53 protein-coding genes (2 of these 53 only partly in view) are annotated in these 55,578 nt (G+C 68.1%); 22 read left to right on the forward strand and 31 right to left on the reverse strand.

The annotated features are described in order from the left end of the window. A protein-coding gene (locus AC1RKE_RS04755; protein ID WP_348684192.1) for a sensor histidine kinase crosses the window boundary here: on the forward strand, positions 1–193 show its 3' portion. The gene continues 2,180 nt to the left of window position 1, outside the view; 193 of the gene's 2,373 nt are visible here — the last part of the coding sequence; its start codon lies beyond the left edge, outside the window; the stop codon is at positions 191–193. Positions 194–207: 14 nt separating this feature from the next. Here the strand turns inward: AC1RKE_RS04755 and AC1RKE_RS04760 are convergent, their stop codons facing one another. Then, positions 208–1,434 carry a BaiN/RdsA family NAD(P)/FAD-dependent oxidoreductase gene (locus tag AC1RKE_RS04760; RefSeq protein WP_348684191.1) on the reverse strand — a complete coding sequence of 409 codons (1,227 nt, stop codon included), beginning with the start codon at positions 1,432–1,434 and terminating at the stop codon, positions 208–210. 63 nt (positions 1,435–1,497) lie between these two features. Between AC1RKE_RS04760 and greA the strand changes: the two genes are divergently transcribed. Then, the gene (gene greA / locus AC1RKE_RS04765) at positions 1,498–1,977 is read left to right on the forward strand and encodes a transcription elongation factor GreA (RefSeq protein WP_287103612.1); all 480 of its coding nucleotides are present in this window, start codon (positions 1,498–1,500) and stop codon (positions 1,975–1,977) included. Between the two features lie 6 nt (positions 1,978–1,983). Here the strand turns inward: greA and AC1RKE_RS04770 are convergent, their stop codons facing one another. The 12 genes from AC1RKE_RS04770 to AC1RKE_RS04825 all read right to left on the reverse strand — a co-directional run bounded on the left by AC1RKE_RS04770 (position 1,984) and on the right by AC1RKE_RS04825 (position 11,925). Beyond that, positions 1,984–2,397, reverse strand: coding sequence for a helix-turn-helix domain-containing protein (locus AC1RKE_RS04770; RefSeq protein WP_007390016.1), 414 nt, complete (start codon positions 2,395–2,397; stop codon positions 1,984–1,986). A 22-nt stretch (positions 2,398–2,419) separates the two neighbouring features. Next, positions 2,420–4,072, reverse strand: coding sequence for an apolipoprotein N-acyltransferase (gene lnt / locus AC1RKE_RS04775; protein ID WP_348684190.1), 1,653 nt, complete (start codon positions 4,070–4,072; stop codon positions 2,420–2,422). A 4-nt stretch (positions 4,073–4,076) separates the two neighbouring features. Continuing rightward, positions 4,077–4,538 carry an rRNA maturation RNase YbeY gene (gene ybeY / locus AC1RKE_RS04780; protein WP_348684189.1) on the reverse strand — a complete coding sequence of 154 codons (462 nt, stop codon included), beginning with the start codon at positions 4,536–4,538 and terminating at the stop codon, positions 4,077–4,079. Then, positions 4,535–5,521, reverse strand: a complete 987-nt coding sequence (locus tag AC1RKE_RS04785; RefSeq protein WP_395941837.1) for a PhoH family protein — start codon at positions 5,519–5,521, stop codon at positions 4,535–4,537. Before AC1RKE_RS04785 ends, ybeY begins: the two co-directional genes overlap by 4 nt. Next, on the reverse strand, positions 5,521–6,936 hold the full coding sequence (gene miaB, locus AC1RKE_RS04790) for a tRNA (N6-isopentenyl adenosine(37)-C2)-methylthiotransferase MiaB (protein ID WP_348685460.1): 1,416 nt from the start codon (positions 6,934–6,936) through the stop codon (positions 5,521–5,523). Before miaB ends, AC1RKE_RS04785 begins: the two co-directional genes overlap by 1 nt. 44 nt (positions 6,937–6,980) lie before the next feature. Continuing rightward, positions 6,981–7,466: a Fur family transcriptional regulator gene (locus AC1RKE_RS04795; RefSeq protein ID WP_054764392.1), complete on the reverse strand. Its 486-nt coding sequence runs from the start codon at positions 7,464–7,466 to the stop codon at positions 6,981–6,983. A gap of 27 nt (positions 7,467–7,493) precedes the next feature. After that, positions 7,494–7,937: a ribosomal protein S18-alanine N-acetyltransferase gene (gene rimI, locus AC1RKE_RS04800; protein ID WP_228184868.1), complete on the reverse strand. Its 444-nt coding sequence runs from the start codon at positions 7,935–7,937 to the stop codon at positions 7,494–7,496. After that, the gene (tsaB, locus tag AC1RKE_RS04805; protein WP_348683823.1) at positions 7,934–8,614 is read right to left on the reverse strand and encodes a tRNA (adenosine(37)-N6)-threonylcarbamoyltransferase complex dimerization subunit type 1 TsaB; all 681 of its coding nucleotides are present in this window, start codon (positions 8,612–8,614) and stop codon (positions 7,934–7,936) included. The genes rimI and tsaB overlap by 4 nt, the downstream gene beginning before the upstream one ends. An 82-nt stretch (positions 8,615–8,696) precedes the next feature. Further along, positions 8,697–9,104, reverse strand: coding sequence for a helix-turn-helix domain-containing protein (locus AC1RKE_RS04810; RefSeq protein ID WP_348683822.1), 408 nt, complete (start codon positions 9,102–9,104; stop codon positions 8,697–8,699). A gap of 45 nt (positions 9,105–9,149) precedes the next feature. After that, complete coding sequence (locus AC1RKE_RS04815) at positions 9,150–9,731, reverse strand: helix-turn-helix domain-containing protein (RefSeq protein WP_348683821.1); 582 nt, start codon at positions 9,729–9,731, stop codon at positions 9,150–9,152. A 58-nt stretch (positions 9,732–9,789) separates the two neighbouring features. Next, positions 9,790–10,350, reverse strand: coding sequence for a NifU family protein (locus AC1RKE_RS04820; RefSeq protein ID WP_183216404.1), 561 nt, complete (start codon positions 10,348–10,350; stop codon positions 9,790–9,792). Positions 10,351–10,395: 45 nt separating this feature from the next. Then, entirely contained in the window at positions 10,396–11,925 is a 1,530-nt protein-coding gene (locus AC1RKE_RS04825) for a helicase HerA-like domain-containing protein (RefSeq protein WP_054764398.1), read from the reverse strand. A 110-nt stretch (positions 11,926–12,035) separates the two neighbouring features. On the opposite strand from AC1RKE_RS04825, the gene AC1RKE_RS04830 reads away from it, so the two are divergent. From AC1RKE_RS04830 to AC1RKE_RS04840, 3 genes are all read left to right on the forward strand, one after another. Continuing rightward, positions 12,036–13,160: an AI-2E family transporter gene (locus AC1RKE_RS04830; RefSeq protein WP_054764399.1), complete on the forward strand. Its 1,125-nt coding sequence runs from the start codon at positions 12,036–12,038 to the stop codon at positions 13,158–13,160. A 354-nt stretch (positions 13,161–13,514) separates the two neighbouring features. Beyond that, positions 13,515–18,371: an NAD-glutamate dehydrogenase gene (locus AC1RKE_RS04835; RefSeq protein ID WP_348683819.1), complete on the forward strand. Its 4,857-nt coding sequence runs from the start codon at positions 13,515–13,517 to the stop codon at positions 18,369–18,371. 78 nt (positions 18,372–18,449) lie between these two features. Next, complete coding sequence (locus tag AC1RKE_RS04840) at positions 18,450–18,917, forward strand: universal stress protein (protein ID WP_152949247.1); 468 nt, start codon at positions 18,450–18,452, stop codon at positions 18,915–18,917. Between the two features lie 557 nt (positions 18,918–19,474). Here AC1RKE_RS04840 and AC1RKE_RS04845 read toward each other — a convergent pair. Next, positions 19,475–20,599 (reverse strand): MltA domain-containing protein, encoded by a 1,125-nt coding sequence (locus AC1RKE_RS04845; RefSeq protein WP_182714510.1) that lies wholly within the window; start codon positions 20,597–20,599, stop codon positions 19,475–19,477. Continuing rightward, positions 20,599–21,240, reverse strand: coding sequence for a TIM44-related membrane protein TimA (gene timA, locus AC1RKE_RS04850; RefSeq protein WP_348684008.1), 642 nt, complete (start codon positions 21,238–21,240; stop codon positions 20,599–20,601). Before timA ends, AC1RKE_RS04845 begins: the two co-directional genes overlap by 1 nt. 188 nt (positions 21,241–21,428) lie before the next feature. On the opposite strand from timA, the gene secB reads away from it, so the two are divergent. Then, positions 21,429–21,941: a protein-export chaperone SecB gene (gene secB / locus AC1RKE_RS04855; protein WP_054764404.1), complete on the forward strand. Its 513-nt coding sequence runs from the start codon at positions 21,429–21,431 to the stop codon at positions 21,939–21,941. A gap of 79 nt (positions 21,942–22,020) precedes the next feature. Here secB and dnaQ read toward each other — a convergent pair whose 3' ends face one another. The 5 genes from dnaQ to AC1RKE_RS04880 are packed head-to-tail and all read right to left on the reverse strand — an operon-like array spanning position 22,021 to position 25,707. After that, on the reverse strand, positions 22,021–22,749 hold the full coding sequence (gene dnaQ / locus AC1RKE_RS04860) for a DNA polymerase III subunit epsilon (RefSeq protein ID WP_348684006.1): 729 nt from the start codon (positions 22,747–22,749) through the stop codon (positions 22,021–22,023). A gap of 6 nt (positions 22,750–22,755) precedes the next feature. Further along, positions 22,756–23,406, reverse strand: coding sequence for a dephospho-CoA kinase (gene coaE / locus AC1RKE_RS04865; RefSeq protein ID WP_348684004.1), 651 nt, complete (start codon positions 23,404–23,406; stop codon positions 22,756–22,758). Continuing rightward, positions 23,403–24,233, reverse strand: a complete 831-nt coding sequence (locus AC1RKE_RS04870; protein ID WP_348684002.1) for a shikimate dehydrogenase family protein — start codon at positions 24,231–24,233, stop codon at positions 23,403–23,405. The genes coaE and AC1RKE_RS04870 overlap by 4 nt, the downstream gene beginning before the upstream one ends. Then, a complete protein-coding gene (locus AC1RKE_RS04875) occupies positions 24,230–24,823 on the reverse strand; it encodes a Maf family protein (protein ID WP_348684001.1) in 594 nt (197 codons plus the stop codon). Before AC1RKE_RS04875 ends, AC1RKE_RS04870 begins: the two co-directional genes overlap by 4 nt. Beyond that, positions 24,823–25,707 carry a pyruvate, water dikinase regulatory protein gene (locus tag AC1RKE_RS04880; RefSeq protein WP_054764409.1) on the reverse strand — a complete coding sequence of 295 codons (885 nt, stop codon included), beginning with the start codon at positions 25,705–25,707 and terminating at the stop codon, positions 24,823–24,825. Before AC1RKE_RS04880 ends, AC1RKE_RS04875 begins: the two co-directional genes overlap by 1 nt. Before the next feature lie 460 nt (positions 25,708–26,167). Here AC1RKE_RS04880 and hemE point away from each other — a divergent pair, with 460 nt between their 5' ends. From hemE to AC1RKE_RS04935, 11 genes are all read left to right on the forward strand, one after another. Continuing rightward, a complete protein-coding gene (gene hemE, locus AC1RKE_RS04885; RefSeq protein WP_348684000.1) occupies positions 26,168–27,238 on the forward strand; it encodes a uroporphyrinogen decarboxylase in 1,071 nt (356 codons plus the stop codon). Continuing rightward, positions 27,235–28,296, forward strand: coding sequence for a ferrochelatase (gene hemH / locus AC1RKE_RS04890; protein ID WP_348683999.1), 1,062 nt, complete (start codon positions 27,235–27,237; stop codon positions 28,294–28,296). Before hemE ends, hemH begins: the two co-directional genes overlap by 4 nt. Further along, positions 28,293–28,760, forward strand: coding sequence for a CopD family protein (locus tag AC1RKE_RS04895; protein WP_287396569.1), 468 nt, complete (start codon positions 28,293–28,295; stop codon positions 28,758–28,760). The genes hemH and AC1RKE_RS04895 overlap by 4 nt, the downstream gene beginning before the upstream one ends. 200 nt (positions 28,761–28,960) lie before the next feature. Further along, positions 28,961–30,379, forward strand: coding sequence for a transcription termination factor Rho (gene rho / locus AC1RKE_RS04900; protein WP_395941859.1), 1,419 nt, complete (start codon positions 28,961–28,963; stop codon positions 30,377–30,379). 43 nt (positions 30,380–30,422) lie between these two features. Further along, positions 30,423–30,647, forward strand: coding sequence for a DUF6489 family protein (locus AC1RKE_RS04905; protein WP_152949258.1), 225 nt, complete (start codon positions 30,423–30,425; stop codon positions 30,645–30,647). Between the two features lie 38 nt (positions 30,648–30,685). After that, positions 30,686–31,999: a tRNA uridine-5-carboxymethylaminomethyl(34) synthesis GTPase MnmE gene (mnmE, locus tag AC1RKE_RS04910; protein ID WP_395941858.1), complete on the forward strand. Its 1,314-nt coding sequence runs from the start codon at positions 30,686–30,688 to the stop codon at positions 31,997–31,999. Positions 32,000–32,113: 114 nt separating this feature from the next. Continuing rightward, positions 32,114–33,994 carry a tRNA uridine-5-carboxymethylaminomethyl(34) synthesis enzyme MnmG gene (gene mnmG, locus AC1RKE_RS04915; RefSeq protein ID WP_348684313.1) on the forward strand — a complete coding sequence of 627 codons (1,881 nt, stop codon included), beginning with the start codon at positions 32,114–32,116 and terminating at the stop codon, positions 33,992–33,994. A gap of 14 nt (positions 33,995–34,008) precedes the next feature. Beyond that, positions 34,009–34,626 carry a 16S rRNA (guanine(527)-N(7))-methyltransferase RsmG gene (gene rsmG, locus AC1RKE_RS04920; RefSeq protein ID WP_224764343.1) on the forward strand — a complete coding sequence of 206 codons (618 nt, stop codon included), beginning with the start codon at positions 34,009–34,011 and terminating at the stop codon, positions 34,624–34,626. A 4-nt stretch (positions 34,627–34,630) separates the two neighbouring features. Continuing rightward, positions 34,631–35,428, forward strand: a complete 798-nt coding sequence (locus AC1RKE_RS04925; RefSeq protein WP_054766787.1) for a ParA family protein — start codon at positions 34,631–34,633, stop codon at positions 35,426–35,428. A 44-nt stretch (positions 35,429–35,472) separates the two neighbouring features. Next, complete coding sequence (locus tag AC1RKE_RS04930; protein ID WP_348684314.1) at positions 35,473–36,354, forward strand: ParB/RepB/Spo0J family partition protein; 882 nt, start codon at positions 35,473–35,475, stop codon at positions 36,352–36,354. A 26-nt stretch (positions 36,355–36,380) separates the two neighbouring features. After that, a complete protein-coding gene (locus tag AC1RKE_RS04935) occupies positions 36,381–36,584 on the forward strand; it encodes a hypothetical protein (protein ID WP_152949262.1) in 204 nt (67 codons plus the stop codon). Positions 36,585–36,600: 16 nt separating this feature from the next. Here the strand turns inward: AC1RKE_RS04935 and holA are convergent, their stop codons facing one another. From holA to AC1RKE_RS04955, 4 genes are all read right to left on the reverse strand, one after another. Next, entirely contained in the window at positions 36,601–37,653 is a 1,053-nt protein-coding gene (gene holA / locus AC1RKE_RS04940; protein ID WP_054764417.1) for a DNA polymerase III subunit delta, read from the reverse strand. Further along, entirely contained in the window at positions 37,650–38,129 is a 480-nt protein-coding gene (gene lptE / locus AC1RKE_RS04945; RefSeq protein ID WP_054764418.1) for an LPS assembly lipoprotein LptE, read from the reverse strand. Before lptE ends, holA begins: the two co-directional genes overlap by 4 nt. Beyond that, positions 38,129–40,693: a leucine--tRNA ligase gene (gene leuS, locus AC1RKE_RS04950; RefSeq protein WP_287105456.1), complete on the reverse strand. Its 2,565-nt coding sequence runs from the start codon at positions 40,691–40,693 to the stop codon at positions 38,129–38,131. The genes lptE and leuS overlap by 1 nt, the downstream gene beginning before the upstream one ends. A gap of 218 nt (positions 40,694–40,911) precedes the next feature. Then, entirely contained in the window at positions 40,912–41,364 is a 453-nt protein-coding gene (locus tag AC1RKE_RS04955; protein ID WP_183216381.1) for a DUF3576 domain-containing protein, read from the reverse strand. A gap of 358 nt (positions 41,365–41,722) precedes the next feature. Between AC1RKE_RS04955 and AC1RKE_RS04960 the strand changes: the two genes are divergently transcribed. Continuing rightward, positions 41,723–42,115 (forward strand): NtrZ family periplasmic regulatory protein, encoded by a 393-nt coding sequence (locus tag AC1RKE_RS04960; RefSeq protein ID WP_348684774.1) that lies wholly within the window; start codon positions 41,723–41,725, stop codon positions 42,113–42,115. Here AC1RKE_RS04960 and AC1RKE_RS04965 read toward each other — a convergent pair. Next, positions 42,105–42,761 (reverse strand): thiamine phosphate synthase, encoded by a 657-nt coding sequence (locus AC1RKE_RS04965; protein WP_348684776.1) that lies wholly within the window; start codon positions 42,759–42,761, stop codon positions 42,105–42,107. The genes AC1RKE_RS04960 and AC1RKE_RS04965 overlap by 11 nt on opposite strands. On the opposite strand from AC1RKE_RS04965, the gene AC1RKE_RS04970 reads away from it, so the two are divergent. Then, positions 42,760–43,500 carry a YggS family pyridoxal phosphate-dependent enzyme gene (locus tag AC1RKE_RS04970; protein WP_287104300.1) on the forward strand — a complete coding sequence of 247 codons (741 nt, stop codon included), beginning with the start codon at positions 42,760–42,762 and terminating at the stop codon, positions 43,498–43,500. The two genes, AC1RKE_RS04965 and AC1RKE_RS04970, sit on opposite strands and share 2 nt — an antisense overlap. Positions 43,501–43,562: 62 nt before the next feature. Next, positions 43,563–44,249 carry a response regulator transcription factor gene (locus AC1RKE_RS04975; RefSeq protein WP_054764424.1) on the forward strand — a complete coding sequence of 229 codons (687 nt, stop codon included), beginning with the start codon at positions 43,563–43,565 and terminating at the stop codon, positions 44,247–44,249. Positions 44,250–44,270: 21 nt separating this feature from the next. Here the strand turns inward: AC1RKE_RS04975 and yczE are convergent, their stop codons facing one another. Beyond that, on the reverse strand, positions 44,271–44,906 hold the full coding sequence (gene yczE / locus AC1RKE_RS04980; protein WP_348683510.1) for a membrane protein YczE: 636 nt from the start codon (positions 44,904–44,906) through the stop codon (positions 44,271–44,273). Positions 44,907–44,966: 60 nt separating this feature from the next. Between yczE and yczR the strand changes: the two genes are divergently transcribed. Next, entirely contained in the window at positions 44,967–46,451 is a 1,485-nt protein-coding gene (gene yczR / locus AC1RKE_RS04985) for a MocR-like transcription factor YczR (protein ID WP_348683511.1), read from the forward strand. 86 nt (positions 46,452–46,537) lie between these two features. On the opposite strand, the gene AC1RKE_RS04990 is transcribed toward yczR, so the two are convergent. The 4 genes from AC1RKE_RS04990 to AC1RKE_RS05005 all read right to left on the reverse strand — a co-directional run bounded on the left by AC1RKE_RS04990 (position 46,538) and on the right by AC1RKE_RS05005 (position 53,763). Next, complete coding sequence (locus tag AC1RKE_RS04990) at positions 46,538–49,255, reverse strand: TonB-dependent receptor (protein WP_333896730.1); 2,718 nt, start codon at positions 49,253–49,255, stop codon at positions 46,538–46,540. Between the two features lie 132 nt (positions 49,256–49,387). Then, complete coding sequence (locus AC1RKE_RS04995; protein WP_152949271.1) at positions 49,388–50,185, reverse strand: exodeoxyribonuclease III; 798 nt, start codon at positions 50,183–50,185, stop codon at positions 49,388–49,390. Between the two features lie 256 nt (positions 50,186–50,441). Then, on the reverse strand, positions 50,442–51,140 hold the full coding sequence (locus tag AC1RKE_RS05000) for a LolA family protein (RefSeq protein WP_348683514.1): 699 nt from the start codon (positions 51,138–51,140) through the stop codon (positions 50,442–50,444). 187 nt (positions 51,141–51,327) lie between these two features. Continuing rightward, positions 51,328–53,763 (reverse strand): DNA translocase FtsK, encoded by a 2,436-nt coding sequence (locus AC1RKE_RS05005; protein WP_348683515.1) that lies wholly within the window; start codon positions 53,761–53,763, stop codon positions 51,328–51,330. A 133-nt stretch (positions 53,764–53,896) separates the two neighbouring features. Here AC1RKE_RS05005 and AC1RKE_RS05010 point away from each other — a divergent pair, with 133 nt between their 5' ends. Then, positions 53,897–55,150 carry a UbiH/UbiF/VisC/COQ6 family ubiquinone biosynthesis hydroxylase gene (locus AC1RKE_RS05010; RefSeq protein WP_348683516.1) on the forward strand — a complete coding sequence of 418 codons (1,254 nt, stop codon included), beginning with the start codon at positions 53,897–53,899 and terminating at the stop codon, positions 55,148–55,150. Here the strand turns inward: AC1RKE_RS05010 and AC1RKE_RS05015 are convergent. After that, a protein-coding gene (locus AC1RKE_RS05015; RefSeq protein WP_183216361.1) for a transglutaminase family protein crosses the window boundary here: on the reverse strand, positions 55,147–55,578 show its 3' portion. 384 nt of this gene lie beyond the right edge of the window; the window shows 432 of its 816 coding nt (coding positions 385–816); its start codon lies off the right edge, out of view; its stop codon occupies positions 55,147–55,149. The two genes, AC1RKE_RS05010 and AC1RKE_RS05015, sit on opposite strands and share 4 nt — an antisense overlap.

Consider the following 55,578-nt stretch of genomic DNA (forward strand, 5'->3'; position numbering starts at 1 on the left):
GCGCGGCGGGCCGGGCGTCGGCCTGGCCCTGGTCAAGGCCCTGGTCGAACTGCACGGCGGCTGGGCCGAGGTGGAAAGCGAACCCGGAAAGGGCGCCGCCTTCATCCTTCATCTGCCGCTGGGCGCGGCCACCACCGCCGCCCCGCCGGAACTCCAGTTGGATCGGCCCCAAGCCGCCGAGGCGGCCGGCTGAGCCGGAGCCGTCTCTCAGCCCTTCGACCCCAACCAGTCGAGCAGGCCGCGCGCCGCCGCGACGCCTGAGGCGAAACTGGCCTGAAGCAGATAGCCGCCGGTCGGCGCCTCCCAGTCCAGCATCTCGCCCGCGACGAAGACGCCCGGCCTGGCGATCAACATCGAGCGGGCGTCCACCGCCTCCAGCGCCACCCCGCCCGCCGTGGAGATGGCCCGGTCCAGCCCTTGGAACCCTGTCAACCGAACGGGCGCGGCCTTGATGCGCTGGGCCAGGCTGAGCGGATCGGCCGGCAGGGAACCGGTCTCGCGCAGGAGGGCGACGGCCGATGGGTCCAGTTTCACCGTCTTACGCAGGTGGGTGGCCAGACTGGCCTTGAACCGGGGCCGCGCCAGACGCTCCGTCAGCTGTTCGACCGTCAGGCCGGGCTTCAGATCAAGGTGGATGTCGACCTGACCGTCGGCCTCGATCGCCTCACGCAGGGCCGCGGACAGGGCGTAGATCGCCCCGCCTTCCAGTCCATAGCGCGTGACCATGACCTCGCCCGGCACCGTTCGATCCCTCAGGCGGACCGAGACGGGCTTCAGGGGCCGCCCGGCGAACCGCGCGCGAAAGGCGGCGGACCAATCCACGTCAAAGCCGACGTTGGCGGGGCGGAAGGGGGCGACGGCCACCCCTTGGGCCTCCAGCCACGGCTTCCAGTCGCCGTCCGACCCCAGACGCGGCCAGCTGGCGCCGCCCAGGGCCAGGACGACGGCGTCAGGCCGCACTCGCCGCTCGCCGTCAGGCGTTTCGAACACCAGATCCGGCCCCGACCAGCCGATCCAGCGCGACCGCGTGCGGATTTCGACGCCCAGCCCTTCCAGCCGCGCCAGCCAGGCGCGGAGCAGGGGCGAGGCCTTCATGGCGCGCGGGAAGACGCGCCCGCTGGAACCGACGAAGGTCGGCTGGCCCAGGCCCCCGACCCAGGCGATCAGATCATCCGGCCCGAAGTCGGCGATCCAGGCCCTCGCTGTTTCAGCCGCCGGACCGTACCGGCTCAGAAAGCGCTCCATCGGCTCCGAATGGGTCAGGTTCAGACCGCCGCGCCCGGCCATCAGCAGTTTTCGCGCCGGAGACGGCGTCTGTTCATGCACCACCACCTTCAATCCGGCCTGGGCCAGGTGCTCGGCGGCCGTCAGGCCGGCCGGTCCGGCGCCGATCACATGGATGGCGGGCTCGGCTTGGCGGTCGGAGTGGGTCATCGCCCCGCTTTGCCCGCTCACCGCGACGCTGGCTATAGGGGGCGGGATGGTTATGTTCGGCCGATGAGCGTCGCCTTCACCCGAGAAGAAGATCTGGAAGCCACCGCCGCCGACCTGGCGGACCGGCCGATCTCGCCCCACCCCAATCTGGTCACGGCCGAAGGCCTGGCCCAAATCGAGGCCGAACTGGCCTCCGCGCGCGCCGCCTACGCCGCAGCCCAGATCAAGGGGTCGATCGAAAGCGATCGGACCGCCATGGCCCGCGCCACCCGTGATCTGCGCTACTGGTCGGCCCGCAGGGCGTCGGCCCAGCTGGTGGAGCCGGGCGAGGCCGACGGGCGCGTTCGTTTCGGCGGTTCGGTCCGCATTGAGCGCGACGACGGGCGATCCCAGACCTGGCGCATCGTCGGCGAGGACGAGGCCGATCCCGCGAAGGGTTCGGTCAGCCATGTGTCGCCGCTGGCCCGCGCCGTTCTGGGCCGGCGCATCGGCGACGAGGTGGTGGTGGCGGGCCGGACGGTGGAGATCACGGCCGTCGGCTGACCGCCTTCAGCTCGGCTTTTCGGCGGCGTCTCCCAGCATCTCGCGGATCATGTCCAGGATCAGCTTCTGATTTCGCAGGGGCAGATGCGGCGCCAGACGGGCGATTTCGACACTGTGTTTGGTCATCCGGGGCTCGTGGTCGAAGGCGGGCGCCTCCTCCTCGCCCACGCCGGCCTGGGCCACGCGAAAGCCCGAAAAGAAGTAGGGAATCTCCACCTTCATGAAGTCGGCCATTTCGAACAGTTTCGAGGCCGAGACGCGGTTCGTGCCCTTCTCGTACTTCTGAACCTGCTGGAAACTGACGCCCAAGGCGCGCGCCAGGGCGCTTTGGGTCAAACCCAGGCCCAGACGCTTCTCCTGAACGCGGCGGCCGACGTGGATATCGACGGGATGGGGCTCCTCGAGTTTTTCGCGCGCCATCCCGATTCCCCTTGTCCCGCTGTCAGCCCCTAGGGCGAAGCCTAGTGGGAGATGTCAACGGCCACAAGCCGGGACGGCGGCCGGCGAAAAGGGAAATCGCCAGGGCGGCCAGAAGACCCGCGAAAAAGAACGCGTCGCCCCATCGGCCATAGGGGGTCACCGCCGTCGGGCGCGGCAGGGGCGCATCGACCACCCCGGCGACACCGGGATCAAGCCTTTGATTCTGAACGATCCGGCCCCAGGGATCGATCATGGCCGAGATTCCCGTCGGCGTGGCTCGCGCTATGGGCAGGCCGGTCTCGATCGCGCGATAGCTGGCCAGGTTCAGATGCTGGCGCGGCCCCGAGGTGGCGCCGAACCAGGCGTCGTTCGAGGCGTTGACGATCCAGTCGGGACGCCCGGCCGCGCCCGGCGTGAAACCGGGATAAAGGCTTTCATAACAGATCAGCGGCTGGACCGGCGGAACGCCCGGAACGCGGATGGGCGCAGGAATGGGCCCGGCGGAGAAATCGCTCGGCATGTGAACGAGGCTGCGAAGCCCGACGGCCGTCATGATCGAACCCAGCGGCAGATATTCGCCGAACGGCACCAGCCGATGCTTGTCATAGACGGCGGCGATCCGCAGGCCCGGCCCGCCTTCGTCCACCAGGGCGAACAGGCTGTTGTAATAGCGGGCGCCTTCAGGCGCCGAAGGGTCCGCCTCGCCCCGCGCCAGCCCCATCAGCAGGATTTGGCCGGGGCGCAGGGCGTCCGCCATGGCTGTCGCGTCCGCCGAGACGAAGACGTCATTGGCCGAGGCCGGCAGGGCGCCCTCGGGCCAGACCACCACGTCGGGCGTGCGGGCGGCCGGCTGTCCCGTCAGGGCGACATAGCGATCGACGATGGAGCGATAGGCCTCGGGCGACCACTTGGTTTCCTGTTTGACGTCGGCCTGGACCAGACGGACCACCGTGTCCGTGAACCGCAACTCGGCCTGGGCCAGCCGCACGGCGCCGAAGAGGCCGACGGCGGCCAGAACCAGAAGGCCCGACCCCGCCGAGATCAGGCGGCCGCGCGCTGCGCCGGGTCCGACCAGGGGCGCCAGGGCGGCGGTCGAGGCCACCGTGATCAAGCTCAGTCCATAGACTCCGACCACCGAGGCGAACTGGGACATGCCCCCGCCCGCCCGCCAGGTCGCGCCGGCCGGGTTCCAGGGAAAGCCGGTCAGCACATGGCCGCGCAGCCATTCGGCGGCGCAGAACAGGGCGGCGAACAACAGAACCCGAACGACGCCTATGGGTGCGAACCGGCGATAGAGGGCGCAGGCGACGCCCCAGAAGAGCCCCAGGCCCGCCGGCAGCAGGCTGGCGGCGAAGGGCGCCATCCAGGCCTGTTCCGGATTGACGAAGAAGGCCTCCGCCACCCACCAGCAGCCGATGAAGAAATAGGCGAAGCCCGCCAGCCACCCCATCCAGAAGGCGCCGCGCGGGGTGTCCGACCGTTCCGACAGGATCATCAGCAGCGGATAGCCCAGGAGGCCGACCAGCACCCCGAACGGCGGATGGGCCAGGGCCGTCCCCGCCCCGGCCGACAAGGCCAGACCGATGCGGATCAGACGCCAGGTCCAGGCGCGACGCTTCTCGGGAAGGGCGCGAACGCGGGCGGCGAAACGGTCGAGCGCGGCGTCGGGAAACATAGGGTCAGTCCTGCCCCTCTACAGAGACATCAGCGGCATAGGGGTCGGCGACGCCCAGTTCGGCCAGGATCTCGCGCTCCTCGGCCTCCATCGCCTCGGCCTCGGCCTCATCCTCGTGATCGCGGCCCAACAGGTGCAGCACCCCATGGACGACCAGATGGCTCAGATGGTCCGACAGGCTCTTGCCCTGAACGTCCGCCTCGGACGCGCAGACGCCATAGGCCAGGACGATGTCGCCCAGATGCGGCGCGGCGTTCTCGGGCGCAGGAAAGGACAGGACATTGGTCGGCCTGTCCTTGTCTCGGAACCGGGCGTTCAGATCCCGCACCGCCTCGTCGTCGGTCAGCAGGACGACGATGTCGCCCGCCACGGCGCCCAGGGCCGCCGCTGCGGCCCGTTCCGCTGCGGCTGCGACATCCGGCAGGGCGGCGGTCCAGGCCTCGGCCTCGATTTCGATGTCGATCATTCGGCGTCTTCAAGGTCCGGGGTCGGACGGGACCGGGCGGCGTCGGCGTCATAGGCGCGCACGATCCGCTCGACCATGGCGTGGCGCACCACGTCCTCGGCCGCGAACCTCAGTATGCCGACGCCCTGGACCCCGTCCAGGATCCGCAAGGCATGGGCCAGGCCGGAATCGCGCGGGTTCAGCAGATCGATCTGGGAGGGGTCGCCCGTCACCACCATCCGCGCCCCATCGCCGAGACGCGTCAGGACCATCTTCATCTGCAGACGCGAGGTGTTCTGGGCCTCGTCGACGATGACGAAGGCGTGGCTGAGGGTACGGCCGCGCATGAAGGCGATGGGGGCGGCCTCGATCTCGCCCTTGTCGCGGCGGCGCTGCACGTCCTCGGCGCCGAGGATGTCGTTCAGCGCCTCCCAGATCGGGGCCAGATAGGGATCGACCTTTTCGTTCAGGTCGCCCGGAAGAAAGCCCAGCTTCTCGCCCGCCTCGACCGCCGGGCGGGTGATGACCAGCCGGTCCACCTGGCCGCGCCGCAGCAGGGAGGCGCCGTAGGCGGCCGCCAGGAAGGTCTTGCCCGTGCCGGCCGGGCCGACCCCGAAGCTGAGCTCGCACCGGCCCAGCATGTCGACATAGGCGGCCTGGGCCTTGGTCTTGGGCACGATGGCGCCGCGCTTGCCGCCGGGCAGGGAGACGCCCGCCGCCGCCAGACCCGGCGCGCCCTTGCCGCCGCGCGCCTGACCCAGGGCGGCGCGTACGTCGGCCTCTGTGACCTCGGCGCCCAGGGCGGCGCGCTTGGCCAGATCCTCAATGACGCGGCGGGCGTCGGCCCGGTCGCGCGTACCCCCATTGACGGAGACCCCGCCGCCCGGCGCCTCGACCAGAACCTTGAAGGCGTCCTCGATCAGGGCGACGTGACGGCTGTTGGGTCCGATCACCGCCCTCAGTTCGGCGTCATTCAGGGGAACGAACTCGGACTCTCTCGCCACTAGGCCGCCTTTTCCTTTTCCGCCGCCCCTGGGGCGACAAGCCGGCCCGTCAGACTGTTCTGCTGGCCGGAAATGATTTCGACCGGAACGATCTGGCCGATCAGATGATCCGCATCATCGACATGGACCGACTGGAGATAGGGCGAGCGACCGATGGCCTGGCGGCGATCGGGATGGCGACCCTTGCGGTCGAACAGGACATTCAGGGTCCGGCCCGCCTGGGCCTGGTTGAAGGCCGTCTGCTGTTCGGTCAGCAGTTCGATCAGCCGGTGCAGCCGTTCCTTGGCGACCTCGGGCTCGATCTGTCGGCCCATGCCGGCGGCCGGCGTGCCGGGCCGGGGCGAATACATGAAGGCGAAGGCCGAGGCGTATCGGACCTGGCGCACCAGATCGAGCGTCTCCTCGAACTCGCGATCCGTCTCTCCGGGGAAGCCGACGATGAAGTCGCCCGACAGCGCCATGTCGGGCCGGGCTTCGCGGATGCGGGCGATCAGATCGAGGTAGGTCTGACGGCCGTGCTTGCGGTTCATCAGCCGCAGGATGCGGTCCGAGCCCGCCTGAACCGGCAGGTGGAGATAGGGCATCAGGGCGTCCAGATCGCCGTGGGCGGCGATCAGGTCGTCCGACATGTCGTTGGGATGGCTGGTCGTATAGCGGATCCGGTCCAGGCCGGGGATCTCGGCCAGGGCGTAGGCCAGTTCGGCCAGGCTGGACTTGCGCCCATCCGGCCGCTCGCCGTCATAGGCGTTGACGTTCTGGCCCAGCAGGGTGACCTCGCGCACGCCGCGACCGGCCAGCTGTCGCGCCTCTTCCAGCACCGAGGCCAGGGGCCGCGACCATTCTGCGCCCCGCGTATAGGGCACCACGCAGAAGGTGCAGAACTTGTCGCAGCCTTCCTGCACCGTCAGGAAGGCGGTCGGCCCCTCGGTGAAACGGGCGGCAGGCAGGGCGTCGAACTTGTCGTCAGGCGCGAAGTCGGCGCCGATCCGTTCGCCCCGGGCCCGCGCCGTGCGGGTCAGAAGCTCGGGCAGCTGATGATAGGCCTGGGGGCCGACGACGATGTCGACCGCCGGCTGGCGTTTGATGATCTCCTCGCCCTCGGCCTGGGCGACGCAGCCGGCGACGGCGATGGTCATGTCGCCGCCCGTCTGGCGCTTGAGGTCGCGCAGTTCGCGGATCTTGCCGAGCTCGGAATAGATCTTCTCGGCCGCCTTCTCGCGGATGTGGCAGGTGTTCAGGATGACGAAGTCGGCCGCCTCGACCTCCTCCGTCACGGCATAGCCCAGCGGTCGCAGCACATCGGCCATGCGCTCGCTGTCATAGACGTTCATCTGACAGCCGTAGGTCTTGATGAACAGCCGCTTGGAGGGCGTGTTCTGCGCGGCCTCGGCTTTGGGAACCAGGGTCTCGGTCATGTCGGGCTTATGATCGCCCGCACCGGCGAGGACAAGACCGGGTTTCAGCCCGCATCCACGTCTTCGGGCGCCACGCGCGCGGCATGGCGTTTGAAGATGAGCCCTTCACGCTTGGACGGTTCGGCGCCGTCGATCGGGACGCCGTAAAGCTCCAGTTTGTGGCCGATCAGTTCGAACCCCAGCCGTTCGGCGATCTCGGACTTCAGCTTTTCGATCTCGGCGTCGAAGAATTCGATCACCTCGCCGGTCTTAGTGTCGATCAAGTGATCGTGATGGTCGTCGCCGGCCTCTTCATAGCGGCTGCGGCCGTCGCCGAAGTCGTGCTTCTCGACCACGCCCGCCTCTTCGAACAGGCGCACGGTGCGATAGACGGTGGCGATCGAAATATGCGGGTCGATCGAGGAGGCGCGGCGGTACAGCTCCTCCACATCGGGGTGGTCTTCCGCCGAGGAGAGCACCCGGGCGATCACCCGGCGCTGTTCGGTCATACGCATGCCGCGGTCGGCGCAGAGTTTTTCAATCCGGTCCATAGGCCTAGAATAGGGGCTCAGGCCGCTTCAGGGAAGCGGCGCCGTGTCCGGATTCATCGCAAGATCGCGTCCCAGCACCAGGGCGTCGGTTCGACCGCCGTCGGGCCGCGCATAATAGGCCTTGCGTCGCCCGATCGGGCGGAAGCCGGCGCGGTCGTAAAGGGCGCGGGCGGCCGCATTGTCCTCGGCCACCTCCAGAAACAGGCGCACGGCCCCGGCCTTGGCGGCGGCGACGGCCGCCTGACCGACCAGTCTCCCGCCTAGGCCGGCCCGCCGCGCCTCAGGCCGCACCGCCAGGGTCAGGATCTCGGCCTCATCCAGCACGACCCGGATCAGGATGAAGCCGTCCGGTTCGACCACCGCTAAGACGCCGGGCTGGGCCAGCAGGGCGGCGAACTCGTCCCGGCTCCAGGGCGCCGGAAAGGCTCGCGCATGCACGGCGGCCAAGGCGGCGGGATCGGGACGGATCATGGCGCGGTCTGGCGGGGCTGTCCCGGCAGACGGGTGGGCGGCGCCGCATCGGGCGCGCGCAGATACAGGGGCCGGGGCGGATGGGCGGCGGGATCGACTGACCGGGTCAGCCGAGCCAGGGCCGTCGGCGCGGGGGCGACGACGGGATCGGCCGAGGCCAGGCTCAGCTCAGGATAGGCTTCGCTCAGAAGACCGGCCCCGCTGCCGACCGCCTGAACCTTCGTCTCAAGAGCGGCGATGCGGTCTGCGGCCGCCTCCAGGGGCAGGGCCTCTTCCGGGCCGAGGGCCCGGCCGTCCGAGAAGAATTTGGCGTAGACCTGACCCCGCCGGGCGTCGATCAGGGCCGCGACCGGGACGCCCGCCGTCGCCAGGGGATCAGCCAGGGCGTCCAGCGTGGACACCCCCACGACCGGCCGCCCCAGGGCGGCGCCCAGACCCTGGGCGAAGGCCAGGCCCACTCTCAAACCAGTGAAGGAGCCCGGCCCGACCGTGACGCCGATCCGATCAAGACGATCGAAACCGCCCCCCGCCTCGGTCATGACGTCGCGCACCAGACCGCCCAGCCGTTCCTGGTGGCCCTTGGCCATCGGTTCGAACCGCACCGACAGGGGCCGGTCGTCCTCAAAAACCGCCGCCGTACAGGCGCCCAGCGCCGTATCAATGACCAAGAGTCTCATGCCGGCCTTCTAGAGGCTGACAGGCGGATGGGAAATCGCTTTGCGGCCTCAACCCGCCCTCGGCCGCCTCCCAGGCCGCGCGTCAGGCCGCGCGCGACAGGACCTCGACCAGCTGCGTCAGGGCCTGTCTTACGGAACGGTCCTCAATGGCGGCGAAGCCGGCGGCCATGGCCAGGCCTTCCGGCGTGGCGGCCAGGGTTCGCACGATCGAGAGGTCGGTCGGCTCGCCGGCCTCCGCCCGCGCCGGAAAAAAGGCGCTGATCGGCATGGACAGGGCGATCGCCAGATTGTGCAACCGGGCGGCCGATATCCGGTTCTGCCCGCCTTCGTACTTCTGCACCTGCTGGCAGCTGACCCCCACCATCTCGCCCAGCGCCGTCTGAGACAGCCCCAGGGCCTGACGCCGAGCGGCGATCCGCGCCCCCACATGCAGGTCCACAGCCTCGACTGAGCGGGCGTTCCGACGGGGAGCGGCGGGGCGGCTGTTCATGGCTCGAAGATGGCGCAACCTGTCCGGGTGTGCAACCTTTTCGTTTCATGGCTCGTGGCGCGCCGTGACGAGGCAGAGCTGCGCCACCCGGCTAGGGTCGATGACCTCCTTCCCTTGCAGACCGCCGACGCCCCGCACGTGCAGGCCGTCGGCGGCCGAGCGATCGAAAATGCGCGCCAGCCGCCGGCCGTCGGTCGTCAGGATTACGCAGCCCTGCCCCGGTCGCGGCTGACCCGGACGATACTCCAGAACGACGCCGCGATCGGCCCAGGGCGACAGGGCGTCGTCGGCCACCTCGAGCCGATGGGTCTGGGGAATGGACGCGCCGGAGAAGGCGCGACCCCGCGCTTCGAGACCGGCTGCAGGACCGGCCGGCGCCGCGTCCGGACCGCCGGCCGCCAGCAGAGCCAGGGCCTCGGGCGTGGAATCCAGGGCGCCGGTCAAACGCCTCTGGACATCCGGCCGAAACAGGCCCGGCCGACGACCGGCCTCGTACAGGCCCCAACCCTGGCTGGTCATCTCCAGTCGAGCGCCCGCCTCGGCCTGGGACAGGCCGCGTTGGCGACGCAGGGCGGCGAGGGCCTCGCCGAGACGGAGAACATGAGGATCAGGGACGAAGCGCGCCATCAGAAGTTAAAGATGGCGCCTCCTTGCACGTCTGGCGATAATTTAAAGCGGGATCGCCCTAGATCGTCTGCTCGACCCGCGTCACCTCAGGCACATAGTGGCGCATCATCTGTTCGACCCCCGCCTTCAGGGTGGCGGAGGACGACGGACAACCCGAACAGGCGCCGCGCATCCGCAAGGACAGGACGCCGGTCGCCTCGTCGAAGGAATCGAACAGGATGTCGCCGCCGTCCTGGGCCACCGCCGGGCGAATGCGGCTGTCCAACAGGGCCTTGATCTCGGCGACGATCTCGCTGTCGGCCTCGGCGTGCTGATCGACATCGGCGGCCTGGCCGCGCGTCAGGGGCGCGCCCGAGACGAAATGGTCCATGATGACGCCCAGGATCGGCGCCTTCATCTCCGACCAGTCCGGCCCGGAAACGCTGCGGACGACGGAAACATGATCGGCGCCGAACAGGACGGCCTCCACCCCTTCCAGCTCGAACAGGGCTTCGGCGAGCGGCGAGGCGGTCGCCTCGTCGATCGTCCGGTATTCCAGCGTGGCCGACGGCGAGACCTCCCGGCCGGGCAGGAACTTCAACGCATTGGGATTGGGCGTGGGCTCGGTCTGGATGAACATGGGCCGGAGATGCGCACGACGCCGACGGCTTGCAAGTCTTAAACGCTAACGCCGACGCAGGCTTCCCAGAACGCCGCGCAGCAGTTCGCGGGTCAGGGTCGATCCGGCCGTGCGCAGCACGGACTTGGTCAGGGCCTCCATCGGGGTCTGCCGATTGGATGTTCGCTTGCGCCGCGCCGGCGCCGGTCGGACATCGTCCCCGTCATGGTCCTGGGCGGCCCCTGCTCCCCCCTTGACCCGGCCTTGGGCCTTGAGATCCGCCTGGACCTCGGCCTCCCGTTCGACGGCGGCGTGGCGGGCGGCGAGCACTTCTTCAGCGGATTCGCGGTCCAGGACCGGCTCATACCGGCCCTGGACCGGGCTGGCGGCGATTACGGCGGCGCGTTCGGCCTCGGTCGCCGGCCCCAGCCGCGAGGCGGGCGGCCGGATCCTTGTGCGGGCCACGACCGTGGGCGCGCCCTTGTCGTCCAGAACCGACACCAGGGCCTCGCCGACCCCCAGGGCCTGGATGGCTTCGGCCGTGTCGAAGGCGGGGTTGGGGCGGAAACTCTGGGCCGCAGCCTTCAGCCCCTTCTGTTCGGACGGCGTATAGGCGCGCAGGGCGTGCTGGATGCGATTGCCCAGCTGCGCCAGGACGCTGTCGGGAATATCGGCCGGATTCTGGGTGACGAAATAGACGCCGACCCCCTTGGACCGGATCAGCCGCACCACCTGTTCGACCTTCTCCAGCAGGGCGCGCGGCGCGTCGTTGAACAACAGGTGGGCCTCGTCGAAGAAGAAGACCAGACGCGGCTTCTCCGGGTCCCCGACCTCCGGCAGCTGTTCGAACAGTTCCGACAGCAGCCACAGCAGGAAGGCCGCATACAGACGCGGACTGTTCATCAGCCGCGTGGAATCCAGCACATTGACCTGGCCCCGGCCGTCCAGGCCGACGCGGATGACGTCCTCCAGCTTCAAGGCCGGCTCGCCGAAGAAGGCCGCGCCCCCCTGCTGTTCCAGCTGAAGAATCGCCCGTTGAACGGCGGCGATCGAGGCTGGGGCGACATGGCCGACCTCGCGTCCGATCCGCTCGGCGTTCTCCCCGACATAGGCCAGAAGGCTGCGCAGATCGTCGATGTCCAACAGGAGCAGCCCCTCCTGATCGGCGACGTGGAAGACCACCGTCAGCACGCCCTCCTGGACCTCGTTCAGGTCCAGCATCCGCGCCATCAGCACCGGGCCGATCTCGGAGACCGTCGTGCGGATCGGATGGCCCTTTTGACCATAAAGATCCCAGAACACCGTGGGCGCGGCGGACGGGGTCAAGGCCAGGCCCATGTCGGCGGCGCGGGCCAGCAGCTTTTCGTTCGGCGTCCCGATCTGGGAAATCCCCGACAGGTCGCCCTTCACATCGGCGCAGAAGACCGGGACGCCCGCGTCCGAAAAGCCCTGGGCCAGGATCTGCAGCGTCACCGTCTTGCCGGTTCCCGTCGCCCCGGCGACCACGCCGTGGCGGTTCGCCCGATGGAACAGAAGGGCCTGGTCCTGGCCTTCGTCGGACTGGCCAAGGAAAAGACCGGCGGGGGTGTCGGACATCGAAAGGTCTCCAGAAGCGGGACGAAGGTCTAGCGCAGTCGCGAGCGGGTCGGAACCGCCGCCTTCAAGGCCGGTTGACGGCGTTCTTCGCCCCACCGACAAGGGTGGCCATGAAGAGCCCCATCACCATGCAGTCTTCGGCCGTCTCGCGAAACGCCCTGGTCTTGATCGCCACCGTCGCGGCCGGTGCGGCCCTCTACTGGCTGCGCGACATACTGACGCCCCTGGCCATGGCCGTTTTCCTGTTGATCATGATAGACGGGGTCAAGCGGTCCGTGGCGGCGCGCACTCCTTTGAACGACCGCTGGGCGGGGACAGCGGCCCTGCTGCTGGTGGTCCTGGCCTTCTTCGCCTCCATCGCCATCATCGTGAACGGCGCCGCCGGCTTCTTCGGCGAGGCGTCGGGCGTGTCGCAGAACATCGGGCCGCGCATCGACCAGATCATCCGCGACGTCTACGCCCTGATCCGGCTGAACAATCCCCCCACGGCCCAGGACCTGATCAACGGCGTCGATCTGCGCGGCTATCTGACCTCCGTGGCCTTTCAGGTGCAGGGCATCGCCTCGGGCGCCTTCTTCGTCCTGGTCTATCTCGGTTTTCTTCTGGCCTCGCAGATCGGCTTCCGGCGCAAGATCATCGCCATGTTCCCCCACCGGCATCAGCGCGACGAAGCGATCGCCGTGTTCAACCGCGTCCGCGGCGGGGTCGAGGGCTATCTGTGGGTCCAGACCGTGACCGGGGCCCTGATCTGCGCCGCCGCCTGGATATTGATGCGGGCCGTCGGGCTTCAGAACGCGGAGTTCTGGACCTTCGTCATCTTCATCGTCGGCTTCATCCCGGTTCTGGGCGGGGCTGTGGCGGGTCTGGCCCCGCCCCTGTTCGCCCTGGTGCAGTTCCCCAGCTATTGGCCGGCGCTGATCCTGCTGGTGGGGCTTCAGACCATTCTGTTCATCGTGGGCAATCTGGTCCAGCCGCGCATGCAGGGCGACAACCAGAACATCGACCCGGTGGTGGTCCTGCTGGCCCTGGCCTTCTGGGGCAAGCTGTGGGGCGTGGTCGGCATGTTCCTGTCGACCCCGCTGGCCGTGATGGCCATGGCGATCCTGGCCGAGTTCAAGGGTTCGCGCTGGATGGCCGTCCTGCTGTCGGGCGACGGCGAGCCCTATGCGGACGAACACAAGACGGCGCATCACAGGCGGGGCTCATTCTCCAAGGACGACGCTGACGAAGCCTGAGGCCGCCGTGCGGCGTCAGGCCGCAGAGAAACCTGTGACGCCGGCCTCTTGAAACCCGCCCCGGACCGCCCATCTCAGCCTCAACGCCGCGGCCATCCCCCCTCCGACCGCGGCCGAGCGAGGCCGACGCCCCTCCCCTCCCCATGCGTCGGTCCGCGCAGGCCGCCGAGTTCCCCCACTCGGCGGCCTTCTCGTTTGCGGCGCCGCACAACCCTTCCAACCTGAACGCTGTTCATGAGAATCTTCGCCCCTCAGGGGCTTCCCGAGCGATCAGTCCTGGCCTAGTCAGCGGTGTGGCGCTGCGTCGCGCCAGCCCCCAGCGGCCCCGGCCGCGTCGCCCGAGACTGGAAGTCCATGACCGCCCTCGATCCGCGCTCTGCAACGGTTCAGCCGATCACCCCGGCCCTGCTGGAAGCTTCATTCGCGCGGATTCTGGGAACCAGCCCGGGCGAGGCGGAGCGCTCCTTCCTGGCTCAGGCGCACGAGGACTACGCCGCCGACGAAACGCCGGAGCTGGACGGCGAGGATCTGGCCGCCCTGCTCGCCGCCTCCTGGCGCGCCGCCGGCGACTATCCGGCCGGCTCCCCGCCCCTGATCACCGTGGGGCCGTTGTCGGGCGCCGACGGCCAGGCCCTGGACTATGACCTGGTCCGCATCGTCCAGAACGACGCCCCCTTCCTGGTGGACAGCGTCATGGGCGTCCTGGCAGAGGCCGGGGTCTCTGTGCGCGCCCTCTTCCACCCCGTCGTCGCGCTGGACGGACGCCGACTGTCGGTCATCATCCTGGTCATCGATCCCGTGCCCCAGGAACGCCGCGACGCCCTGGGCGAGGGCCTGGCCCAGAGCCTGAGCGACGTCCACGCCGCGGTCGAGGACCACGAGGCGATGGCCGCCCTGATGCGCCAGGCCGTGCAGAGGTTGGAAACCACTCCGCCCGCGGTCGATCCGGCCATACTGGAAGAAAACATCGCCTTCCTGAAATGGCTGAAGAGCGATCATTTCGTCTTCCTGGGCGCACGCGACTACGACTATCCGCGCGGGGCCGACGGCGACTATGAGGCCGAGGCCCCCCTGAGCCAGTCGGGCGCCGGCCTGGGCATTCTGGCCGATCCGGAACGCACCGTTCTGCGCCGCGCCTCCGAACCGGCCGTCCTGACGCGCCAGATGCGCCGCCAGCTGGACTTCAGCGACCCCGTCACCGTGGCCAAGGCCAACGCCCGTTCGCGGGTCCACCGCCGCGCCTATATGGATTACGTCGGGGTCAAGCGGTACGGGCCGGACGGCAAGGCGACCGGCGAAACCCGGTTCGTGGGCCTGTTCACCTCCGAGGCCTATGACCGTCTGGCGACCGAGACCCCGCTGATCCGCCGCAAGGTGGCCAACGTCCTGTCGCGCGCCGACAAGGCGCCGGGCAGCCACAATGAAAAGCGGCTGAAGAACATCCTCGACAACTATCCGCGCGATGAGCTGTTCCAGATCAGCGAGGACGAGCTGCTGTCCATCGCCCTGGGCATTCTGCACCTCTACGACCGGCCGCGCATCCGCCTGTTCACGCGCCAGGATCCGTTCGACCGCTTCGTCTCGGTCCTGTGTTTCATTCCGCGCGAGAAGTTCGACGCCTCGGTGCGCGAACGGATCGGCCAGATCGTCGCCCGCGCCTGGGGCGGACGCGTCTCCGCCTGGTATCCTCAGCTTTCGGACGCGCCCCTGGTTCGGGTGCATTTCATCATCGGCGTGACGCCCGGCGAACATCCGGTTCCCGATGCAGCCCAGCTGGAACAGGATGTGGCCGAGGCCGGTCGCAGCTGGATCGAACGGTTCGAAGCCGCCCTGCGGCGGGCCGAGGTGGCCGATGTCGAGGTCGGCCCGCTCAGCGCACGCTGGGCTCGCGCCTTCGGGGCCGCCTATCGCGACCGCTATGACGCCGACGAGGCGGCGGTCGATCTGCGTGAAATGGATCGGCTGAACGCCACCGGCCAGGTCGGCGCCGGCGAGCCCGTGGCGGTCCGCGCCTTCCGCAATCTCGACGACAGCCCGCTTCAGTTCCGTTTCAAGCTTTATCGTCGCGGCCCCTCCGTCCCCCTGTCCGACGTCCTGCCGATCATGACGGACATGGGCCTGAAGACGCTGGAGGAATACGGCTATTCCATCCGGCCGATGGGCGAGGAAGAGATTCACGTCCATGAATTCCTGATGGAGGATCCGCGCGGCGAGGATCTGGTCTTCGCGGACGTCAAGGAGCCGTTCGAGCGCGCCTTCGCCGCCGTCTGGAGCGGCCTGACCGAGAGCGACGGCTTCAACCGACTGGTGATCGAACTTGGGATGGAATGGCGCGAGGCCGCCCTGATCCGCACCCTGGCCCGTTATCGTCAGCAGACGGGTCTGGACCCGTCCCAGGCCGTGCAGGAAGAGGCCCTGCGCGAATATCCCGAGGTGTCGCGCGCCCTGCTGGCCCTGTTCAAGGCCAAGTTCGAGCCGAACGGCGCCGCCGTGGAGACCCGCCAGGAGACCGTCGACGCCCTGACGGCCCAGATCACCGCCCTTCTCCAGGCGGTGAAGAGCCTGGACCACGACCGCGCCCTGCGTCGCATCGCCGCCCTGATCGGCGCGATCAAGCGCACCAACTACTTCCAGCAGGACGCTGACGGCCTGCCCAAGCGGCACATCTCGATCAAGATCGCCTCCAGCGAGCTGGAAGACCTGCCCCTGCCCAAGCCCTATCGCGAAATCTTCGTCTGGGCGCCGCACGTCGAGGGCGTGCACCTGCGCTTCGGCCCGGTCGCGCGCGGGGGCCTGCGCTGGTCGGACCGTCGCGACGACTTCCGCACCGAGGTCCTGGGCCTGGTCAAGGCGCAGCAGGTCAAGAACGCCGTCATCGTGCCGGTCGGCTCCAAGGGCGGCTTCTATCCGAAGCAACTGCCCCGCACGACCGACCGAGAGGCTGTTCAGGGCGAGGCCATCCGCGCCTATCGCACCTTCCTGTCGGGCCTTCTGGACATCACCGACAACATCGCCGCCGACGGCGCGGTGACCCGTCCGGCCCATGTGGTCGCCTGGGAGCAGGACGATCCCTATCTGGTCGTCGCGGCCGACAAGGGTACGGCGACCTTCTCGGACATCGCCAACGGCGTCTCGGCGTCCTACGGCTTCTGGCTGGGCGACGCCTTCGCCAGCGGCGGTTCGATCGGCTATGACCACAAGGCCATGGGCATCACCGCCCGCGGCGCCTGGGAGGCGGTGAAGCGCCACTTCCGCGAACTGGGCAAGGACATCCAGACCGAGCCTTTCACGATGGTCGGCGTCGGCGACATGTCCGGCGACGTCTTCGGCAACGGGGCCCTGCTGTCGAAGGCGACCAAGCTGGTCGCCGCCTTCGACCATCGCGACATCTTCATCGACCCGGATCCGAACCCCGAAGTCAGCTGGGCGGAGCGCAAACGCCTGTTCGACCTGCCGCGCTCGTCCTGGCAGGACTATGACAAGGGCCTGATCTCGGCCGGCGGCGGCGTCTTCTCCCGCTCGGCCAAGTCGATCCAGCTGACGCCTGAGATCAAGGCGGCCCTGGACATCGCCGAGGACCAGCTGGACCCGGTCAGCCTGATCCGCGCCATACTGAAGGCGCCGGCCGAGCTGCTGTATCTGGGCGGGATCGGCACCTATGTGAAGTCCGCCGCCGAGACCGACGCCCAGGTGGGGGACAAGGGCACCGACCCCCTGCGGATCAACGCCGACGAACTCAGGGTCAAGGTGGTGGGCGAGGGGGCCAATCTGGGCTTCACCCAGGCCGGGCGGATCGTCTTCGGTCAGAACGGCGGGCGCATCAACACCGACGCCATCGACAATTCGGCGGGCGTGGACACCTCAGACCACGAGGTCAACATCAAGATCCTGGTCGGCTCGGCCGTGACCAACGGCGTCCTTCCGGCCGAGGAGCGGACCCCGCTGCTCGCCTCCATGACCGAAGAGGTTGGGCGCAAGGTTCTGGCCCACAACTACGACCAGACCCTGGCCCTGACCCTGCAACAGGCGGAAGGGGCCGGCGCCCTGGACGCCCAGCAGCGGTTCATGCAGAGCCTGTCGGCGCGCGGCAAGCTGGACCGCAAGGTCGAGGGCCTGCCCTCCGACGCCCGCATCAAGGAGATGATGGCCTCGGGGATTCCTCTGGCGCGGCCCGAGCTGGCGGTCCTGACCGCCTACGCCAAGCTGGAACTGTCCGAAGAGATCGTCGCCTCCCGCGCGCCCGAGGATCCCTTCTTCGAGCAGATTCTGGTGCGCTACTTCCCCGACGCCCTGGCCCGTTTCGAACCGCAGATGAAGAGCCACCGCCTGCGGCGCGAGATCATCGCCACGGTCCTGTCGAACGAAGTGGTCAATATGTGCGGCCCGACCTTCCCCGACCGCCTGCGCGGCTCGGCGGAATGCGACACCACCGCCCTGATCATCGCCTTCGAGGCGGCGCGGCGCATCTTCCGACTGGATGAGGCCTGGGACGCCGTCTCGAACCTGGATCTCAAGATTTCCGCCGAGGCGCAGACGGCCCTCTATCGTGAGATCGCCGTGGTCCTGCGCCGCCAGACCTTCTGGCTGGCGCGCCGCGCCAAGAACGGCGCTTCGGTCCAGGCGCTGATCGACCGCTATCGCCCCGTCGCCGACGCGCTCCAGGCCGAGGGCGCGCCGGTCCTGTCCCGTTTCGAACAGGGACGATTGGACGAACGGGTCAAGACCTTCGCCGACCACGGGGCGCCGGAGGATCTGACCCGGCGGATCGGCGTGATGCGGCCCCTGGTCGCCGCCGCCGACATCGGCGACATCGCTCAGGAGACGGGCTGGCCGGTCGCCGCCATGGCCCGGCTCTACCACCAGGTGGGCGCCGCCTTCGATTTCGACCGGCTGCGCGCGGCCGCCGGCTCGATCCCGTCGGTCGATCATTTCGATCGCCTGGCCGTTCGCCGCCTGATCGAGGATCTGATGACCGAACAGGCGACGCTGACGCGCGCCGTGGCGCGGGCGTCGGACGCTTCGGTGGGGATCAGCGAAGACGCCGCCGAAGGGGCCGTCGACGCCTGGATCGGCTCGAAACTGGCGGTGGTCGAGGGGGTTCGCGCCTCGGTGGACGAGATCGAACAGTCGGGCGCAGGCTGGACCTTCGCCAAGCTGACGATCGCCAACGCCACCATTCGCGACCTGGCCTCTGCGGCCGGCAAGGGCTGAACCGGCTGCGGCCGAGACTTGACGAGGGGGCCGCATCCCGGCCTCCTCCGTCAGGGAAAACCGGCTGGGGAGGCCGTCATGCCGAGAAAATTCCTGGTCGTCGTCGACGACAGTCCTGAGTTCGAAGCCGCCCTGCGCTTCGCCTGCCGGCGGGCCAAGTCCACCGGCGGGCGGGTGGTGATGCTGCGTGTCCTGGCCTCGCACAGCGACGCCCACTGGTCCGGCGCGCGCGAGGAGATCGAGCGGCAGCAGCGCGAAGAGGCCGAGGCCCTGCTGAACCGGCTGGGCGAGGAGGCGATGGAGCGGTCGGGCGCGCCGCCGGTCTTCCTGATCGAGAAGGGCGAGCCCCAGGCGGCGATCAAGAAGGTCGTGGGCGACGATCCGGACATCAAGATCCTGGTCCTGGCGGCGGGATCGGGCTCGCGCGGACCTGGCCCCCTGGTCTCCGCCATATTGAAACAGGGCGCCCATGTGGGGGGCCGCAAACTGCCCGTCACCATCGTCCCCGGCGAACTGACCGAGGCGGAGATCGAGGACCTAGCCTAGCGCCAATCTAGGAGAGGCGCCTCGGGCGTTGAAGACTCTATTCGATTGAGTGTCGGTCTTCCTTCCCGCGTCAGCGGAAGGGAAAACGTCTGGCGGCGTAACGCCGATTGAGGGTGGGTTCATCACAACGGGCACGACGAGGTCACGGCGAACACGGCGGGTTCCGATGGCGTCGTGACCGCTGTGAATCCGCCGTGATCGCTGTGATGAACCCAGTCGCCGCATCAAGGCCCTCTGACGCGGGAAGAGCGGCCTGACCGCAGTAGGCTGAATGTCGATTGAACCTGGAGCCTGATCGGCGCGATGTCCGCCTCAAGGCCGCACCAATTCAGAGACTTGCAGATCCGATCGAGGATCTGCCCGGCGCCCCTTCAGCCGCGCCTATAATGGCGCCCCGGTCTTTGACATCGCCAAGAGGGCAGAGCGCGTCAGACACCGGACAGTCCGGTCGGTGTCCGACAGTTTCTTCATGGAAATCAAAGGCCGTCGGACAGATCGGACACATCGGACACCTTTTTTTCGACCCGACGGACCGCCCAGGCCGAAGCGCGGCGTTCTCAGCCCTTGGGGATCAGCCGCCACATATGCAGGGGATGGCGCACCGTCCCGGCCTCGGCGCCGGCGGCGTCTCCACGGCCCATATAGAGGTCGGCCCGCACCGGGCCGCGAATGGCCGACCCCGTATCCAGGGCCATGGCCAGACCGCGATAGGAGGTCGTGGCGCCGCGCAGATTTCCGCCGTCCGCCTCCAGCCAAACCAGGTCCCCGTAGCGCCACTGGGACGGATCGACCGCCACCGCCCGGCGCTCGATCAGGGGCAGGCCCGCCGCCCCGGCGGGATGGCCGTCGTCGTCGGGGTCCAGCCGGAAGAAGATGTAGCGGGGGTTCAGGGCCATGACGGCCTGGGCCTCGGGCCCGCGATGGTCGGCCAGCCAGGCGCGGATCGCCTCTCCGGACGTGCCGTTCTCCGGCAGCAGGCCTTGGCGCGCCATCGGCCGGGCGATGCCGACGAAGGGACGGCCGTTGTCGCCGGCGTAGGCGGCGCGGGCGCGGGTTCCGTCCTCGAAGGTCAGATAGCCGGAGCCCTGGATCTGGAGGAAGAAGAGGTCCTCGGCCCGCATCCAGGCCAGGGCCTGGTCGGGGCGGGCGTCGGCTTCGATGGCCGCCCGGTCGCCGGCGGCGCGGGGATCGGCCGGCTTGGGCAGGACGGGCGCCGAAAACTCCGCGTCCGGGGCGCGGCGGGCCGAATATTCCGGAGCGAAATAGGCGGTCAAAAGGCCGGGACGCCCGTCTGAGGTCTGAGCCGGGACCGCGCTGAAACGGGCTTCGAAAAAGGCCCGCGCGTCGGACGGAGTGACGGGAGCGGCCGCCATGGCCTGAGCGCGGCTGCAGACGGCGCGGCCGGCCGCATCCCGCGCGGCGGCGCAGCCGCCGACATAGGCGCGAAAGGCCGCCAGATGATCCTCGTCGTTCCAGCCGGGCAGCACCGCCGGGCTGACGCCCTCGGCGGGGCTGGGCGCGGGCAGATAGGGGCGGGGACCCGCCTCAGTCTCCGAGGGCCGGGACGCCGGCGGCGTCTGAGGAAGAGGCGGGGTGATCGCCGGGCCCGTGGAGCAGGCGGCGACCGCCAGCAGGGGCCACAGACGCGCCGTCCGCCGGCCGAGCCGGCGCGAGGCCGACATCAGGCGCTGGCCGGCTCGACGCGGGCCAGGACCCAGTTCGGATCGGCGGCGCCCAGGCTGCGTTCGAAGGTCCAATGTTCGGCGGTACGGCGTTCCTCGACCAGGGGCTCGCCGGTCACGGAATCGGCGGTCTCGCCCGAGGCCTTGGTCACGCGGCTGCGCAGTTCGGCCAGGAAACGGACCTTGGCCACGGCCTTGTCGCCCTGGACCGTGGCGCCCTCCAGATCGGCGCGGGGCGGGAATAGTAATTCGACCGTCTCCGTCTCGCCCCGGGTTTCCCGCGCCGCGATGCCGGCCTCGAACGAGGCCATGACGGTCGGCGTCAGAAGGGGCTTCAAGGCGGCGCGATCGCCGGCGGCGTAGCCGCGCACGATGGTCTCATACGCTTGACGCGCCCCTTCCAGGAACCGGTGCGGATCGAAGGCGGGATCGCGCGCCTTCAAACCCGCGATCGACGCCAGAAGGGCGGCGTCCAGGGCCGGCGTCTTCGAGGCCTCGGGGGCAGTCGGGCTGGGCGTGGCCAAGGTCTTGGCGTCCTCCTGCGGCTGACGCCCTACCTTCTTGCCCAGCACATTGTAGAGCTGGAACAGGACGAAGGCCGCGATGACGGCGAAGATCACGATCTGGAACTGGACCGGCAAGGGGACTTCCTGAATGTCGGCGCGCGAAGGAGAAGGCGCGAGGGAGACGATTAGGGGCTGATATAGGAGGAAGCAAGGCGCGGCGCGCCCCCCGGCGCAGGTGCGACATTGCGGCCGGCCGCCCCGACGTGTTAGTCGCGGCGCCTTATTCCGGCCCTATCGGCCCTTTTTCGCAATCGAACACGCCCATGACCGACGCCGCTCCGCCCGCCGACACCCCCGCACCGGCCCAGCCTCAGCAGGGTCAACCCGCAGGCCCCGGCTTCCGCATCCTGGCCCAGTATGTGCGGGACTTTTCGTTCGAAAACCCGCGCGCCCCGGAATCCCTGCGTATCGACGGCAAGCCGGCGATCGACCTGGGCGTCGAAATGTCGGCCCAAGGCCGCCCCGACGGTCTGTTCGAACTGGACCTGAAGCTGTCGGTCAAGGCGACCCACGAGAACCAGGCCGTCTTCCACGTCGAACTGGTCTATGGCGGTCTGTTCCAGCTGGCGAACGTCCAGGAGCAGGACATTGAGCCCTTGCTGCTGATCGAATGCCCCCGTTATCTCTTCCCGTTCGCCCGCGAAATCATCGCCCGCGCCACGGCCGACGGCGGCTTCTATCCGCCCTTCATGCTGGACCCGATCGACTTCGCCGCCATCTATATCGCGCGCCAGCAGCAGATCGCCCAGCAGCCGATCGAGACCGGCCAGGCTTAAGCCGAGCGAACCTCTATAAGGGAAGGGCGGTCCGCAGGCGGGCCGCCCTTTTTGCTGAGACGCGACGGACGGACGGGGATCAGGCCGCCGCGGCCTCTTCGATCCCCACGCCGTAGGCGCTCCACAGGGACCTATCCTTCAGAACCTCGGCCAGGAAGGCGACATGGGCGGCCTGTTCTTCCGGCGTCGAGCGCGGCGCCAGAGGCCGGGGACGCGGGCCGTAGGCCGCCGCTTGCACGACGGAAGGCGCGCCGCGCCCCGCCGCCGGGGTCGACGACAGGTCCAGCACCCGCTCCTTGCCGCCGCGCAGCTCCAGATAGACCTCGGCCAGCAGACGGGCGTCGATCAGGGCGCCGTGCAGGGTCCGCTCGACCAGGGACACCTTGAAGCGCTTGCACAGGGCGTCCAGCGAGTTGGGCATGCCCGGGAACCGGGTCTGGGCCAGTTTCAGGGTGTCGATCCACCGCGCCTCGCCGGTGATCGGACGGCCGCAGCGCGCATATTCGAAGTCGATGAAGTTCCGGTCGAAGGCCGCATTGTGGGCGATCATCGGGGCGTCGCCGATGAATTCGATCAGATCGTCGACGATCTCGTGGAATTTGGGGGCGTCCTTGACCTTCTCGTCAGTGATGCCGTGGACGCGGATCGCGTCTGGCGGGATCAGCCGCTCGGGATTGACGAACCGGTGGAAGGTGCGGCCCGTCGGCAGCAGGTCCAGCAGTTCGATACAGCCGACCTCGATCAGCCGGTCGCCCGTCTTGGGGTCGAAGCCGGTGGTTTCGGTGTCCAGAACGATCTCGCGCGCCATCGCACCTTAATGGCCTCGTTCGTCAGACGGTGAAAGAGCCCCCGCGCGGCGACGGGGAGATATCCACGCCGGATCCAGCACAGTCTGAACCACAGCGGCGACCTCGGCTCGGGCAGGCTCCAGGCCGTGGCCGGTGTCGATAACGAAGTCGGCGCGGGCGCGTTTTTCCGCGTCGGGCAGCTGGCGGGCCAGAACGGCCTCGAACCGGTCGCGGGTCATGCCGGGGCGGGCCAGAACCCGTTCGGCCTGGACCTCCGGATCGGCGGTGACCACGACCACGGCGTCGACATGGGCGTCGCCGCCGGTTTCGAACAGGAGAGGAATGTCCAGGACCGCCAGCCTTACCCCCATGGCCCTGGCCGCCGCCAGATCGCCCGCCCGGCCCTGGGCCACCAGGGGATGGACGATGGCTTCCAGCCGCCGGAAGGCGGTTTCGTCCCGCCCCAGGGCCTCGGCCAGGCGGACGCGGTCCACGGCGCCGTCCACGACCACGCCGGGAAAGGCCGCGCCGACCGGCTCGACCGCAGCTCCGCCCTGCGCATAGAGGCGGTGCACGGCGTCATCGGCGTTCCAGACCACGGCGCCCAGGTCGGCGAACATGGCGGTCGTCGTCGACTTGCCCATGCCGATGGAGCCCGTCAGGCCGAGCAGGATCATGCCGTCTGATCCATATGGGCGGTCAGCAGGGCGCGCAGATCCAGCGGCGGGGGCGGTCGGCGGAACAGGGCCCGGAACGAGGGCGCCGCCTGGCCGATCAGCATGGCCAGGCCGTCGACCGTCGGCAGGCCCCGCACCCGCGCCGCCGCCAGGAAGGGGGTGGTCAGGGGCTTGTAGGTCATGTCCATCATCACCGTGCCGGGGGCGACGGCGTCGAAATCGAAATCCGGCTGGACGCTGAGGGCGTTGATGACCAGGGCGGCGCCGTCCAGGGCCTCAGACGCGGCCATGACGCGGACCGAGGCGCCGAGATCGGCCGCCAGGGCCTCGGCCCGGTCGCGCGAGCGGTTGACGATCCGAACCTCGGCGCCCGCCTCGACCAGGGCGCCGGCGCCGGCCCGCGCCGCGCCGCCCGCGCCCAGGAGGACGACCGGACGGCCCTTCAGCGCCAGATCCGGCGCCTGCTCCTTCAGCCCCAGCATCAGGCCGACGCCGTCCGAACTGTCGGCCGAGACCCGGCCGGCGTCGAAGGTCAGGATGTTGGCGGAGGCGGTCAGCCGGGCCGCCCCCGTGGCCTGGTCGGCCAGGGCGAAGGCCTGTTCCTTGAACGGGGCGGTGACGTTCAGGCCCTGGATCAGACCGGCCCGGCCGGCGGCGACCAGGGCCTCGAACCCCGCCGCATCGGCGGGGGCGAAGGGGACATAGGCGCCGTCGATGTTCCCGGCCGCCAGCCAGGCGTTGTGGATGACGGGGCTCAGGGAATGGGCCACCGGATTGCCGGCGATCCCGGCGACCAGGGCGGCGCCGGTAATGCGATGACGGCTCATGCGGACAGGACCTCGACGCGACGCAGCTCGGTCAGGACCGGCCACAGGGGCAGGCCCAGAACGGTGAAATAGTCGCCGTCCACCGCCTCGAACAGCTGGGCGCCCAGTCCCTCCAGCCGGTAGGAGCCGACACAGGCCAGCAGGGCCTCGCCCTCTGCGGCCAGATAGGCGTCCAGAAAGGCGTCGGAGAAGTCGCGCATCCGCATCTCGACCGTGTCCACGCCCGACCAGACGATCTCGCCCTTTATCGCCAGGGCGGCGCCGGAATGGAGATGGTGGGTGCGACCACGCATCGATTCCAGCCGCGCGCGGGCGGCCTCGAGCGATTGGGCCTTGGAGACCAGCCCCCCGTCGAAGGCCAGGGTCTGGTCCGAGCCGAGAACCCAGGCGGTCGGATCGTCGCGCGAGACCGCCAGGGCCTTGGCTTCAGCCAGACGCACCGCGAGGGCGGCCGGGTCCAGATCGGTCGAGGCGGCCTTGATCGCCGCCTCGTCCACATCGGCGATGCGGATGTCGAAAGGCACGCCGGCATTTTCCAGCAAGGCGCGGCGGGCGGCGCTCTTGGACGCCAGAATCAGGGTTTCGGCCATCACCAGCTGGTTCCGATCTTATGGGTGCGGTGCTCGCTCAGCAGATTGGTGATGGCGGCCGCCGTCTCCTCCACCGAACGCCGGGTGACGTCGATCGTGGGCCAGCCCCGCCGAGCGAAGGCGCGCTTGGCCTTGATCGTCTCCTCTCGAACCGCGTCCTGGTCCGTATAGCTGGACGACTGGTTGGCGTTCAGGTTTTCGATCCGGTTGCGGCGGATCTGGACCAGGCGGTCGGGCGAGACGGTCAGGCCGATGACCAGGGGATTCTTCAACTGGGTCAAGCGCTCGCCGTCTTCCTGGCCCGGCACCAGGGGCACATTGGCCGCGCGGATGCCGCGATGGGCCAGATAGATGCAGGTCGGAGTCTTGGACGTTCGGCTGACGCCGCACAGCACGACGTCCGCGCCCTCCAACTGCTCCAGGGTGCCCTGACCGTCGTCATAGGCCATGGCGAAATCGAGCGCGGCGATCCGATTGAAATAGTCGTGATCCAGTGCATGCTGGGCCCCTACGCGGGTCGAGAGGGCCGCCGCGCCGAGATAGCGGGACATGGCGCCGACGAGGGGGTCAAGGGCGCCGATCTGGGGCATTTCCAGCCGGCGACATCCCTCCTCCAACTGTTCGCGCAGCTGGCGGTCGACCAGGGTATGCAGCACCACCCCCGGCGCGGCCTCCACCTCCTGCAGAACACGGTCCATCTGCTTTTCCGAGCGGACCAGGGCGTAGATGTGTTCGATCGGAATGACGCCGTCGAACCGCGCCGTCACCGCCTTGGCCATCGCGTTCAGGGTCTCGCCGGTCGAGTCCGACACCAGATGCACGTGAAAATAGGTGGCCAGGCGGGCAGGGCCGGGGCGGGCGGCGGCGGGTCGCGCAGGACTCATTCGGGGATCGTCTCTCTGTTGAAGGACGGGTCGCGCCCTGGGGATGGCTGGGGACCGTCCGGGCGCTTCTCTCCTTAGACCCAGACGGCGACGGCGGCGAGCGGGGATGAAGGTGGACGACGAAAACCCTCCGGCCCCGGTTCATCCCAAGGCGGAAAACCGTTTTCCGCCTCTTTGTGGAAAATCCTAATGAAGGGTTAACGCCGGTTTACCTCGTTCACAGGCCGAACGCCCCGCAAAGCCTTTGCCGTTAAGGTTTCATTAGGGATTGTCCACCGGCCGTATAATCCTGTTCCGCATCCCCGACGGCGTCTGGAGGCGGGTGGATATCCGCTTTTGTTCCGCCACAGCCGCCGCATTCATCCCCGCCGTTCCACCGCCCTACCTGCCACTACGAATCTTTTAATTCTTAACTTGATTAGGGATTGAGAGCGGGGGGCTGTGACCTTAATCGTCCGGCATGACCGATCCGACCCAGAACGCCGTTCAGACGCCCCAAGAGGCGCCGGTGATGATTCGGGCTCTCCGAGGAGAGACGCTGGATCGACCGCCGGTCTGGTTCATGCGTCAGGCGGGACGGTATCTGCCCGAATATCGCCGGCTGAGGGCCGAGGCGCCGGATTTTATCAGTTTTTGCCTGAACCCGGAGATGGCCGCTGAGGCGACGCTCCAGCCGATGCGTCGGTTCGGCTTCGATGCGGCCATCGTATTCGCCGACATCCTGCTGATCCCCCAGGCCCTGGGTCAGGACGTGTGGTTCGAGGCGGGGGAGGGACCGCGTCTGGGCGCCATGCCCATTCCGGGGCGGATGATGGAGTTGGCCGCCGGGGCGGGCGAGCATCTGTCCGCCGTGGGCGAAACCCTGTCGATCGTGCGCGCGGCGCTCGAGCCGGAGCGGGCCCTGATCGGTTTCGCCGGCGCGCCCTGGACCGTGGCCACCTATATGCTGGACGGCGAAGCCCGGACCATCGGCAAGGGCGAGCGGGCGGCGGCGCGGACCTACGCCTATGCCGATCCCAGGCGGGTGGATGAGACACTGGAGGTACTGGTCGAGGCGACGGCCCGGTATCTGAAGATGCAGGCCGACTCCGGCGCCCAGGTGCTGAAGATCTTCGAGAGCTGGGCTGAGGGCCTGCCCGACGATCTGTTCGAAAGGCTGGTCCTGAATCCCCACCAGGCGCTTGTGAAGCGCACGCGGGAGTTGGGCGTCACCGTGCCCCTGATCGGTTTCCCGCGGGGCTCTGCAGCCCTGGCGGAGCGGTATGCCCAGGCGGTCGAGGTCGATGCGGTCGCCCTGGACACCGCCTGTCCGCTGGAAGTCGGCGGACGGGTGCAGCAGATCAAGCCGATCCAGGGCGCGCTGGACCCCCTGCTGCTGCGCGCCGGGGGCGAACTGTTGGACCGCCGGGTGGATCAGCTGATGGAGGCCTGGGGCCAGGGGCCGTGGGTGTTCAACCTGGGTCATGGCATATTGCCCGACGTGCCCATCGACCATGTCGAACGGGTTCTGAAAAGGATCGGCGCCCAATGACCCAAACCCTGCCGGGCCGCCGCATCGCGGTGGTGCTGTTCAATCTGGGCGGACCCGACGATCAGGCTTCGGTGAAGCCCTTCCTGTTCAACCTGTTCAATGATCCGGCCATCATCGGCCTGCCGGGGATCGTGCGCACGCCCTTGGCGAAGCTGATCGCCAGCCGGCGCGAGGCGAGCGCCCAGGCCAACTACGCCTTGATGGGAGGCGGGTCGCCCCTGCTGCCTGGAACCCGGCTGCAGGCTGAGGCCCTGGAGGCGGTGCTGAACGCCCGGTTGGCCGGGGACGAGGTCCGGGTCTTTATCGCCATGCGCTACTGGCGGCCGCTGACCGATCAGACGGCGGTCGAGGTGGCGGCCTTCGCGCCCGACGAGGTGGTGCTGCTGCCCCTCTATCCGCAGTTCTCGACGACGACGACCCAGTCCTCGCTGAAGATCTGGAACGAGACCTATGCCGGGTCGGGCGTCAGCCGGACGGTCTGCTGTTATCCTCGCGCCGACGGCTGGGTCGAGGCCCAGGCCCAGGCGATCGCATCCAAACTGGATGAGGCGGGCGACGGACCGGTGCGGGTGCTGTTCTCGGCCCACGGCATCCCGGAGAAGTTGGTCAGCGGCAAGGGCGACCCCTATCAGGAACAGGTCGAGACGACGGTCGCCGCCGTGGTCGCCGCCATCGAGCGCGGCCGGGGCCCCATCGACCATGCCCTCTGCTACCAGAGCCGCGTCGGACCGATGAAATGGCTGGGGCCGTCCACGCCTGAGGCGATCGAACAGGCCGGCCGCGACGGGGTCGGGGTGGTCATCACCCCCATCGCCTTCGTCTCCGAACACATCGAGACCCTGGTCGAGCTGGACATCGAATACGGCGAACTGGCCCATGATAAGGGGGTCAGGCCCTATCTGCGCGCGCCGGCGGTCGGCACTGCGCCCGTGTTCATCGAGGCCCTGGCGGAGGCGACGATCGATGCCTTGGGCCGCACGGGGGTGGCCCCCTTCGGTTCGGGCTGTCGGGCGGGCTGGAGGGCCTGTCCCTGTCGTAACCAAAGGAGTGCGGCATGAACCTGTATGATCTGGCGCGCGGCCTGCACATACTGGCGGTGATCGCCTGGATGGCCGGCCTGCTGTTCCTGCCGCGGCTCTATGCCTATGACGTCGAGCAGAACGCCAAGCCCGAGCCCCTGAGGGGCGAGATGCAGGCCCTGCTGAGGCTGTGGCAGACGCGGCTGCTGCGGATCATCCTGAACCCGGCCATGATCCTGGCCTGGGGGTTCGGCCTGTGGCTGATCCATATCGACGTCTCGGCGCGGGGGGCCGCCTTCTTGGCTGAACCGTGGATGGTCGCCAAACTGATCGGCGTCCTGCTGCTGAGCGGTTGGCACGGTTTCCTGGCGGCCCAGCGCAAGAAGATCGCGGCGGGGACGTCGAAATATTCCGGCAAGTTCTGGCGGATGACGAACGAGGTCCCGTTCGTCCTGGCCATCATCATGGTGCTGTCGGTCACCACGGAGTGGACGTTCGGGTGAGCGGCTCCGCTTGACCTGACCTCTCGCCTGTGGTTCCGCTGGTGGTGAACCGTTCGGTCCGTCCAGCGGTCCCTCTCTTTTCGCGACGCCCGCCGGTTCGACCAGCGGGAGACCGTCGTGCCCCCCTTCGGCCGAAAGGCCAGATATTTCCAGAGACCTGACGCCGTGCGGTTCCGTGCGCGCGTCCGCGAGCCTGTATCATGACCGACGTCACCGACACTCCCGAGACCGAAATCGAGGCCGAAGCCCCGACCCATCACGGCGCCGCGCATGAGGCCGGCGAGGCGGCGGGCGCAGACTCGGGCGTGGACACTACGGCGGACGAGGATGAGGACGGCGAGCCCGTGGTGCCGAACGGCCGGATCACCCTGGCCGATTTGAATGAGAAGACCCCGGCCGACCTGGTCGCCTTCGCCGAACAGCTGGAGGTCGAGAACGCCTCCAACCTGCGCAAACAGGATCTGCTCTTCGCCATCCTGAAGGCCCTGGCTGAGGAAGAGGTCGAGATCATCGCCGACGGCGTGTTGGAAATCCTTCCCGACGGGTTCGGCTTCCTGCGCAGCCCGGACGCCAACTATCTGCCCGGCCCGGACGACGTCTATGTGTCGCCGTCCCAGATCCGCCGCTTCGGCCTGCGCTCGGGCGATACGGTCCACGGCGCCGTGCGGGCGCCGCGCGAGGGCGAGCGCTATTTCGCCCTGCTGAAGGTCGACACCATCAATCTCGAAGACCCTGAGATGGTGAAGACCAAGGTTCTGTTCGACAACCTGACGCCCCTCTATCCGGAGGAGCGGCTGCACATGGAAATCCAGGATCCGACCCTGAAGGACCGTTCGGGTCGGGTCATCGACATCGTCGCCCCCCTGGGCAAGGGCCAGCGCTGCCTGATCGTGGCGCCGCCAAGGGTCGGCAAGACGGTGATGCTGCAGAACATCGCCAAGTCGATCGAGCGGAACCACCCGGAGGTCTTCCTGATCGTCCTGCTGATCGACGAACGGCCGGAAGAGGTCACGGACATGCAGAGGACGGTGAAGGGCGAGGTCGTGGCCTCCACCTTCGACGAGCCGGCCACGCGCCACGTCGCCGTCGCCGAGATGGTGATCGAAAAGGCCAAGCGCCTGGTCGAGCACAAGAAGGACGTGGTGATCCTGCTGGACTCCATCACCCGCCTGGGCCGGGCTTACAACGCCACCGTCCCGTCGTCGGGCAAGGTTCTGACCGGGGGCGTGGACGCCAACGCCCTGCAACGGCCCAAGCGCTTCTTCGGCGCGGCGCGGAATGTGGAGCAGGGCGGGTCTCTGACCATCATCGCCACGGCCCTGATCGACACCGGCAGCCGGATGGACGAGGTGATCTTCGAAGAGTTCAAGGGCACCGGCAACTCGGAAATCGTTCTGGACCGCAAGGTGGCCGACAAGCGCATCTTCCCCGCCATCGACGTGCTGAAGTCCGGCACCCGCAAGGAAGACCTGATCACGCCGAAGGACCAGCTGGCCAAGACCTATGTGCTGCGCCGCATTCTGAATCCGATGGGTCCGCAGGACGCGATCGAATTCCTGCTCGACAAGCTGCGTCAGTCGAAGAACAACGCGGACTTCTTCCAGTCGATGAACACCTGATCCGTCATCTGATGGTTTCACGTGAAACAGTAGGCATGGCGGCATGAAGGTTCAAATCGAGATCGATTGCACTCCGGCGGAGGCGCGCGCCTTTCTGGGGCTGCCTGACGTCGCCCCGCTGAACGAAGCCATGGTGGCCGAGATGACCAAGCGGATGGAAGCCAATGTCGCCGCCATGCAACCGGACGAACTGCTGAAGACCTGGACCAGTTTCGGCCTTCAGGCGCAGGATCAGTTTCGGCGGTTGATGGAAGCGGCGGTGAAGTGAGCCATAGGCTTCTCGCAGTTGGAGAAGCCCCTGAGACCATGACCCAGGACACCATCTTCGCCCTCGCCACTCCGCCGGGCCGAGGCGCCATCGCCGTCTTGCGTCTTTCGGGGCCGTCCGTCGCGCCGACGCTGACAGCCCTGGGCGCGGGGGGGCTGAAGCCGCGGCTGGCCTCGGTCCGGGAGCTGAATCATGATGGCGTCGCCATTGATCAGGCCCTGGTCCTTCGGTTCGTCGGACCCCATTCCTATACGGGCGAGGACGCAGCCGAACTTCATCTGCACGGCGGCCGGGCGGTGGTCGAAGCGGCCAGTCGCGCTCTGATCGCCTTGGGACTGCGGCCCGCCGAGCCGGGTGAGTTCACCCGCCGCGCCTTTCAAAACGGCCGGATGGATCTGGCCCAGGCGGAGGCGGTGGCCGATCTGATTGATGCGGAGACGGCGGCCCAGGCGAGACAGGCTCTGGGTCAGCTGGACGGGAAGCTCAGCGAGACCTACGCCGGTTTCCGTCGCGACCTGCTGAAGGCCCTGGCCCTGGTCGAGGCCGAGATCGACTTTCCCGACGAGGAGGTGCCGGACAATCTGGCGCGGACGGCGGGGCCTGTGCTCGAGCAGCTGGCGCGCGATCTGCACCGCGCCGTCGAGGACGGGGCGCGAGGAGAGCGCGTTCGGGACGGCTATCGCATCGTGCTGATCGGTGAGACCAACGCCGGTAAGTCGTCGCTGTTCAACGCCCTGATCCAGCGCGAGGCGGCGATCGTCACGCCGATCGCCGGGACGACGCGCGATGTTCTGGACGCCGAACTGGTGATCGGCGGCTATGCCGTCACCCTGTCGGACACCGCTGGATTAAGAGACAGCGACGACCCGGTAGAGGCGGAAGGGGTTCGACGCGCGCGGGCGCGCGCAGAGGGGGCGGATCTGAGGCTATGGGTTCGAGCGCCCGGCGATGTGGAAGGCGTGGCGGCGGACTATGTTCGGTCGGGTGATCTGATCGTGGCCAATAAGAGCGACCTGGGATCGGCCGATATCCGCTCCCAAGGCTGGGATCAGATCGCCGTAAGCAGTCATACCGGCGCGGGCCTGAGTGAGCTTCATGACTGGATCGCCGCGCGATTGGAGCGGGATCTGTCGGGGGCGGACTTCCCGGCGATCACGCGCGAACGTCATCGGCTGCGGCTGAGCGAGGCTCTGGCGGACGTACGGACGGGCCTGGCTGCGCTGGAGGTCTCTCCCGAAATGGCGGGCGACGATCTGCGCCGCGCCGCTCAAGCCCTTTCACGCGTCACCGGCGAGATCGGTGTCGAAGACGTGTTGGGCGAGGTGTTCTCGACCTTCTGCATCGGCAAGTAATACCGGTGTTTCACGTGAAACACCTTAAGTAGGACTACGTTCAGCGAACCCTGTCGTCACCGTCGCACGCTCTCGCCTCTGGCGAAATCTGCTGTTTTGGCCTATGTGGCGCGCATGATCCCCACAAGCGACCATTCGTTCGACGTCGTCGTCATCGGCGGCGGCCACGCCGGCTGTGAAGCCGCCGCCGCCTCTGCGCGCGCGGGGGCCCGAACCCTGCTTCTGACCCAGAAGTTGGAGACCATCGGCGAAATGTCCTGCAACCCCGCTATCGGCGGCCTGGGCAAGGGGCATCTCGTGCGTGAGATCGACGCCATGGACGGGATCATGGGCCGTCTGGCGGACGCCTCGGGCATCCAATTCCGACTGCTGAACCGGTCCAAGGGCGCCGCCGTTCGGGGACCACGCAGCCAGATCGACCGACGCCTGTATCGGGAAGCCATGCAGGCGGAGCTGGCCCAGACGGCGAACCTGACGCTGATGGCCGGCACGGCGGAGCGGCTGATCTTGGACGGCGACCGCGTCACGGGCGTCATTACCGGGGCAGGGGAGAGGATTCGAGCTGCGGCTGTCGTCCTGACGACCGGCACCTTCCTGAACGGCGTCATTCATCGGGGCGAGGAGCGTATTCCGGCAGGCCGGCACGGCGAGGCGCCGTCGACGGGTCTGGCCGTTGATCTGCACGCCGCCGGCCTGACCATGGGCCGGTTGAAGACCGGCACGCCCGCGCGACTGGATGGGCGGACCATCGCCTGGGACCGGCTGGAGATGCAGGAGGCCGACGAAACCCCCAGCGCCTTCTCCTTTCTGACGGATCGGATCGCGGTTCCTCAGATCGCCTGCGGTGTCACCCACACGACCGAACAGACCCATCGCCTCATCGCTGAGAACCTGAGCGAGAGCGCAGTCTATGGCGGGCGTCTGTCGGGGCGCGGCCCCCGCTACTGCCCTTCGATCGAGGACAAGGTCGTGCGGTTCGCTGACAAGACCAGCCACCAGATCTTCCTTGAACCGGAAGGTCTGGATGATCCGACCGTCTATCCCAACGGGATTTCGACCTCCGTATCCGAAGCCACCCAGCAGGCCTTCCTGCGGACCATCCCCGGTTTGGAGACTGTTGAGGTCTTCCGTTACGGCTATGCGATCGAATACGACTATGTCGATCCGCGCGAACTGACGGCCGCTCTCGAGGTCAAGAAGAGACCGGGTCTCTATCTGGCCGGCCAGATCAATGGGACGACCGGATATGAGGAGGCGGCGGCCCAGGGCTTGATGGCCGGGCTGAACGCCGCTCGGGCGGCGACGGGTCAAGACGCTGTGATCCTGGGTCGTGACCAAGCCTATATCGGCGTCATGGTCGATGACCTGGTGACGCGGGGCGTCACCGAACCCTATCGCATGTTCACCAGCCGGGCCGAATACCGTCTGACGCTGCGGGCCGACAATGCGGATCAGCGGCTGACGCCGCTGGCGATGAAGCTGGGGATCGTCGGCTCCGACAGGGCCGCGCGCTTCTCGGACAAGGCCGACGCCATGGCCTTGGCGAGCCGTGTTTCACGTGAAACGCTTTTTACGCCGAAAGAGGCCAACGCCCTGGGCATTCCCGTGAACGCCGACGGCCGTCGCCGCTCCATGCGTGAACTGCTCGCCTTTCCGGGCGTCACTCTGCAACAGTTCATGCCGACCATTCCGGCCATCGCGGACTGGACGCCTGAAGTCCGCGAGCAGATCGAAATCGACGCCGGCTACGCCAACTATCTCGATCGCCAGGCGATCGACGCCCAGGCCCTGCGCTCCGAGGAGGATCTGATCCTGCCAGCCGATCTCGACTATGGCGGCGTCGGCAGCCTGTCCAATGAGGTGCGCGAGAAGCTCAGCCGCATCAGGCCCCGCACTCTCGGCCAGGCGGGGCGTATCGAGGGCATGACGCCGGGCGCCCTGACGGCCCTGCTGGCCCATGTCAAAAAGTCGCCCAAGGTCGAGGCGGTCGCCTGATGCTGGAAGGGGAGATGGCCGCCTTCCAGCGCAAGGCCGGTGCTTCAGAGGAGCAGATGGCCGATCTGGAGGCCTTTCGCCTGCGGTTGGGCGAGGCGAACGCGGTGATGAATCTCGTTGGGCCGGACAGCCTTCCGGATTTTTGGAACCGCCATGCCTGGGACAGCGCGCAACTGCTGCAAATGGCCCCTACGGCGCGCAGTTGGGCGGACCTCGGCGCCGGCGCGGGTTTTCCCGGCGTGGTCCTGGCGATCTTGCTGAAAGGACGATCGGACGCCCGGGTCTGGTTGATCGACAGCCTGGGCAAACGCTGCCGGTTTCTGCAGGAGGCGGTCGATGCTCTGGCCTTGCCCGCCACGGTGATCAACGGTCGCGCCGAAGATCAGACCATAAAATGCGACGTGGTGACCGCTCGCGCCGTGGCCCCAATGGAGCGGCTGCTGGGTTATGCACAGCCCTACTTTGAAAGGGGTGCACAAGGTCTGTTCCTCAAGGGGGAAAGGGTCGAATCCGAGTTGATCGAGGCCCGTAAATCCTGGCATTTCGAGGCTGAACTGGCCCCGTCGCAAAGCGACCCGCGCGGCCGCATCGTGACCGTCCGGAGTGTTCGTCGTGCCCGTTCCAAGCACTAACAAACTGCCTGCCCGTGTTCTCGCCGTCTCCAACCAGAAGGGCGGCGTGGGCAAGACCACGACGGCGATCAATCTGGGAACCGCCCTGGCCGCTATCGGAAAGCGGGTGCTGATCGTCGACATGGACCCCCAGGGCAATGCCTCGACCGGCTTGGGCGTTCCACGTGAAACACGACGGGTCACCATCTATGATGTGGTGGTGGATCAGCGCTCTATCGAAGACGCCGCCGTCCAGACCACTGTTCCGGGGCTCTGGATCGTCCCTGCCGATGCGGACATGTCTGGGGTCGAGATCGAGTTGAGCCAGGCGGATCGGCGATCCTATCGCTTGAGGGACGCTCTTCGGCAGCATGACGACGGCCCTACCGCGTATGACTATGTGCTGATCGACTGTCCGCCGTCGCTGAACCTGCTGACCCTGAACGCCATGGCGGCAGCGGATGCGGTTCTTGTGCCGCTCCAATGCGAGTTCTTTGCGCTTGAAGGGCTCAGCCAGTTGATGCGGACCATCGACATGGTCAAACAGAGCCTGAACCCGTCTCTCGAAATCCAGGGGCTGGTGCTGACGATGTTCGATCGGCGGAGCGCCCTGTCGGGCCAGGTCGCCAATGACGTGCGCGCCCATTTTGGCGACAAGGTCTACGACAGCGTAATCCCGAGAAATGTTCGGGTCGCCGAGGCGCCGTCGTTCGGAAAGCCCGCCCTGATCTATGATCTCAAATGCGCCGGCAGTCAGGCCTATCTGCGCCTGGCCAAGGAAGTGGTGAAGCGCGAACGCCAGCGCCAGAAGCTGGCCGCCTGAACGGCCGCTACACGCCTGATTAGAAGAAGAAACGGAACAGTATTTTGGCTGAACGACAAAGAGGTCTGGGCCGCGGCCTGTCGGCCCTGATGGGCGAGACCATTGAAGCGCCGACGGCGCCCAACGCCGCCATGCCTTCGGGCGTGCAGCGCGTGCCGATCGAGAGTTTGAAGCCCAATCCCGATCAGCCGCGGAAAATCTTCACCCAGGAACAGCTGGATGAATTGACGGCCTCCATCCGTGACAAGGGGGTGCTTCAGCCGATTCTGGTCCGCACCCATCCCAAGGAGGAGGGGGTCTGGCAGATTATCGCCGGTGAGCGCCGCTGGCGCGCTTCCCAGGCGGCCCGGCTGACGGAGGTGCCGATCGTCGTCCATGAAATGGATGACGTCGAGGTTTACGAAGTCGCCATCATCGAGAACGTCCAGCGCGCCGATCTGAATCCGCTGGAAGAAGCCGACGCCTATCGGATGCTGATGGAGCGGTTCGGCCGCACCCAGGATCAGGTCGCCGGCATCGTCGGCAAGAGCCGCAGCCATGTGGCCAACACCCTGCGTCTGCTGCAACTGCCTGAAGAAGTGCTGTGGTACGTACGGAACGGCAAGTTGACGGCCGGCCATGCCCGCGCCCTGGTGACGGCGCCCAACGCCGGCGCCCTGGCCGAGCAGGCCTATAATGAGGGGCTGAACGTTCGCCAGGTCGAGGCCCTGGCTCGCCGCGCCGCCGAGGGCCCCAAACCGGTTAAGGCCAAGCCTGCGCCCAGCGAGGAAGGAACGGCCGACGTCGCCGCCCTGCAACAGGATTTGGCCGACGCCCTGGGCCTGTCCGTTCAGTTGAACGACCGCGCAGGCAAGGGCGAGCTGACCATTCGCTACGGCTCTCTGGAACAGCTCGACGACCTGTGCCGTCGATTGATGCGCGGCTGAGCCCCGCGATGTGCTAGACAGGTGGAATGACCGATAATGTTCCGCCGCCAACCGCCGCCGAAAATCTGAAACAGGCGCTGGCCGCCAAAAAGGCGCGCCGGCAGGGCGGAGCGGGCCAGGGTTTCGCCGGTCCAGCCGGCGCTCCGTCCGCCGGCGACGAGCGCAGCGTGGCCGCCCGCAACATGGCCCTGGCCAAGCCCGCCTTCCGCAAGGCGTCAAAGCGAGGCTGAGCCGCAGCAGCCCCGCTCAAAGCCCCAGACGCTTAGCCCGTCCGGCGATCTCCAGCAGCAGGCGTTCGGCGATCAGCTGGTCGGGCATGCCGGTCGTCTTGGTGGCGACGTCGGCGGTGTTGACGCTGTCGAGCACCTCGTCCAGCGCCTCCAGACGCCAGGCGCGGGCCTGACGCAGCATCTCCGCCTCCTGTTTCCAGAAGACGCCCGCCGCCTTGGCCGCCTCCTTGGCGCCGGCCCCGTTGGCCTGAAGAATATTGATCCGCCGCAGCCGCCCCAGATGCAGGGCAGCGGATCGGACGGCCAGGACCGAGGATTCCCCCTCTGCGAAGGCGCGACGCAGACCCGCTTGAGCTGGGCCGGGCCGCCCGCCGAAGGCCTGGAGCGCGGCGTCGGACAGGGAGGCGTCCGGCTCGACCCCAAGATGCTGGTCCAGAAGCTCGCTGTCGATCGTCCGCCCGGAACCGGGACCGATGAACAGGGCCAGGCGTTCGATCTCCTGGCGCATCAGACCCCGCTCACGCGGCAGGCGAGCCACGAAACGATCGAGGGCGTCGGCGGTCAGACCCACCTTGTCGGCCGCCAGGGCCTCGCGAGTCATGCGGGCGACGTCGCCGGTCTCGTCTTCATAGCAGACGATGCCGACGGCGCCGGCCTCCTTCTCGGCGGTCTTGCGCAGGGCGGAGTCACGGCCCAGCTGGTCGGCCTCGACCACCAGCATGGCGTCGGGATTATAGCCGCCCTCGGCATGGATCTTGACGGCGGCGGCCACCGCCTTGTCCACTCCGGGTTTCAGCGCCGACAGCCGGATCCGCACCAGACGGCGCCCGCCCATCAGGGACATGGCCGTCAAGGCCTCTTCAAGCTTGCTTTCTTCGCTGTCGATGTCGCTGTCGGTCAGGACGGTGACGTTGAAAGGGTCGTTCAGGTCCGGGGTGATCGCCCTGCACAGGATCTCGGCCCGTTCGGCGACGCCCGACCGATCCTTGCCGTGGATCACCGCTGCTCGGATCGCCGGATCGGGCGCCTTCAGAAAGCGGTCGATCTCGGGGCGTTTGGCCAGAATCACCGGTTCGACAGGGCCTGCATCAGGTCCAGCCGGATCAGACGCGCCAGTTCGGCGGCCGCGCGTTCTTCACCGTCCTGCTGGGCGGCGATGGCGGCATAGGGCTGGTCGTCGGCGGCGTAGGTGGTGGTGACGGTCTCCACCCCGGTCGTGGGCGCGCCTCCCGCGATGGGCGTCAAGGTCCAGGTCGCCTTGACCGTCAGCTCATAGCGGGTGGCGGTGTCGTCGATCCGGCGCCCCAGGGGCCGCCGGTCCTGTTCGACACGGGTCGTCAGCCGGTAAAGCGGCGCGGCGGACCGGTCCGAGGCCAGGGCGTCCTCCAGCTGTTCACGCAGGCGATAGCCCAGTCGGTCGTCCTGGGCCGTCACCGCGATCCGGCGCAGGGGCGAGCCCACGCCCGGCTCGGCGTACATGGGCGTAAAGCCGCAGGCGGAGAGCGCCAGGACGCTTAGTAGGGCAAGGCTGGTTGGGACGCGCATCAGCCGGCCACCAGATTGACGATCCGATCCTTGACCACGACGATCTTCTTCACGCTCAGACCCTCCAGACGCGCCTTAACCGTCTCATCGGCCAGAACCAGGGCCTCGACCTCGGCCGGCTCCATGCCGCGCGCAACGCGGATTTCCGCCCGACGCTTGCCGTTGATCTGGATGGGCAGAACCACCTCGTCGTCGGCCGCGAGCGCAGCGTCCCACACCGGCCAGGGCGCGTCCAGAACCATCCCGTCCTCTCCCAGCCGGGTCCAGCATTCTTCAGCCAGGTGGGGGGTGAAGGGGGCGATCAGGCGCGCCAGGGCCGAGAGGGCCTGACGCTTGGCCTCGCCGCCCGCCTGGGCGCTGTCACGCACCGCGGCGACGAAGGCGTAGAGCTTGGCGATGGCCGAGTTGAAGCGGAAGCCTTCGACCCCCTCGGACACGGCCTTGATGGCCTTGTGGGTCTCTCGCAGCAGTTCGGCGTTGGCCTTGTCCTCGCCGGCGAAGCCGGGGTCATAGGCGTCGAACAGGCTCCAGGTCCGCTGCACGAACCGGCTGGCGCCCTCGACCCCGCCCGGCGTCCATTGCACGTCCCGCTCGGGCGGGCTGTCGGACAGGACGAACAGACGCCCGGCGTCCACCCCGTGGCTTTCCAGGATTTCCTGAGGCGCGACGACGTTCTTCTTGGACTTGGACATCTTCTCGATGTCGCCGATCGAAAGACGCGCGCCGTTCGACAGGCGGGTGGCGACTCGCTGGCCGTCGATCGTCTCGATGCGGACGTCGGTGGGTTCGACCCAGCGCGGCTTTCCGACCTCGTCCTGGCCTTCGAAATAGGTCTCGTGGACCACCATCCCCTGGGTGAACAGGCCCGCGAACGGCTCCTTCACCGCCAGCATGCCGGCGTCCGACAGGGCGCGGGTGATGAACCGGGCGTACAGCAGGTGCAGGACCGCGTGCTCGACCCCGCCGATATACTGATCCACCGCCAGCCAGCGGTTCGCCGCCTCGGTGTTGATCGGCTCGGCCGCCTTCGGGTCGGTGAAGCGGGCGAAATACCAGCTGGAGTCGACGAAGGTGTCGAGCGTGTCGGTCTCGCGCGTCGCATCCTGGCCGCACGACGGGCATTTGACGTGTTTCCAGGTCGGATGGCGGTCCAGCGGATTGCCGGGCACGTCGAAGGTCACATCCTCGGGCAGTTCGACCGGCAGCTGATCCGCCGGAACCTCCACCGGGCCGCAGGACGGGCAGTGGATGATCGGGATGGGGCAGCCCCAGTAGCGCTGGCGTGACACGCCCCAGTCGCGCAGCCGATAGATGGTCGCGCCCTGGCCGGTCCCGGCCGCCTCGACGCGGCGGATCGCCTCGGCCTTGGCGGTTTCGATGTCCAGTCCGTCCAGGAAGTCGGAATGGAAGATGGAGCCGGGGCCCGTATAGGCCTCGTCGCCCACGGCGAAGTCGTCGCCGGCGCCCTCGGGGCGGACCACCGGGATCACCGGCAGGTCGTATTTGCGGGCGAAGTCCAGGTCGCGCTGGTCATGGGCCGGGCAGGCGAAGATGGCGCCCGTGCCGTATTCCGACAGGATGAAGTTGGCGATCCAGACGGGGATTTCGGCGCCGGTGAAGGGATGCAGAACCTTCAGACTCGTGTCCCAGCCGATCTTTTCGGCCTGTTCGATCTCGGCCTGGGAGGCGCCGCCCTTGCGGCATTCGGCGATGAAGTCGGCGACGCGCGGATCGGCCTCGGCCAGTTGCTTCGAAATGGGGTGATCCGGGGCCAGGCCCAGGAAGCTGGCGCCGAACAGGGTGTCGGGCCGGGTGGTGTAGATTTCGACGCCGGTCTCGTAACCGGCGGGGGCTTGGCCGGAGAAGGCCCAGGTCATCTGCAAACCCTTGGAGCGGCCGATCCAGTTCTCCTGCATCAGCCGGACCTTCTCGGGCCAGCGATCCAGGGTCTTCAGCCCGTCGATCAGGTCGTCGGCATAGTCGGTGATGCGCAGGAACCACTGGTTCAGCTTGCGCTTCTCCACCACGGCGCCGGAACGCCAGCCGCGCCCGTCGATCACCTGCTCATTGGCCAGGACTGTGTTGTCGATCGGGTCCCAGTTGACCACCCCGTCCTTGCGATAGACCAGACCGCGCCGATACAGCTCCAGGAACCAGGCCTGCTGCTTGCCGTAGTATTCTGGATCGCAGGTGGCGAACTCGCGCGACCAGTCCAGCGACAGGCCCAGCAGCTTCAGCTGGTCCCGCATCTGGGCGATATTGTCGTAGGTCCAGCCCTTGGGGTGGATGCCGCGTTCCATGGCCGCATTCTCGGCCGGCATGCCGAAGGCGTCCCAGCCCATCGGGTGCAGGACGTCATAGCCTTGCGCGCGCTTGGACCGCGCCACCACGTCGCCCATCACATAGTTGCGGGCGTGGCCCATGTGGATGTTGCCCGACGGATAGGGGAACATCTCAAGCACATAGTATTTCGGCCGACCGGTGTCCTTGGTCACAAAGGCGGCGGCTTCGGCCCAGCGGGCCTGCTGGCGGGGTTCGGCGGTCTTGGGTTCGTAACGGGCCACGGTCGTCCTGAAGTCAAAAGGGCGCTGCCGCCCTCCCGGCTCACTAGCCCGAAGGACGACAGCGCCCAAGCAGATTTGCGCTCAAACCGCCCTCTGAGCGGCGCCAGGCGCAAAAGGGTGCTCAAACAGCCCGAAGGGCGGTAGCACCAAAAAAGCGCTCAAACAGCCCGAAGGGCGGTAGAACCTACAGGGAAAGCTAAAGCAGGCGTTAGCCTGCTTTAGCCCGCATTAGACAGGTTCAGCTGGCGCGCCTTGGTCAGGATGGCGTTTTCCAGGTCCGCCTCGGTCTGGGCGGCGACCGGAGCGGCGGTCCACTGACCGTCGGCGCCCTTGATCTCCTTGGTCACGGTCACGTTCAGCGCATCGGCGCGCAGACGAGTGTCCAGGATGAAGACGGTGGCCTTGAAACGCTCGTTCGGCGTCTGGGGGTTGATGTACCAGTCATAGTTGATGACCCCGCCCCACGGATCGGCGGTCAGCAGTGGCATGAAGCTGAGGGTGTCCAGCGAGGCGCGCCAAAGATAGCCGTTGACGCCGATGCCCTGCTGGACGTCCGTCTTGGCCTTCTTCTTGCCGTTTCCGACAAAGGGGAGGCTGGAACAGGCGCTCAGGGCCAAGCCTGAGACCAAGGCGACAGCGACGCCGCGAACCAGGGCCTTGTTGAGGCTCATCAAGGAAGTCTCCGTAAACTCAGGGACGTGAAGGCCCTCGCCCCCACGCGCGCGCGGCGTCACTCTGACGGTCTGCGCCGTTGCGCTGTTCTATAACACGGGCAAAAGGGGCGATGACAAGGCGAACTCGGCCGTGAGACGTCGCGGGAGCGGTCTCGCGGCGGAGGAGAGGACGGTTTTGGCCAGAATCTCGTGACGCTTGAGCCACATCGCGGTGCAACAATGCGGAGGAACCGCGCCCCGGCGCCAACGTTGCGTTGACCGGAAGCGCCCCCGGTGTCTAATCGCGGCGTTCACGGCCCAAAGCGCCGGGGCAGGGTTGAAGGCGTCGCCGTCGGCGGCGTTCGAAGGGTTTGGAATGCGTTTCGGCGGTTTCTCGGCTGGACTGGTTGCGGCGACGGCTCTGATCGCCGCTACGCCTGCGCTTGCGCAGAGCGCAGCGTCGCGCGGCTCGGGCCTGTCTCTGTCGGAAGCCCAGTCGGCTCAGCGCCACGCCCCCGCGCAGCAGCGTCGCGGCCTGCGTCTGAACGACAGCGGACGCTGGGCCCTGGATTTCAATCTGAACCAGCCTGTGGGCCGCGAGACGGACTGGGGAGACGTCGAAGCCGGCGCCTATTACCGGCTCAACGACCGTCTGCGCGTCGGCGCCGCCGCAGCTGTGGCCTCGCCGGAGGCTGATCCTGCACGAGCGCCGGAGACCAGCGCCCGCACCCAGCCCCGCGTCCGTCTGGAAACAATCTTCAAGTTCTGACGCCGCCGAAGGCGGACTGGATCGTCTCCACCGCCGCCAGGCCGCAGGCGCCCGATCCCGTCAGCAGAGCAACCCGGTCCGGACGCAATCCCCCCAGGGCGTAAACCGGAACCCCGGCGCGTTGGACCAGGGTTTTGAACGCCGCCGCCCCCAGGGCCGGCTTGGTCGCCGACGCGCCCCCAGCCGGAAAGACCGGCGACAGGATCAGGGCCTCCACGCCTGAAGCCGGCGGTCCGGCGCCGTGCCAGGCCGCCGTCAACCGCCAATCCGGGCGCCGTCTTCGCACATCGGCGGCGCGATCACCTTCTCTCTCCGGCAGATGCAGGCCGTCGGCCGATACGGCGTCGGCGAGATCGGCGTCCTTTCCGACCAGAAGTTCAACCCCGGCCTCATGCGTCACGGCGCGCAGGCGACGGCCGATCTCGACCGCCTGATCGGCGCCGAAGGCGCGATAGACCACGGCCGATCCCGGCGGCAGGCGGGCCGCCGTCTCCCAGGGGCGGGGGGTGCGCGCCGGGTCGGTGAAGAACAGCAGCGGCGGCAGACGCGCCGCCGCCGGGCTGACAGCGGCGGCGGCGCGGTTTAGAGCGGTGGCCGCATCCCAGAGCATGCGCGCATCGTCGCTGTAACCGGCCGGCAGGATCATGACCTCTTCTTCTCCCGCTTCGGCGTCTCCGTCCACCGATGCCGCCGCAATCTCCGACAGGCTGGCCGTCGTCCGCGCCCGTATCGCAGAGGCCTGTCGCGCCGTCGGGCGCGATCCCGAAACCGTCGTTCTGACCGCCGTCTCCAAGACCCAGCCGCCGGAGGCCATCGCGGCCATGAGGGCGGCGGGCCAGAGGGTGTTCGGCGAAAACCGAGTGCAGGAGGCCCAGGGACGTTGGGCCGACGGCCTGTACGGCCGCCCCGGCGGGGCGGAGCTGGAGCTGCGTCTGATCGGGCCGCTCCAGACCAACAAGGCTGAAGACGCCGTGGCCCTGTTCGACGTCATCGAGACCCTGGACCGGGAGAAGCTGGCGCGGACCCTGGCCGAGGCTGCGGCGAAACGGGGCCGATCGCCTCGTCTGCTGATCCAGGTCAATACGGGGGCGGAGCCGCAGAAGGCCGGCGTCCTGCCCGACGCCGCCGAGGCTCTGATCGCGACGGCGCAGAAGACCTATGGGCTGACCGTCGAGGGGTTGATGTGTATTCCGCCCGCCGATCAGCCGCCTGAACCCCATTTCCGGCTTCTGGCGCGGCTGGCCGAGGACAATGGCCTGTCGGTCCTGTCCATGGGGATGAGCGGCGATTACGAGACGGCGATCCGCTGCGGCGCCACCCATGTCCGGCTGGGAACGGCGTTGTTCGGGGAACGAAAACCATCCGAAACAGTCTCTAGGCCGTAACTCGACGTGAATTCGCACCCCCAAGCCTTGGCGCGGGGGCCAAGCCTCGCCATTGTCTGTCCATGCCCACGCCCAAGACCATCCTGATCATCGATGACGACGACGACCTGCGCGAGGCCTTGGCCGAGCAGTTGAATCTGCACGAAGAGTTCAAGACCCAGCAGGCCTCGACCGCAGCGGACGGCGTCCGTATGGGGCGCGAGATCCGTGCAGACCTGATCCTGCTGGACGTCGACCTGCCCGATATGGACGGCCGCGAGGCCTGCCGCCTGCTGCGCAAGGACGGGGTCTCCACCCCAGTCATCATGCTGACCGCCCAGTCGGCCGACGCCGACGCCATCCTGGGCCTAGACGCAGGCGCCAATGACTATGTCACCAAGCCCTTCCGGTTCGCGGTCCTGCTGGCCCGCATCCGCGCCCATCTGCGCAGCCACGAACAGTCGGAAGACGCCGTCTTCTCCATCGGCCCCTATGAGTTCCGGCCCGCCGCCAAGGTTCTGATGGACGCCAAGGGCAAGAAGGTGCGGCTGACGGAAAAAGAGACGAACATCCTGAAGTATCTCTACCGCGCCGGCGCCAAGCCCGTGTCGCGCGAGGAGCTGCTGACCGAGGTCTGGGGCTATAACGCCGGCGTCACCACCCACACCCTGGAAACCCACATCTATCGCCTGCGCCAGAAGATCGAGCCAGAGCCGGGCCAGGCCAGGCTTCTGCTGACCGACGCGGGCGGTTATCGGCTGCAGCCCTGAGGGGTTCCGAAAAAGGCGTCGCTACACTGGGCGCGCCGGTTCTCTGTCAGGAAGCGTTTTTCGCCCTTCCTCCTTTCCCACCGTGAATACCGGAAGGAAGATCTGGACCAGCGGGCCGATGGCGAGGGCGTAGAGGATCGTCCCGACCCCGACCGAGCCGCCCAGGGCCCAGCCGGCGACGACGACAGTCAGTTCGATGGCGGTCCGCACGACCTTGATCGGCCAGCCGGTGCGGGCGACCAGACCTGTCATCAGGCCGTCGCGCGGTCCTGGACCCAGGCCCGCCCCGATATAGGCGCCGCTCGCCACGCCATTCAGCACAATCCCCGTCGCCAGGAACAGGCTCCGAACCGGTAGGACCGCGTCCGTCGGAATGTGCCTCAGCGCCAGGCCGGCGACCGAGCCGATGACCAGAACATTGGCGATCGTGCCTATTCCCGGCTTCTGGCGCAGCGGAATCCACAGCAGCAGCACGGTCATACCGATCAGATTGACCACCATGCCGAAGCCGAGACCGGCGGGTTCGGCGAACCGTTCGAAAACGCCCTGGCTCAGGACGTCCCAAGGGTCGAGACCCAGATCCGCCCTGACGATCAGGGCGATGGACAGGCCGTAAAGGCTCAGGCCCAGGAAGAGTTGGATCAGGCGGCGGGTCATGAGAGGCGTTTCGCCTGAACTGGCTGTGGAAAAAAGGTCCAGTTCTGTCATTCTGGCCCCATGTCCTCGCGCTCTATCGGCACAGCCTCACTGATCCGCCACTTAGGCGTTTGGCGCGCGCCGGGCGCCGGCCCGGCCTACCGTCAATTGGCCGGAGCCGTCAGACTTTTGATCCTGGACGGACGACTGCCTCTGGCGGCGCGACTGCCGGGCGAGCGCGAAGCGGCGCAGGCGCTGGGTTTGAGCCGTACGACCGTGTCGGCCGCCTATGGGCGACTGCGGGATGACGGGTTTCTGACGGGGGGACGCGGCGCCTCGGCGCGGACCAGCCTGCCGGGGGAGGCGCCGACGGGCGGCTCGCGCGGCCTTCCTGAAGCTAGAACCTCTTCCCGCGCGGACGAGGTACTCGACCTGACCGCCGCCGTCCTGCCGGCCGATCCCAGCGTTCACGCCGCCTATGTCCGGGCTCTGGAGCGGCTGCCGACCCGTTTGCCGGGCCACGGCTATGAGGCCTCGGGGGTTGAGGCCCTGCGCGAGGCGGTGGCGGCCGCCTATCGGCGGCGCGGCTTGCCGACCTCGCCCGCCCAGATTCTGATCACCCACGGGGCGCACAATGGACTGGTTCATCTGCTGCGGCTGATGGTCAGGCCGGGTCAGCCGGTCGTCTTCGACCATCCCACCTATCCGCAGGCGCTGGACGCCATTCTCGCGGCCGGCGCGCGTCCCACGCCGGTCGCCCTGCCGGACGACGCCGGGGCGGGAGCGGGGACTGAGGGGTGGGACGTGGAGGGTCTGATCGCCGCCTGTCGGACCAGTGGCGCGCCCCTGGCCTATCTGGTCCTAGACCATCACAATCCGACCGGGCGGATGATGCGGGCGGCGGATCGGCTGCGGCTTCTGGCGGGGCTGAAAGGGTGCGAGACTCTGCTGGTGCTGGATGAGACCTTGGTGGAGCTGACCCTCAGCGGCCCGCCCGCCCTGACGGCCTCGGCGGTCGATGCGCCGCGTGTCGTGCGCCTGGGCTCCCTGTCCAAGAGTGTCTGGGGCGGGTTGCGCATCGGCTGGATTCGAGCGGACCGGGCGGTGATTCAGCGGCTCGCCCAAAGCCGCGCCAGTTTCGACCTGGGCGCCCCGATCTTGGAGCAGCTGGCGGCGGTCGAACTGCTGGGCGACGGCGGCGCCGGTCTTGCGGCGCGACGGCCTCTGCTGCGAGCGCGACGCGACCATTTGCGGATGCGGCTGGCGGAACGGCTGCCGCAGTGGGTCTGTCCCCGGCCGGCGGGCGGCCTGTCCGTCTGGGCGCAACTGCCGGCGCCGATCAGCTCGGCCCTGGCGGTCCAGGCGGCCGAGCGCGGCTTGAGATTGGCGTCCGGTCCGCGCTTCGGCGTGGACGGCGCCTTCGAACATCGGCTGCGATTGCCCTATACTCTGTCGGAGCCTGTTCTGGATGTGGCGGTCGAGCGATTGGCTCAGGCGGCCGAGGCGCTGGAGCGCAAGACACGGCCGGTTTCCGCGCCCCCGCCCCGTCGCGTCGCCGTCTATTGAAGGCGCGGTTCGCCTATCCGGAAACGATAGAGGGCGGCGGATTTGCTCCGCCGCCCTCCTGAGCGTCAATCGACTGGGTCGTAGGATCAGAAGGTGGCGTTGACGCTGACCTGGAAGATCCGACCGGTTTCCAGATAGCCGCCCTTGCGGTCGGGCGAGACATAGCGTTCGCCCGCCCCGACGGTCGACCAGCGGGTCGGTTCGTCGGTCAGGTTGCGGACCGCAGCCCCCACTTCCAGTCCCGGCGCCAGGGTCAAGGCCACGCCCAGGTTCAGCTCCTTGGACGGCTGGATGTAGATGTCGGGCTGGCTGTCCTGAACCGTGTCCAGGCGACGACCGGTGTAGTTGTACCAGAGGCTGGCCCGCAGCGACCCATGCTCATAGCCGGCCTCCAGATTGTACATCAGCTCGGGCGCCTGGGGCAGGTCGCTCTTGCGGATGTCGGTCGAGGAGAGGCGGTATTCGGCCTCCGTCTGCTGATAGGTCAGGTTCCCGCCCAGCGACAAGCCGTCCATCCAGCCGTCGACCGGCAGGACATAACGACCGCCCATTTCGATCCCGGTGGCGGAGCCGCCCAGGCCGTTGAACGGCTTGATCAGGATGACGCCGTCGCTGGTCTTGCTCGTGCCCGTCCGCAGGGCGGTCGGCACGACGATATTGTCCAGATCCTTGTGGTAGACGGCCAGTTGCAGGTTGGAGCCGACGGCGTACCATTCCAGACCCAGGTCATAGCTCCAGCCCTCAACCGGTTTCAGATCGGGGTTGGGCTGGCTGATGCTGATGACGGCGTTGGTGACGGGGTCGCGGCTGACGGTGGTCGGACCCGCCAGCTGGCTGCCCGCAGGCCGGCTGTAGCTGGAACGCGCGGCCGCCCGCACCACCAGGGCGTCGCTGGGACGCCAGGCGGCGATGACGCTGGGATCGACATGGTCGTAATCCCGATCTGCGGTCGCGAAACGGGCGCCGTCGGCGTCCTTCACGAAGAAGCGGGCTTCGAAGTGGTTGTCCTCGTAGCGGACCCCCGGCGTGATCTCCAGGACGCCGCCGGCCAGTTTCAGTGTGGCGGCGGCGAAGGCGGCCGTCCGGTCTTCCCGGCTGTCCGACAGGCCCTGGTTCAGCTTCTCTTGCGAAACCACCACGGTCGAGCCGTACAGATCGCGTTCGTTTTCGACGAAGCGGCGATCGACCAGCTTCACCGGGCGCACCGTGCCGTGGTCCATGAAGTCGGTGATCAGGCGGCCGGGCGTCGCGCCGATCGACGGGCCGTCCACGGTTCCAGCCTGCAAGGACGTGCGGAAACGGTAGCGGGTGTCGTCCGGGGCCAGGCTGCGGCCGTCCTGATCGGCCGTCTCGTACAAGCCGCCGACCGAGGCGCTGGCGAGCACGCCGGAACCGGCCCAGGTCAGGTCGCCCTTCACCGTCTTCTTCACCTCCGACAGATAGCCGTAGCCCTGCTGGACATAGATCTGGCTGGGACGGTCCTGGCTGGCGACATAGGCGGTCGCGCCGGCCGACAGCACCGGCATGGGCCAGCGAGGGTCCGACAGGTCCAGCTTCAGCCCTTCGGTCGAGGCGCCGGTATTGCCCGTCGCGCCGTTATAGGCGACGCCTCGCCAGGCGGCCTCGATCGTATTGGGCGAGTCCAGACGGCCGTCGGCATAGGCGGCTTCCAGCGAGGCGGTGAAGTCGCCGAAGCGCAGCTTGCCCCCCGTCTGGACCGACAGCAGCTCCTGTTCGACGTCCTCGACGCGGAAATAGTTGGCCGGATTGATGCCGTAGGGCGTGTAGTCGCCGGCAGCGTTGTAGTTGGCGCCGCCCGGATTGGGATTGGTCTGGCCCGAGGTCCGCTCGCTGCGAAGCCCCGTCTGGTTCATCGTATTGGTGTTGGTGTAGGTCGCATAGTTGACCCGGGCGAACAGGTCCAAGGGCTGGGTGCGATAGTCCAGAGAGGCCGTGGCGCCGTAGCGTTCCACCGTGGAGTTGAAGAAGTTCCACTGAAGACCGTCCGCCGACAGGGCGTTCTCATTCTCGCGGGCCGAGCCGACATTGGCCCTGGAGGTCTTGTAGTCGTTCTGAACCGCGACGCTTTCGGCGGCGCTGTCCTTCTGCTCGTAATAGGCGGAAGCATAGACGCCCAGGCGACCGTCGGCGAAGCGACGCGCCATGTCCACGCCGACTGCGCCGCCCAGGCTGTCCTGACCGCGATCTTCGGCCAGTTCGGCCATCTGGCCGACGGCGCGCAGGCGCAGCATCTGGTCACCGAAGTCGAAGGCGGTCGGCGTGACCAGATTGACGATACCGGCGATGGCGTCGGCGTCGAGCGTCGCATCCGGCGTCTTTTCGATGCCGATGGTCTGGATGGCGAAGGGGCTGAACAGGTTCAGCGAGATCGAGCGGCCGCCGGCCGTCTGGGGCAGGCGCAGGCCGTCCAGCGTATAGGCGTTGAAGCTGGTGTCGAAGCCGCGGATGGCGACGTATTGGGCTTCGCCGGTGGCCGACTGGTTGCGGCCCTGATCCTGGCTGACCGACACGCCGGGCAGGCGCTTGGCCAGGTCGGCGATGGTGGTTTGGGGGTTCAGGCTGACGTCGCCGACGGCGACGGCGTCCACGACGCCGGTCGCCTGGCGTTCCTCGACCAGAACCGTCTGGGCGCGCCGGGCGCCGGTCACGACGATCTCTTGCAAGGTGGCTGGGCCGGTAGCGGTCTCGGACTGGGCCCAGGCCGAACCGCCGGCGCAGAGCGCGGCGAGGCTGCAGGAAACGCCGAGAAGGGCGCGCCGAGTGGACGAACCTGAAATGGTCATTGGAAATCCGATTAATGAGGCCGCGCCCCCATGGGCGGCGCGGGCTCCTTAGTGCGGGTCAATGACAGGCTGCCTAAAGCTATGCGCCTGAAAGGCTAAGCTTTTGCGACGCTTGTGGGACAGTTGTCGGGGTCAGACGGACAAATCGACCGTCACCGGCGCATGGTCGGACGGCCGGTCCCACTCGCGGACGTCATCATGAATCCGGGCCGTGTCCTTGATGACGGCCGGGGTCAGGCCGGGCGAGGTCCAGATATGATCCAGGCGCAGGCCGCGGTTCGACTTGCGGAAGTCGGCGGCTCGATAACTCCACCAGCTGGCCAGCTTCTGCGGTTCGGGGAAACGGTCGCGCAGCACGTCGGCGAAGCCGCCTGTGGCCTGAAGTCGGTTCAGCACCTCCACCTCGATCGGCGTGTGGCTGACGATCTTGGACATGTAGCGGTGGTTCCACACGTCGCCCTCGCCCGGTGCGATGTTGAAATCGCCGGCCATGACCAGGGGGCGAGACCGATCCTGTCGGGCGACGATCTCGGTCAGCTGTTCGTAGAAGTCGAGCTTGTGATCGAACTTGGGGTTCAGCGTCCGGTCGGGCACGTCGCCGCCGGCGGGAATGTAGAAGTTCTGAACGTCGATCCCGGCGACCCGGGCCGAGACGCAACGGGCGTGGCCCAGTTTGCAGACCTGGAAGGTCTCGCTGTCCTCAAGCGGCAGGCGGCTGGCGATCGCCACCCCGTGCCAACCCTTCTGGCCGGCGACACGCATATGAGGCAGGCCCATCTCTTCGAAGGCGGCGCGCGGGAACTGATCCGTCGTGCATTTGATCTCTTGCAGCATCAGAACGTCGGGAGCCCGTTCGGCGACGAACCGGGCGACCTGATCGATGCGCAGGCGGACGGAGTTGATGTTCCAGGTGGCGAGGCGAAGGGTCATGCTTCGCTTTAACAGGCCGCGCTCCGGAAGAACCACCCAGAAAAAAGGCCCGGCCTCTGCGGGCCGGGCCGATCCAGTTTCGTCTCTCTCGCCGCCGGGGAGGGGGATGCATCCGGGCGGTAGAGCGGCCGCCGCCGCTCTGTGTTCTAGATGTCACGACCGAAGGAAAAGGTCAAATTGTCACATTTCTCGCTTGGCCGTGATTCTCCGGCAACGGACGGATACCGGTGATTCGCGACTTCCGCTCTTACAGGCGCTAGTTCCGACCGGGTCGGCGGGTAGGGTCTCGCAGTTGGAACAGGCTGGCCGCCAAGCCGGAGGCAGGCTGAAGCGAGGTCAGCTGAGTGCGGGTCCGCGATCCCTGGGCGTCGGAAATGGTCCATTCGTGCAGGCGGATCGGATCACCGGCGAAGGCCAGAACCACCTGGCCGTCGTTGGGCCGATTGGCGTCGCGGGCGGTGATGGCGAAGGCGCCGGACTGCATCCGCGTGACGCGGTCGATACGGACGCCCTGGTCCAGCCGCACATAGCGCGCAAGGAAGGTCGAAAGGGGCGTTCGTCCCAGCGGAACCTGCTGGAAATTGTTCAGTCGCGGGTCATAGCGTTTGACGTTGTAGCCGTCCGACACGACCAGCAGGCCGGCCGGATTGGTGTATTCGAACCGCATCTTGCCGGGGCGCTGCAGATAGAAGCGGCCCTCGCGGCGCTGTCCGCCCGGACCCGTCTCGACGAACGTGCCCTGGGCCGAGGTCAAGCCTTGGAGATAGGTCTGGGCCCGTTGAACCACCGCCCGATCCTCGGCCGATAGATTGGATTGGGCCTGGGCCGCGTCGAACATCCCCAGGGCGGCCAAGCCCGTCACAAGTCCGGCGCCCAGCAGCAGGGCGCGGCGTTGGGAATCGACGGCGGCGTCGATCGGGGCGGCGAGGCTCTCGGCGACGGCGGTGGTGGTCATGAAGTCAGTCTCCCGTTCGGGATGGTCAGCGATGCCGCCGTCTTGCCCGATCGGCTTGGCGTCGGAATGACGCGAGCCTGACCATATTCCGGCGCTCCGATGAAGCCCTGTTCATCAAAATGCTGAAGCTTGGACGCGACGGCGGGTCAGACAACGGCTCGAAGGCGCAGCCGTTCCTCGGCTTGGCTCACACCATCGGCGGCGGGCCGGCCAGAACGTCGCGCTTGCCGGCGTGGTTGGCGGGGCTGACCACGCCTTCCTGCTCCATCCGTTCGATCAGGGAGGCTGCGCGGTTGTAGCCGATCTGCAGACGACGCTGGACGTAGGAGGTCGAGGCCTTGCGGTCGCGGGTTACGACGGCGACGGCGCGGTCGTACAGATCGTCGCTCCCGCTCCCATTTGGGCCGCCGTTTCCACCCTCGTCGAAACCGCCGTCCCCGTCGCCGTCCGGTTCGTCGGTGATCAGGTCCAGATAGTCGGGCTCGGCCTGGGCCTTCAGGTGTTTGCAGACGTCCTCGACCTCCTTGTCGTCGACGAAGGGGCCGTGCAGGCGGGTGATGCGGCCGCCGCCGGCCATGTAGAGCATGTCGCCCTGGCCCAGCAGCTGTTCGCCGCCCTGTTCGCCCAGGATGGTCCGGCTGTCGATCTTGGAGGTGACCTGGAAGGAAATCCGGGTCGGGAAGTTGGCCTTGATGGTGCCGGTGATCACGTCCACCGACGGGCGTTGCGTCGCCATGATCAGGTGGATGCCGGCGGCGCGGGCCATCTGGGCCAGACGCTGGACGGCGCCTTCCACATCCTTGCCGGCGACCAGCATCAGGTCGGCCATCTCGTCCATGACCACCACCAGATAGGGCATGGGCTCGGGACGGATCTTCTCGGATTCGTAGACGGGGCGGCCCTGGTCGTCGAAGCCGGTCTGGACCGTGCGCTCGAAATGTTCGCCCTTGGCTTGAGCTTCGCGGGCGCGCTCGTTGTAGCTGGCGACGTTTCGCACGCCCAGTTTGGACATGCGGCGATAGCGGTCCTCCATCTCGCGCACCGTCCATTTCAGGGCGACGACCGCCTTCTTCGGATCGGTGACGACGGGGGCCAGCAGGTGCGGGATGCCGTCATAGACCGACAGTTCCAGCATCTTGGGGTCGATCATGATGAAGCGGCACTCGGCCGGGCTGTGACGATACAGGATCGACAGGATCATGGCGTTGACCCCGACCGACTTGCCCGAGCCGGTGGTGCCCGCGATCAGCAGGTGGGGCATGCGGGCCAGGTCGGCGACATAGGGCTCGCCGCCGATGGTCTCGCCCAGCGCCAGGGGCAGCAGGTGGCCCTTCTTGTCGTATTCGGCGCTGGACAGAAGGTCGCGCAGATAGACGGTCTCGCGCTTGGCGTTGGGCAGTTCGATCCCGATGGCGTTCCTGCCCTGAACCACCGAAATCCGGCAGGCGCGGGCGGACATGGAGCGGGCGATGTCGTCGGCCAGGGCGACCACGCGGCCGTGTTTCACGCCGGGGGCGGGGACCAGCTCGTACAGGGTGACCACGGGGCCGGGGCGGATCTGGTCGATCACGCCGCGCACGCCGAATTCCTGCAGCACGCCTTCCAGCATCTTGGCGTTCTGCTTCAGGGAGTCCTCATCCACCGAACCGACGCGCTGGGCGGGCTTGGTGAGGATGCCCAGCGGCGGCAGGTCAAAGGCGCCTTCGGGACGGTCGAAGACGAAGGCCTGCTGATCGACGTCTTCCTTGCGCGGCTTGGGCGCCTTGACCGCGGCGACGCGGGGTTCGACCGCCCGCGGCGCGGCGCGGGCGGCGGGGGCGGGCTCCTCCTCCCAGGGCGGCAGGTCGTCATAGGCCGTCTGGGGACCGTCGGCCTCCTGATCCGGCGCGACGGCGGCGTCCGGGGCGGAGGCGGGCGTGCGAACCTCGGGCTTGGGCGCCGCCTTTTCGCGTGCGGGGGCGCGCGGCTTTTTGGCAGCGACGGCAGGCGGGGGCGCGGCGGGGGCGCGCAGCGAGCGACCCCAGTGCAGGGCGTCGATGAAGTCCATGGCGCGCAGGCCGATGGCGAAGCCCGTCAGCCACAGGCCGCCGCCCAGGAACAGCAATCCAGCGATGATCCGCCCGCCGGGAATCCTCAGGGCGGCCAGCCCCTGGGCGGTCAGGCCGGTCAGGGCGTCGCCCCACAGACCGCCCAGGCCGGCGGCTAATGGCCAGGCGGCGGGCGCGGCCAGGGCCGCGAGGGCGCCGGCCAGCAGCAAGGTTCCGGCCGTGGCCGCCAGGGCCTTGATCGGGCTGGGTTTCAGACGCTGCTGGATGGCGTCGCCGATGGCGCGGGCCAGGCCGAAGGCGATCGCCAGCAGGGCGGCGAGCCAGGCGGCCAGGCCCAGGGACTGCATGAACAGGTCCGCGAACAGGGCGCCGTTCGCGCCCAGCCAGTTGGTGGTCGGCAGGCTTGAGGCGGCGTTCAGACTGGCGTCCGCCGGATTCCAGGAGATGAGGGCGATCAGCAACAGGGTCGCCAGCAGGGCCTGAAGCACCCCCCGGAACCGCACGACGAAGGGCGCCTCCCAAAGGATACGGGCGCTGATCCAGGCCTGGCGGCCGACGGCGAGGGCGGTGGACATGAAAGGCGAGACCTTCCGGGCGGCTGACGTTCGACCCGCCTTGTCGCATCCCCAGGGTTAAGGGCTCATTTACCAGGCGCCGGAGACAAACCGTCCTCTGGACCTTTTGAGCGTGCGGCGCGACAAGCCTGCCATGGCAGAGACCGAACGCTACGACATCATCATCGCCGGCGCGGGCCTGGCCGGGGCGAGTTTCGCCCTGGCGGCGGCGCAGGGCGGGCTGAAGGTGGTGATGGTCGATCCGCAGCCGTTCAGCGCCCAGCTGGCGCCCAGCTTCGACGGGCGTTCGACCGCGATCGCCTTTTCGACCTTCCGAATGTTGGACGCCCTGGGCCTGGGCGAGACCCTGCGGCCGCACGCCTGCCGGATGGATCACATTCTCGTCACGGACGGCCGTCGGCCAGGCGCGGCCAGCAAGTCGCCCTCGCCGGCCTTCCTGCGCTTCGACGCCGAGGAGATCGGCGGGCGGACCGGGGGCGAGCCCCTGGGCTATATGGTCGAGAACCGGCGGATCCGGGCAGCCCTGGCCGAGGCGGTGACGGCGGCGGGGATCGAGGTGCGGGCGCCGGCCTCGGTCGTCTCGGTCGAGCGGGATGCGGGCAAGGCGACCGTGACCCTGGCCGACGGCTCGATCCTGACCGCCGCCCTGGTGGTGGGGGCGGAAGGTCGGGGCTCGATCGTGCGCCGCGCCGCCGGGATAGAGACGGTCGGCTGGGCCTATGGCCAGAGCGGGGTGGTGGCCACGGTCCGGCTGGGCCGCGACCACGGCAATGTCGCCCACGAATATTTCCTGCCCAGCGGCCCCTTCGCCATCCTGCCCCTGACGGACCAGCGGGCCAGCCTGGTCTGGACCGAGACGACCCGGCGGGCCGAGGCCCTGCGCGACGCCTCGGACGCGGCCTTCCAGTCGCATCTGATGCGGCGGTTCGGGGCCTTTCTGGACGGGATTTCGGTCGAGGGGCCGCGCTTCGTCTATCCGCTGTCGCTCAGCCTGGCCGAAAAACTGGTCGCGCCGCGTCTCGCCCTGATCGGCGACGCCGCCCATGGGGTGCATCCGGTGGCGGGCCAGGGGCTGAATATGGGGCTGAAGGACGCCGCCGCCTTAGCCGAGGTTCTTGCCGAGGCCGCGCGCCTGGGCGAGGACCTGGGGGCCGAGACGGTGCTGGAACGCTACGCTCGCTGGCGCCGGTTCGACAATGCGGCCCTGGCGGCCGGCTTCGACGCCTTCGTGCGGCTGTTCTCCAACGACATCGGTCCGGTCCGGCTGATGCGAGATCTGGGGATGGCGGCGGTGAACCGAATCGGGCCGCTGCGCCGGGCCTTCATGCAGGAGGCGGGCGGGGCGACCGGCGACCTGCCGCGGCTGCTGCGCGGCGAACCGGTCTAATTCAGCCGCATTCGGACGCGCTCGAAGGTCGTCGATCGACGCGCTTCTTCGACGCCGTCCAGGCCGCGAGCCCGCGACAGGGCCTCCAGGGAACCGGTCAGGGCGCCCTGTTTCTCGCGAGCGGCGGCGACGTCCAGCCAGGGCCGGTGGTCTTGCGGGTCCAGCAGGGCCCGGCGCAGGGCCGAGCGTTCGGCCGCCTCATAGTCGTGGCTGCGGATGGCGCGGCTGAACAGCAGGTTCTGCAGCCGGATCAAGGCCTGACGGTCGCTGACCGGGGCCATCAACAGGTCCAGCCGGTCGGCGACGTGCGGCGTCAGACCGGCCCGAAGCGCCCGCCGGGTCAGTTCGCTGGGCAGGACCAGCCGACCCTGGCTGAAGGGATCGAGCGCGACCGGACCCTCGGCCGTCTCGACGCGGACCAGGAAATG

It is taken from the genome of Brevundimonas sp. GW822-FHT03E11, assembly GCF_058801445.1.

What these genes read in the sequence shown, in the direction of transcription:
- AC1RKE_RS04760 (WP_348684191.1), bottom strand. Translation starts at nt 1,434, where the DNA reads ATGACCCACTCCGACCGCCAAGCCGAGCCCGCCATCCATGTGATCGGC.
- greA (WP_287103612.1), top strand. Translation starts at nt 1,498, where the DNA reads ATGAGCGTCGCCTTCACCCGAGAAGAAGATCTGGAAGCCACCGCCGCC.
- AC1RKE_RS04770 (WP_007390016.1), bottom strand. Translation starts at nt 2,397, where the DNA reads ATGGCGCGCGAAAAACTCGAGGAGCCCCATCCCGTCGATATCCACGTC.
- lnt (WP_348684190.1), bottom strand. Translation starts at nt 4,072, where the DNA reads ATGTTTCCCGACGCCGCGCTCGACCGTTTCGCCGCCCGCGTTCGCGCC.
- ybeY (WP_348684189.1), bottom strand. Translation starts at nt 4,538, where the DNA reads ATGATCGACATCGAAATCGAGGCCGAGGCCTGGACCGCCGCCCTGCCG.
- miaB (WP_348685460.1), bottom strand. Translation starts at nt 6,936, where the DNA reads ATGACCGAGACCCTGGTTCCCAAAGCCGAGGCCGCGCAGAACACGCCC.
- AC1RKE_RS04795 (WP_054764392.1), bottom strand. Translation starts at nt 7,466, where the DNA reads ATGGACCGGATTGAAAAACTCTGCGCCGACCGCGGCATGCGTATGACC.
- rimI (WP_228184868.1), bottom strand. Translation starts at nt 7,937, where the DNA reads ATGATCCGTCCCGATCCCGCCGCCTTGGCCGCCGTGCATGCGCGAGCC.
- tsaB (WP_348683823.1), bottom strand. Translation starts at nt 8,614, where the DNA reads ATGAGACTCTTGGTCATTGATACGGCGCTGGGCGCCTGTACGGCGGCG.
- AC1RKE_RS04810 (WP_348683822.1), bottom strand. Translation starts at nt 9,104, where the DNA reads ATGAACAGCCGCCCCGCCGCTCCCCGTCGGAACGCCCGCTCAGTCGAG.
- AC1RKE_RS04815 (WP_348683821.1), bottom strand. Translation starts at nt 9,731, where the DNA reads ATGGCGCGCTTCGTCCCTGATCCTCATGTTCTCCGTCTCGGCGAGGCC.
- AC1RKE_RS04820 (WP_183216404.1), bottom strand. Translation starts at nt 10,350, where the DNA reads ATGTTCATCCAGACCGAGCCCACGCCCAATCCCAATGCGTTGAAGTTC.
- AC1RKE_RS04825 (WP_054764398.1), bottom strand. Translation starts at nt 11,925, where the DNA reads ATGTCCGACACCCCCGCCGGTCTTTTCCTTGGCCAGTCCGACGAAGGC.
- AC1RKE_RS04830 (WP_054764399.1), top strand. Translation starts at nt 12,036, where the DNA reads ATGAAGAGCCCCATCACCATGCAGTCTTCGGCCGTCTCGCGAAACGCC.
- AC1RKE_RS04835 (WP_348683819.1), top strand. Translation starts at nt 13,515, where the DNA reads ATGACCGCCCTCGATCCGCGCTCTGCAACGGTTCAGCCGATCACCCCG.
- AC1RKE_RS04840 (WP_152949247.1), top strand. Translation starts at nt 18,450, where the DNA reads ATGCCGAGAAAATTCCTGGTCGTCGTCGACGACAGTCCTGAGTTCGAA.
- AC1RKE_RS04845 (WP_182714510.1), bottom strand. Translation starts at nt 20,599, where the DNA reads ATGTCGGCCTCGCGCCGGCTCGGCCGGCGGACGGCGCGTCTGTGGCCC.
- secB (WP_054764404.1), top strand. Translation starts at nt 21,429, where the DNA reads ATGACCGACGCCGCTCCGCCCGCCGACACCCCCGCACCGGCCCAGCCT.
- dnaQ (WP_348684006.1), bottom strand. Translation starts at nt 22,749, where the DNA reads ATGGCGCGCGAGATCGTTCTGGACACCGAAACCACCGGCTTCGACCCC.
- coaE (WP_348684004.1), bottom strand. Translation starts at nt 23,406, where the DNA reads ATGATCCTGCTCGGCCTGACGGGCTCCATCGGCATGGGCAAGTCGACG.
- AC1RKE_RS04870 (WP_348684002.1), bottom strand. Translation starts at nt 24,233, where the DNA reads ATGAGCCGTCATCGCATTACCGGCGCCGCCCTGGTCGCCGGGATCGCC.
- AC1RKE_RS04875 (WP_348684001.1), bottom strand. Translation starts at nt 24,823, where the DNA reads ATGGCCGAAACCCTGATTCTGGCGTCCAAGAGCGCCGCCCGCCGCGCC.
- AC1RKE_RS04880 (WP_054764409.1), bottom strand. Translation starts at nt 25,707, where the DNA reads ATGAGTCCTGCGCGACCCGCCGCCGCCCGCCCCGGCCCTGCCCGCCTG.
- hemE (WP_348684000.1), top strand. Translation starts at nt 26,168, where the DNA reads ATGACCGATCCGACCCAGAACGCCGTTCAGACGCCCCAAGAGGCGCCG.
- hemH (WP_348683999.1), top strand. Translation starts at nt 27,235, where the DNA reads ATGACCCAAACCCTGCCGGGCCGCCGCATCGCGGTGGTGCTGTTCAAT.
- AC1RKE_RS04895 (WP_287396569.1), top strand. Translation starts at nt 28,293, where the DNA reads ATGAACCTGTATGATCTGGCGCGCGGCCTGCACATACTGGCGGTGATC.
- rho (WP_395941859.1), top strand. Translation starts at nt 28,961, where the DNA reads ATGACCGACGTCACCGACACTCCCGAGACCGAAATCGAGGCCGAAGCC.
- AC1RKE_RS04905 (WP_152949258.1), top strand. Translation starts at nt 30,423, where the DNA reads ATGAAGGTTCAAATCGAGATCGATTGCACTCCGGCGGAGGCGCGCGCC.
- mnmE (WP_395941858.1), top strand. Translation starts at nt 30,686, where the DNA reads ATGACCCAGGACACCATCTTCGCCCTCGCCACTCCGCCGGGCCGAGGC.
- mnmG (WP_348684313.1), top strand. Translation starts at nt 32,114, where the DNA reads ATGATCCCCACAAGCGACCATTCGTTCGACGTCGTCGTCATCGGCGGC.
- rsmG (WP_224764343.1), top strand. Translation starts at nt 34,009, where the DNA reads ATGGCCGCCTTCCAGCGCAAGGCCGGTGCTTCAGAGGAGCAGATGGCC.
- AC1RKE_RS04935 (WP_152949262.1), top strand. Translation starts at nt 36,381, where the DNA reads ATGACCGATAATGTTCCGCCGCCAACCGCCGCCGAAAATCTGAAACAG.
- lptE (WP_054764418.1), bottom strand. Translation starts at nt 38,129, where the DNA reads ATGCGCGTCCCAACCAGCCTTGCCCTACTAAGCGTCCTGGCGCTCTCC.
- AC1RKE_RS04955 (WP_183216381.1), bottom strand. Translation starts at nt 41,364, where the DNA reads ATGAGCCTCAACAAGGCCCTGGTTCGCGGCGTCGCTGTCGCCTTGGTC.
- AC1RKE_RS04960 (WP_348684774.1), top strand. Translation starts at nt 41,723, where the DNA reads ATGCGTTTCGGCGGTTTCTCGGCTGGACTGGTTGCGGCGACGGCTCTG.
- AC1RKE_RS04970 (WP_287104300.1), top strand. Translation starts at nt 42,760, where the DNA reads ATGACCTCTTCTTCTCCCGCTTCGGCGTCTCCGTCCACCGATGCCGCC.
- AC1RKE_RS04965 (WP_348684776.1), bottom strand. Translation starts at nt 42,761, where the DNA reads ATGATCCTGCCGGCCGGTTACAGCGACGATGCGCGCATGCTCTGGGAT.
- AC1RKE_RS04975 (WP_054764424.1), top strand. Translation starts at nt 43,563, where the DNA reads ATGCCCACGCCCAAGACCATCCTGATCATCGATGACGACGACGACCTG.
- yczE (WP_348683510.1), bottom strand. Translation starts at nt 44,906, where the DNA reads ATGACCCGCCGCCTGATCCAACTCTTCCTGGGCCTGAGCCTTTACGGC.
- yczR (WP_348683511.1), top strand. Translation starts at nt 44,967, where the DNA reads ATGTCCTCGCGCTCTATCGGCACAGCCTCACTGATCCGCCACTTAGGC.
- AC1RKE_RS04990 (WP_333896730.1), bottom strand. Translation starts at nt 49,255, where the DNA reads ATGACCATTTCAGGTTCGTCCACTCGGCGCGCCCTTCTCGGCGTTTCC.
- AC1RKE_RS04995 (WP_152949271.1), bottom strand. Translation starts at nt 50,185, where the DNA reads ATGACCCTTCGCCTCGCCACCTGGAACATCAACTCCGTCCGCCTGCGC.
- AC1RKE_RS05000 (WP_348683514.1), bottom strand. Translation starts at nt 51,140, where the DNA reads ATGACCACCACCGCCGTCGCCGAGAGCCTCGCCGCCCCGATCGACGCC.
- AC1RKE_RS05005 (WP_348683515.1), bottom strand. Translation starts at nt 53,763, where the DNA reads ATGTCCACCGCCCTCGCCGTCGGCCGCCAGGCCTGGATCAGCGCCCGT.
- AC1RKE_RS05010 (WP_348683516.1), top strand. Translation starts at nt 53,897, where the DNA reads ATGGCAGAGACCGAACGCTACGACATCATCATCGCCGGCGCGGGCCTG.